The sequence below is a fragment of the Cyclobacterium sp. genome, from assembly GCF_014762705.1.
Classification (GTDB): domain Bacteria; phylum Bacteroidota; class Bacteroidia; order Cytophagales; family Cyclobacteriaceae; genus Cyclobacterium.
In genome coordinates, this window is record NZ_JABURL010000072.1 from 1 (window position 1) to 57,671 (window position 57,671).

Annotated in this window: 49 protein-coding genes and 1 tRNA gene (1 of these 50 running past the window's edge); 8 read left to right on the forward strand and 42 right to left on the reverse strand. The window is 41.4% G+C overall.

What is annotated here, in order from left to right:
• Nucleotides 1-692 precede the first annotated feature (692 nt).
• Nucleotides 693-767: transfer RNA gene (locus HUJ21_RS13300), tRNA-Val, on the forward strand.
• A gap of 14 nt (nucleotides 768-781) precedes the next feature.
• Here the strand turns inward: HUJ21_RS13300 and HUJ21_RS13305 are convergent.
• Genes HUJ21_RS13305 through HUJ21_RS13320 form a run of 4 tightly spaced genes read right to left on the reverse strand, consistent with a single transcriptional unit; the run spans nucleotide 782 to nucleotide 3,543 of the window.
• Nucleotides 782-1,078, reverse strand: coding sequence for a chaperone modulator CbpM (locus tag HUJ21_RS13305; RefSeq protein ID WP_291370554.1), 297 nt, complete (start codon nucleotides 1,076-1,078; stop codon nucleotides 782-784).
• On the reverse strand, nucleotides 1,071-1,982 hold the full coding sequence (locus tag HUJ21_RS13310; RefSeq protein WP_291370556.1) for a J domain-containing protein: 912 nt from the start codon (nucleotides 1,980-1,982) through the stop codon (nucleotides 1,071-1,073). The genes HUJ21_RS13305 and HUJ21_RS13310 overlap by 8 nt, the downstream gene beginning before the upstream one ends.
• 53 nt (nucleotides 1,983-2,035) lie before the next feature.
• Complete coding sequence (locus HUJ21_RS13315; protein ID WP_291370558.1) at nucleotides 2,036-2,971, reverse strand: M48 family metallopeptidase; 936 nt, start codon at nucleotides 2,969-2,971, stop codon at nucleotides 2,036-2,038.
• 8 nt (nucleotides 2,972-2,979) lie between these two features.
• Nucleotides 2,980-3,543: a LemA family protein gene (locus HUJ21_RS13320; protein WP_166147160.1), complete on the reverse strand. Its 564-nt coding sequence runs from the start codon at nucleotides 3,541-3,543 to the stop codon at nucleotides 2,980-2,982.
• Between the two features lie 80 nt (nucleotides 3,544-3,623).
• On the opposite strand from HUJ21_RS13320, the gene HUJ21_RS13325 reads away from it, so the two are divergent.
• Nucleotides 3,624-4,022 (forward strand): hypothetical protein, encoded by a 399-nt coding sequence (locus tag HUJ21_RS13325; RefSeq protein ID WP_291370560.1) that lies wholly within the window; start codon nucleotides 3,624-3,626, stop codon nucleotides 4,020-4,022.
• A gap of 53 nt (nucleotides 4,023-4,075) precedes the next feature.
• Here HUJ21_RS13325 and HUJ21_RS13330 read toward each other — a convergent pair whose 3' ends face one another.
• Nucleotides 4,076-6,232: a molybdopterin cofactor-binding domain-containing protein gene (locus tag HUJ21_RS13330; RefSeq protein ID WP_291370562.1), complete on the reverse strand. Its 2,157-nt coding sequence runs from the start codon at nucleotides 6,230-6,232 to the stop codon at nucleotides 4,076-4,078.
• 2 nt (nucleotides 6,233-6,234) lie between these two features.
• A complete protein-coding gene (locus HUJ21_RS13335; protein WP_291370564.1) occupies nucleotides 6,235-6,696 on the reverse strand; it encodes a (2Fe-2S)-binding protein in 462 nt (153 codons plus the stop codon).
• A 411-nt stretch (nucleotides 6,697-7,107) separates the two neighbouring features.
• Between HUJ21_RS13335 and HUJ21_RS13340 the strand changes: the two genes are divergently transcribed.
• Genes HUJ21_RS13340 through HUJ21_RS13355 form a run of 4 tightly spaced genes read left to right on the forward strand, consistent with a single transcriptional unit; the run spans nucleotide 7,108 to nucleotide 12,391 of the window.
• Complete coding sequence (locus HUJ21_RS13340; RefSeq protein ID WP_291370566.1) at nucleotides 7,108-7,929, forward strand: DUF5675 family protein; 822 nt, start codon at nucleotides 7,108-7,110, stop codon at nucleotides 7,927-7,929.
• Nucleotides 7,930-7,959: 30 nt separating this feature from the next.
• The gene (locus tag HUJ21_RS13345) at nucleotides 7,960-9,684 is read left to right on the forward strand and encodes an N-acetylmuramidase domain-containing protein (RefSeq protein WP_291370568.1); all 1,725 of its coding nucleotides are present in this window, start codon (nucleotides 7,960-7,962) and stop codon (nucleotides 9,682-9,684) included.
• Entirely contained in the window at nucleotides 9,672-10,295 is a 624-nt protein-coding gene (locus HUJ21_RS13350; protein WP_291370569.1) for a DUF4230 domain-containing protein, read from the forward strand. The genes HUJ21_RS13345 and HUJ21_RS13350 overlap by 13 nt, the downstream gene beginning before the upstream one ends.
• Entirely contained in the window at nucleotides 10,292-12,391 is a 2,100-nt protein-coding gene (locus HUJ21_RS13355; RefSeq protein ID WP_291370571.1) for a DUF4230 domain-containing protein, read from the forward strand. The genes HUJ21_RS13350 and HUJ21_RS13355 overlap by 4 nt, the downstream gene beginning before the upstream one ends.
• Nucleotides 12,392-12,406: 15 nt before the next feature.
• Here the strand turns inward: HUJ21_RS13355 and HUJ21_RS13360 are convergent, their stop codons facing one another.
• The 7 genes from HUJ21_RS13360 to HUJ21_RS13390 form a co-directional block, all read right to left on the reverse strand.
• Entirely contained in the window at nucleotides 12,407-14,752 is a 2,346-nt protein-coding gene (locus HUJ21_RS13360) for a GMC family oxidoreductase (RefSeq protein WP_291370573.1), read from the reverse strand.
• A complete protein-coding gene (locus tag HUJ21_RS13365) occupies nucleotides 14,736-16,472 on the reverse strand; it encodes a metallophosphoesterase (RefSeq protein ID WP_291370575.1) in 1,737 nt (578 codons plus the stop codon). The genes HUJ21_RS13360 and HUJ21_RS13365 overlap by 17 nt, the downstream gene beginning before the upstream one ends.
• A complete protein-coding gene (locus HUJ21_RS13370) occupies nucleotides 16,462-17,904 on the reverse strand; it encodes a patatin-like phospholipase family protein (protein WP_291370577.1) in 1,443 nt (480 codons plus the stop codon). Before HUJ21_RS13370 ends, HUJ21_RS13365 begins: the two co-directional genes overlap by 11 nt.
• Nucleotides 17,905-17,977: 73 nt before the next feature.
• Nucleotides 17,978-18,394, reverse strand: a complete 417-nt coding sequence (locus HUJ21_RS13375) for a patatin (RefSeq protein WP_291370579.1) — start codon at nucleotides 18,392-18,394, stop codon at nucleotides 17,978-17,980.
• A complete protein-coding gene (locus tag HUJ21_RS13380; protein WP_291370581.1) occupies nucleotides 18,387-18,890 on the reverse strand; it encodes a hypothetical protein in 504 nt (167 codons plus the stop codon). Before HUJ21_RS13380 ends, HUJ21_RS13375 begins: the two co-directional genes overlap by 8 nt.
• 22 nt (nucleotides 18,891-18,912) lie before the next feature.
• On the reverse strand, nucleotides 18,913-19,797 hold the full coding sequence (locus HUJ21_RS13385) for an acetoacetate decarboxylase family protein (protein WP_291370583.1): 885 nt from the start codon (nucleotides 19,795-19,797) through the stop codon (nucleotides 18,913-18,915).
• 9 nt (nucleotides 19,798-19,806) lie between these two features.
• The gene (locus HUJ21_RS13390; RefSeq protein WP_291370585.1) at nucleotides 19,807-20,823 is read right to left on the reverse strand and encodes an alpha/beta fold hydrolase; all 1,017 of its coding nucleotides are present in this window, start codon (nucleotides 20,821-20,823) and stop codon (nucleotides 19,807-19,809) included.
• A gap of 150 nt (nucleotides 20,824-20,973) precedes the next feature.
• Here HUJ21_RS13390 and HUJ21_RS13395 point away from each other — a divergent pair, with 150 nt between their 5' ends.
• Nucleotides 20,974-21,450 (forward strand): SgcJ/EcaC family oxidoreductase, encoded by a 477-nt coding sequence (locus HUJ21_RS13395; RefSeq protein WP_291370587.1) that lies wholly within the window; start codon nucleotides 20,974-20,976, stop codon nucleotides 21,448-21,450.
• 26 nt (nucleotides 21,451-21,476) lie between these two features.
• Here HUJ21_RS13395 and priA read toward each other — a convergent pair whose 3' ends face one another.
• The 9 genes from priA to apaG all read right to left on the reverse strand — a co-directional run bounded on the left by priA (nucleotide 21,477) and on the right by apaG (nucleotide 30,872).
• Nucleotides 21,477-23,993, reverse strand: a complete 2,517-nt coding sequence (gene priA, locus HUJ21_RS13400; protein ID WP_291370589.1) for a primosomal protein N' — start codon at nucleotides 23,991-23,993, stop codon at nucleotides 21,477-21,479.
• A 19-nt stretch (nucleotides 23,994-24,012) separates the two neighbouring features.
• Nucleotides 24,013-26,031: a thioredoxin domain-containing protein gene (locus HUJ21_RS13405; protein ID WP_291370591.1), complete on the reverse strand. Its 2,019-nt coding sequence runs from the start codon at nucleotides 26,029-26,031 to the stop codon at nucleotides 24,013-24,015.
• On the reverse strand, nucleotides 26,018-27,049 hold the full coding sequence (locus HUJ21_RS13410; RefSeq protein WP_291370593.1) for a GSCFA domain-containing protein: 1,032 nt from the start codon (nucleotides 27,047-27,049) through the stop codon (nucleotides 26,018-26,020). Before HUJ21_RS13410 ends, HUJ21_RS13405 begins: the two co-directional genes overlap by 14 nt.
• 342 nt (nucleotides 27,050-27,391) lie before the next feature.
• The gene (gene rplI, locus HUJ21_RS13415) at nucleotides 27,392-27,835 is read right to left on the reverse strand and encodes a 50S ribosomal protein L9 (protein ID WP_166147120.1); all 444 of its coding nucleotides are present in this window, start codon (nucleotides 27,833-27,835) and stop codon (nucleotides 27,392-27,394) included.
• 39 nt (nucleotides 27,836-27,874) lie between these two features.
• Nucleotides 27,875-28,126, reverse strand: a complete 252-nt coding sequence (rpsR, locus tag HUJ21_RS13420; protein WP_048643752.1) for a 30S ribosomal protein S18 — start codon at nucleotides 28,124-28,126, stop codon at nucleotides 27,875-27,877.
• Nucleotides 28,123-28,494: a 30S ribosomal protein S6 gene (gene rpsF / locus HUJ21_RS13425; protein ID WP_166147118.1), complete on the reverse strand. Its 372-nt coding sequence runs from the start codon at nucleotides 28,492-28,494 to the stop codon at nucleotides 28,123-28,125. Before rpsF ends, rpsR begins: the two co-directional genes overlap by 4 nt.
• A gap of 78 nt (nucleotides 28,495-28,572) precedes the next feature.
• Nucleotides 28,573-29,496 carry a hypothetical protein gene (locus HUJ21_RS13430; protein WP_291370599.1) on the reverse strand — a complete coding sequence of 308 codons (924 nt, stop codon included), beginning with the start codon at nucleotides 29,494-29,496 and terminating at the stop codon, nucleotides 28,573-28,575.
• Between the two features lie 205 nt (nucleotides 29,497-29,701).
• Complete coding sequence (locus HUJ21_RS13435; protein WP_291370601.1) at nucleotides 29,702-30,379, reverse strand: class I SAM-dependent methyltransferase; 678 nt, start codon at nucleotides 30,377-30,379, stop codon at nucleotides 29,702-29,704.
• A 106-nt stretch (nucleotides 30,380-30,485) separates the two neighbouring features.
• Nucleotides 30,486-30,872, reverse strand: a complete 387-nt coding sequence (gene apaG, locus HUJ21_RS13440; protein WP_291370603.1) for a Co2+/Mg2+ efflux protein ApaG — start codon at nucleotides 30,870-30,872, stop codon at nucleotides 30,486-30,488.
• A gap of 72 nt (nucleotides 30,873-30,944) precedes the next feature.
• On the opposite strand from apaG, the gene ung reads away from it, so the two are divergent.
• Nucleotides 30,945-31,607, forward strand: coding sequence for a uracil-DNA glycosylase (gene ung, locus HUJ21_RS13445; RefSeq protein ID WP_291370605.1), 663 nt, complete (start codon nucleotides 30,945-30,947; stop codon nucleotides 31,605-31,607).
• 55 nt (nucleotides 31,608-31,662) lie between these two features.
• On the opposite strand, the gene lepB is transcribed toward ung, so the two are convergent.
• The 20 genes from lepB to HUJ21_RS13545 form a co-directional block, all read right to left on the reverse strand.
• On the reverse strand, nucleotides 31,663-32,739 hold the full coding sequence (lepB, locus tag HUJ21_RS13450) for a signal peptidase I (protein ID WP_291370607.1): 1,077 nt from the start codon (nucleotides 32,737-32,739) through the stop codon (nucleotides 31,663-31,665).
• A gap of 10 nt (nucleotides 32,740-32,749) precedes the next feature.
• The gene (gene dapB, locus HUJ21_RS13455) at nucleotides 32,750-33,475 is read right to left on the reverse strand and encodes a 4-hydroxy-tetrahydrodipicolinate reductase (protein ID WP_291370610.1); all 726 of its coding nucleotides are present in this window, start codon (nucleotides 33,473-33,475) and stop codon (nucleotides 32,750-32,752) included.
• Nucleotides 33,476-33,985, reverse strand: coding sequence for a DUF5683 domain-containing protein (locus tag HUJ21_RS13460; RefSeq protein WP_291370612.1), 510 nt, complete (start codon nucleotides 33,983-33,985; stop codon nucleotides 33,476-33,478).
• A 99-nt stretch (nucleotides 33,986-34,084) separates the two neighbouring features.
• Nucleotides 34,085-34,993 (reverse strand): ParB/RepB/Spo0J family partition protein, encoded by a 909-nt coding sequence (locus HUJ21_RS13465; RefSeq protein WP_291370613.1) that lies wholly within the window; start codon nucleotides 34,991-34,993, stop codon nucleotides 34,085-34,087.
• A gap of 14 nt (nucleotides 34,994-35,007) precedes the next feature.
• A complete protein-coding gene (locus HUJ21_RS13470; RefSeq protein WP_166147103.1) occupies nucleotides 35,008-35,787 on the reverse strand; it encodes an AAA family ATPase in 780 nt (259 codons plus the stop codon).
• Between the two features lie 6 nt (nucleotides 35,788-35,793).
• Complete coding sequence (locus HUJ21_RS13475) at nucleotides 35,794-36,477, reverse strand: metal-dependent hydrolase (RefSeq protein WP_291370616.1); 684 nt, start codon at nucleotides 36,475-36,477, stop codon at nucleotides 35,794-35,796.
• Between the two features lie 365 nt (nucleotides 36,478-36,842).
• Complete coding sequence (yidC, locus tag HUJ21_RS13480) at nucleotides 36,843-38,663, reverse strand: membrane protein insertase YidC (protein WP_291370618.1); 1,821 nt, start codon at nucleotides 38,661-38,663, stop codon at nucleotides 36,843-36,845.
• 52 nt (nucleotides 38,664-38,715) lie between these two features.
• The gene (locus HUJ21_RS13485; RefSeq protein WP_291370620.1) at nucleotides 38,716-40,338 is read right to left on the reverse strand and encodes a CTP synthase; all 1,623 of its coding nucleotides are present in this window, start codon (nucleotides 40,336-40,338) and stop codon (nucleotides 38,716-38,718) included.
• Between the two features lie 196 nt (nucleotides 40,339-40,534).
• A complete protein-coding gene (locus HUJ21_RS13490; RefSeq protein WP_291370622.1) occupies nucleotides 40,535-41,371 on the reverse strand; it encodes a fumarylacetoacetate hydrolase family protein in 837 nt (278 codons plus the stop codon).
• Between the two features lie 33 nt (nucleotides 41,372-41,404).
• Complete coding sequence (locus HUJ21_RS13495) at nucleotides 41,405-42,769, reverse strand: gluconate:H+ symporter (RefSeq protein WP_291370624.1); 1,365 nt, start codon at nucleotides 42,767-42,769, stop codon at nucleotides 41,405-41,407.
• 47 nt (nucleotides 42,770-42,816) lie between these two features.
• A complete protein-coding gene (locus tag HUJ21_RS13500; RefSeq protein WP_291370625.1) occupies nucleotides 42,817-43,473 on the reverse strand; it encodes a bifunctional 4-hydroxy-2-oxoglutarate aldolase/2-dehydro-3-deoxy-phosphogluconate aldolase in 657 nt (218 codons plus the stop codon).
• Complete coding sequence (locus tag HUJ21_RS13505) at nucleotides 43,442-44,437, reverse strand: 2-dehydro-3-deoxygalactonokinase (RefSeq protein WP_291370626.1); 996 nt, start codon at nucleotides 44,435-44,437, stop codon at nucleotides 43,442-43,444. The genes HUJ21_RS13500 and HUJ21_RS13505 overlap by 32 nt, the downstream gene beginning before the upstream one ends.
• A 223-nt stretch (nucleotides 44,438-44,660) precedes the next feature.
• Nucleotides 44,661-47,219 (reverse strand): phosphocholine-specific phospholipase C, encoded by a 2,559-nt coding sequence (locus HUJ21_RS13510; protein ID WP_291370628.1) that lies wholly within the window; start codon nucleotides 47,217-47,219, stop codon nucleotides 44,661-44,663.
• A 109-nt stretch (nucleotides 47,220-47,328) separates the two neighbouring features.
• Nucleotides 47,329-48,882, reverse strand: coding sequence for a SusD/RagB family nutrient-binding outer membrane lipoprotein (locus HUJ21_RS13515; RefSeq protein ID WP_291370630.1), 1,554 nt, complete (start codon nucleotides 48,880-48,882; stop codon nucleotides 47,329-47,331).
• A 129-nt stretch (nucleotides 48,883-49,011) separates the two neighbouring features.
• Nucleotides 49,012-52,269 carry a SusC/RagA family TonB-linked outer membrane protein gene (locus HUJ21_RS13520; protein ID WP_291370632.1) on the reverse strand — a complete coding sequence of 1,086 codons (3,258 nt, stop codon included), beginning with the start codon at nucleotides 52,267-52,269 and terminating at the stop codon, nucleotides 49,012-49,014.
• A 352-nt stretch (nucleotides 52,270-52,621) separates the two neighbouring features.
• Nucleotides 52,622-53,989, reverse strand: a complete 1,368-nt coding sequence (locus HUJ21_RS13525) for an aldehyde dehydrogenase family protein (RefSeq protein WP_291370634.1) — start codon at nucleotides 53,987-53,989, stop codon at nucleotides 52,622-52,624.
• Nucleotides 53,990-54,742, reverse strand: coding sequence for a gamma-glutamyl-gamma-aminobutyrate hydrolase family protein (locus HUJ21_RS13530; RefSeq protein WP_291370636.1), 753 nt, complete (start codon nucleotides 54,740-54,742; stop codon nucleotides 53,990-53,992).
• Between the two features lie 3 nt (nucleotides 54,743-54,745).
• Complete coding sequence (locus tag HUJ21_RS13535) at nucleotides 54,746-55,894, reverse strand: iron-containing alcohol dehydrogenase (protein WP_291370638.1); 1,149 nt, start codon at nucleotides 55,892-55,894, stop codon at nucleotides 54,746-54,748.
• A gap of 39 nt (nucleotides 55,895-55,933) precedes the next feature.
• The gene (locus HUJ21_RS13540) at nucleotides 55,934-57,298 is read right to left on the reverse strand and encodes a glutamine synthetase family protein (protein WP_291370640.1); all 1,365 of its coding nucleotides are present in this window, start codon (nucleotides 57,296-57,298) and stop codon (nucleotides 55,934-55,936) included.
• 6 nt (nucleotides 57,299-57,304) lie between these two features.
• Nucleotides 57,305-57,671 carry part of the coding region annotated (locus tag HUJ21_RS13545) for an amino acid permease (protein ID WP_291370642.1) on the reverse strand (this coding region is incomplete at its 5' end). 313 nt of the annotated region lie beyond the right edge of the window, so 367 of the 680 annotated nt are shown.

Sequence of the window (57,671 nt, forward strand, 5' to 3'; positions counted from 1 at the left end):
TGAGTGGTTTAATTGGTCTTTTATTGGTCAATATATGGGATCCATCGGTTAAATATTTCAAAGTTCCTTTGGCCCCGGAAAAATAATTAGCCATTGATACTCAGTGGTTGCTACCTGATATCGATTTGTGCTTTTCCCAAAACTGCTTGAATTTGACCTAAATTCAATTTAATAGACCTTTATTCAGAAAAATAAAATTAAATTTAATATTAATTTTTTTGTGATTGTTTTCCGGAAAATGAATAGCTATTCAAAAAGTGGATTTAAATAACTTAGTATACAGTAAATAATACTTTAAATCCGTATCAAATTAAAAAATCACCGCTTAATAAATGTGAGCAAATCAGCCATCTCTTCAAGGCTGAATTGATTTTCCAAACCCTAGGCTATCCCTGATACAGGCAAAGCTTGTACAGTGAAGATTTCAAACCTGGAGAATGTCTGGGTGGATCTACCTGCCTGCACTAACTCAATTGCAGTGCTTGTTACATTGGAAATGATTCCCTGAACGAATTCACCACTGCTGCTTTCCAATTTTGGGCTTTGTAAATACCTAAAGCAAACAGCAGGAATATAACTATACCTGATAGGCGGAATACGCTTCCCTTTCACATTTTTAACGGTATTTGATAATTTTGGAATCTTAATGTTGCCTATTCAACCTTAATCCTGTAATATTGCAGGCAAGAACCAGGTCGTTAGCTCAGTTGGTTCAGAGCGCTGCCTTGACAGGGCAGAGGTCACCAGTTCGAGCCTGGTACGACCTACTTTTTTCCCTCATTTATTGGTGTCTGTACAGTTTCCTATTGAGGATAGCCACTTCTTCCTGTAAATTTTTGATTTTTTCCTGTAAGTGGACAATGGCATGGAGACCCTCTATATTGATTTCCATTTCATAATGAAGCCGGGATAATCTTTCCAATTCAGATACCTGATCAGTAAGAATATAGCTTTTCTCTTCCAAAATAACGATTTCACACAAACCAAACTCAGAAAGCTGGTGTATGAATGAAATTTCCACCCCACAGTTTTCACAAAACAAATCAATGGGAATATAAGATTCATCTGGATTAATCATGGTTTTTCATTTTGGCCAGTTGGGTAAACAGTTTTTTCTCTTCCTCACTGAGGTTTGTTGGAATATCGATTTGATAAGTTAAAAATAAATCTCCAAAAACCCCTTCATCTTTATACTTTGGAAATCCTTTTCCCTTTAATTTTACCTTGGTTCCATTCTGAGTGCCCGGAGGAATTTTCAGTTTAACCTTGCCGGTCAAAGTTTCAACGATGGTTTCCCCTCCCAGGATAGCCGTATACAAACCCAGTTTTTCGGTTTTAAACAGATCCTTGCCTTCTCTTTTATAGATGGGATCTGGCAGAATGTTAAAAGTAATGTAAAGGTCTCCTCTGGGGCCACCATTTACTCCTTCTCCCCCATGTCCTTTTATTTTAATGGTTTGCCCATCCTCTACACCGGCATGAATGGTTAACCTTATTTTTTTTCCATTGATGTCCAGCGTACGTTTATCCGACTTAAAAACATCCCGGAGAGGTAATTCCAGGCTGGCGTGCAGGTCCTGACCTTTAAACCTGACCCGGGAGCCGGACCTGCTACTGCCTGCTCCGAACAGGGATTCGAAAAAGTCAGAAAATCCCCCTTGTCCAAATGCCTGTTCAAAATCCTCCGCACTGTATTGTTGCCTTGACCTGGCGCCGCCCTGGCCCTGTCGGGCTGACCCCTGCTGAAAAGCATCCGCATGTTTCCATTCCTTCCCAAATTGATCGTATTTTTTTCTTTTTTCAGGATCACTCAATACCTCGTTGGCCTCATTGAGAGCTTGAAATTTTTTTTGTGCTTCTTTATCATCAGGATTGAGATCAGGATGATACTTCCTGGCCAGTTTTCTATAGGCTTTTTTTATTTCTTCCTGACTGGCCGTTTTGGGTACTTCCAGTAGGCTGTAATAATCAATAAAATCCATTTTCCATTTGCATTTAATCCTAACTTTTGTCCTTCTGTTCCCTATTAATTCCCTTAAATTTGTTCCAAAAACTGAATTCTTTTTTCTATTGGCGGATGGGTAGCAAACAATCCGGTGATGGCTGATAACAAACCTGAGGATTTATCCGGTCTGTTTTCTATAAACAATTCAGCCACATCATCACTTTTGACGGATTGAACCCTGTAATTTCCGGATATTTTCCTTAGTGCCGCTGCCAATGCCCAGGGTTTTTTGGTCATTTCTGCAGCACCACTATCGGCCATGTATTCCCTTTTCCGGGAAATGGCAAACCGAAACAACATGCTTAACAGAAAAGCGATGAAAGCAATCACCATGGCTATTAACATGGCCCGGTTATCATTTTTACCCCTTCTGCGGCCTGCACCGTACAACATGCTTCGGAAAAGAATCTGAGCAATAAAAGAAAAAATTCCCACAAAAATGATGGAAATGATCAACAGCCTCACATCCTTATTGCGGATATGCATCAATTCATGGGCTATTACTCCTTCCAATTCTTCGTCGTTGAGCTTGTCAATAATGCCCCTGGTCAAGGTTACGGTATAGGTTTTTTCGTTGATCCCACTGGCAAAGGCATTTAGTGCCTGGTCTTCTATGATATTAACCCGTGGCATCCGCATGCCCTTGCTGATGCACAGGTTTTCTACCAAATTGTACACGCGCATATTTTCCTTCCTCTCCAGGGGCCTGGACCCTGCCGCACCACTGATCATTTTGGTATGAAAGAAAAATGCGATCACAAACCAAACGGCTACAGCTATCAATACCCCTGGAATGGTGTCCAGGAAAATCCCATTGATGGACGCACTGGTATTCTCAGGAGGAAGGGTAAAATAAAGAAAGGCATATACAGCGGCTAATATTAACAGGGGAAAACCCAACAAAAGCAGAACAGACCGAAAGTTATTTCTCCTGATTTGGGTTTGAATCCCGATATACGTTGCCATTCTGTAAACTAAAATTTAATTTCTGGTGCCTGGTCCAATCTTTCCCTTTCGGCATTTCCTACATCAAACATGGTTTCCGTATGAAATCCAAACATGCCGGCAATGACATTGGATGGAAAACTTTGTACGGCCACATTGTATTCTTTGGTAGCAGAATTGAAATACCTTCTAGCAGCGGCCAGTTTGTTCTCCACATCGGATATTTCATTTTGGAGTTGTAAAAAATTGGTGTTCGCCTTCAGATCAGGATAGGCTTCAACCTGAATTTGTAAACCCTGCAGGGCAGCACCTAATTCCTGTTCTGCGGCAATTTTTCCATCTATGGTAGAAGCTTTCATTGCCCTGGACCTTGCTTCTGTAACCCTGGTCAGAACACCTGCTTCGTGCTCCATATATCCTTTTACACTGCTTACCAATTGAGGAATCAGGTCATGCCTTTGTTTTAATTGCACATCTATGTCAGCAAAGGCATTTTCCCTGTTATTCTTATAAGCAACAAGCTTATTGTAAAGTGAAACAACGAAAATACCGATTAGGACGGCAACAATAATGATGATTAATGTAGTGCTCATGGTTTGGGGTTTTATCCTTTAAAGTCTGAATATACAAAAATTGAGATTTATTCTTATATTTATAATTCAATTTTAAGTTTATGAAAAAATTTATTGGCCCTGCTATTGTTGTGTTGGTCATTGTCCTTGCCGGTGTTTTTTGGTGGAGGTATTATTTTGTATTTGCTGAAGGCGTAAAGGCCGGCAATCTCAATTATTTTGAGAAGAAGGGATTTATTTTCAAAACCTGGGAGGGCCGTCTGGTTCAGGATGGTTTTCAAAGTCCCAATCCCGGAGCCCTTCAAAGCAATGAATTTCGTTTTAGCGCCGCAGAAGGAGATTCGGTATCCTTAATTCTGGAAAGATCTGGAGGGAAATTTGTAGAACTCAGATACAAGGAGTACCTGAACCCTATCCCCTGGAGAGGGGCCAGTGAATATGTGGTTACCGAGGTTTTAGAGGTGACTGATGCGAGAAATTCGGGTTTACCGATGCGTTAATAAAAAAAGCGGCGAAGATTAATATTTTCACCGCTTTTTCATTTTAATTGATTTTAAGCCGGATCAGCCAGTTTGACATTCTTCATTTCCTCCTGTTCCATAAAAGGTTGGTTTCTAACCCTTTTACCAGAGGCCTTGTAAATGGCATTGGCGATTGCCCCTCCTGTAGGAGGTAAAGCCGGTTCTCCCAAACCAGTAGGGTCTATTCCATTATCGATGAAATGGGTTTCTATCTCAGGAATCTCCTTCATTTTGATCAGTCGGTAAGAATCAAAGTTTTTCTGATCTGAAATACCATCTGTGAAGGTCATGTTGGTAAACATGGCATGTCCCATACCATCCACCATTCCTCCCCTTACCTGCTGGTCAGCTCCGGTCGGGTTTACTACAATACCGCAATCGGTTACGGCATAGATTTTATCCAAAACAGGTGCTCCGTTGACCATTCTGGCTTCCGCCACCTGACCAACATAAGATCTATGGGAAAAATATACGCTAATTCCCTGTGAAACACCTTGTTTATTGCCCCATCCGGACTTTTCCGCTACTGTCTCCACCACTTTCCTCATCCTGTCTATATCGTAATGTATCTCACCTACAGGATTGGATTTGGCCCTATCCAGTAACTCCAGCCTAAACGCAACAGGATCTTTTCCTGCGGCCTCGGCAACCTCATCCAGGAAGGACTGTTCTGCAAAAGCCAGGAAATTGGTGATGGGTGCTCTCCATGCATTGGTAGTGATGGGAGACTTGTATTCCAGAGATTCAATCAATAGGTTATCAACTGACCCTGAAGGAAAGTTGTTCTCCCGGGTACAATTGCCCGCATTGATACCTACTCCTCTCAATTTGTAGCCGATCAGCTTATTATCTTTATCCAAGGCTGCTTCAAACCTGTATTTTACTGCAGGCCGGTAGGCTCCTCCCGTAATGTCATCTTCCCTGGACCATGTCAATTTCACCGGTGCATTGAGCATTTTGGACAATTCCACCGCCTCTTCCACAAAGTCAGCCCGAAGTCTCCTTCCAAACCCTCCTCCAAGGCGGGTCATTTCTACAGTCACCTTGTCGGGAGAAACCCCGCAGATCTCTGCTGCCGCATTTCTTGCCCTGTCTGGTGTCTGTGTAGGACCTACCAATTCTACTCCATCAGCTTTCACATGGGCGAAAAAGTTCATGGGTTCCATCGGACTATGGGATAAAAAAGGACATTGATATTCACTCTTGACCACTTTGGCAGCGGAACTAAAAGCTGTACGCACGTCCCCATCCTGACGCTTGACATCTCCTTTTCCAGTATTTAACATTTCATCAAAAACCTGGTTGTGAAATGCAGTGGATTCCAGCTTACCATCAATGGGTTCATATTGCACTTTTAACTGCTTCCTGGCTTTCATCAAAGGCCAGGTGGAATCACCTACAATGGCCACGTTATTTTTAAAAGTAAGCACATCTTTAACACCTTTGATTTGCTTGACAGCTTCGGCATCTACGGATTTCAGCTTCATGCCAAAAGGAGGACGCTGAATCATGGCATGTACCATCCCCTCCCTGTAAATGTCCAGGCCGTACAATGGCTGCCCGGTAAACATGGCTTTATTGTCTACATTTTTAACAGGCGTACCAATGATTTTAAAATCATTGATGTTTTTTAGCTTGACATTTTCAGGAACAGGAATAAGCGCAGCCTCATTCGCCAGTTCCCCATAGGTTAATTTTTTCGATCCATGGATTACATGACCATTCTCGGTCTTCAAATCCGACACGGAAACCCCCAGTCGTTTGGCCGCGGCCTCCATTAACATTTGTCGGGCAGTGGCTCCTGCAGTTCTCAATCTCTCCCAGGAATGGGGCATGGCACCAGAGCCTCCAGTCACCTGTCTGTCATACTTTTCAGTATCCAGAAAAGCTTGTTGCACCCTAACCTTAGACCAGTCCACATCCAGTTCTTCCGCTACTATCATGGGAAAGGAAGTCTTGATATTTTGTCCCAACTCCGGATTTGGAGAAAAGATCACCACATGGTCTGTGGGGGAAATGGATAAATAGCTGTTGAAATTTAAGGCACTGTTTAAAACTTCCTCGTCACTGACCACCTTCATTTTAGGGGAATCACAACCAGTCCAGTTAAACCCGATCAATAGCCCTCCTCCTGCGGTGGCAAAAATCTTTAAGAAATCTCTTCTATTTGTTTTCAATTCTTTTTCCATGGTTATTTGGTTTTAGCTGATGCCAACTTAACTGCTTCCTTGATTCTGTGATAGGTACCGCACCTGCAAATATTGGCATTCATACCTTCCACAATTTCCTCATCACTGGGTGAAGGATACTTTTTAAGAAAAGCCGCAGCGGTCATGATCTGACCTGCCTGGCAGTAGCCACACTGAGCCACATCCACTTCTTCCCAGGCCTTTTGCACAGGGTGGTCTCCTTTTTCGGATAATCCTTCTATCGTAGTCACTTTATCATTTTTCACCGCAGAAACAGGCAAAACGCATGACCTTACTGCCTCGTCGTTGATGTGAACCGTACAGGCACCACACTGGGCGATACCACAGGAGTATTTTGTTCCGACCAGGCCCAGGTTGTCCCGGAGTACCCACAATAAAGGTGTGTCTTCATCGACATCTACCTCGTAGCTTTTTCCGTTGATTTGAAGTTTGTAGTTAGCCATTTTTTAAATTTCTATTGTTAATTTTTGAATTAAACCTTGTTAACTGTAATTCAATTGATTGCATTATTGTTGGTAATATTTTAGGATTTAATGCAAGACTTTTGGAAATCATTAATTGTTAGACAGTTAAATCCTGATACAGTTTTAAATTTAATTGGAAATTAATAAAAATTGGAGAAAATTTAATGGGAAATAATGAAATGATACAAAATGAAGTGAAAAAATCGGTTATCTATAATTGATCTAATTTACTACAATCTAGATCCCTCATTGCCGTCAAATTCTATTCCCCATTTTATTTTTAGAAAAAAGCCAAATTATTTTTTTGAACTTCTGTTTTTAATAATTAAATTTTGAATCCTATTAAACCAACATTATTTTTCTTTTGCCGCATTACTATCAGAATGTTAAATGAAAAGGTTTGCCGGACTTCTTTTGTTGGCTTTGGTAATTTTGACCGTAGCCTTCTTTATTTATAACCCTCAAGTCCTAGAAAATATCTGGATGTGGCTGGTTGGGTTTATTGGATACGTCATTTATTTTCTGAATAAAGGAGCCGATTCTATTAAAAATCTGTTCAAAATGTCCGCTTTTTCCGAATCCCCGGAAAAGGTAAACGAAAGTTCCGGTAAAGTCCCCCTAACGCAGTTGGGAAATAAGGAACCGGATTTGGCCCACCTGGAAAATTTGTTCAATAAATTTCGGCAGGAAGAAGAAAGTTTATCTCAAACAGACCTTACGGTATTGAGGTACACAGATGATGGGAAAACCACGCTGGGATTAATGTATGTTGATGGGCGTTTCTTTGCCTACACATTGGAGGACACCCATAGGGATGAGAAAATTTCCGGCAATACGCGGATTCCTGAGGGCAGGTATCCCTTGTCCATTAACCCAAACCTAACCGAGCTAACCCAAAGATACAGAAATCGTTTTCCCTGGTTTGAATACCATATAGAAATCCAAAATATCCCCAATTATGACCTGGTATATATTCACATTGGCAATACGCATGAGGATACAAGGGGCTGTATTTTATTGGCAGACGGAGTCAATGCAGCCTCTGCGGAAAAAATGGTCACTCATTCGCAAAAGGCCTACGAGCGGTTTTATCAATCCATTTATCCAAGAGTAAGCAGCAATACTCCGCTTAGTATCCGGATTTTAAATGAAGATTGGATAAAAAAAGCCACCATTAAATCAACTACTTCACAAGCTATTCCTCAAACCTGAGAAACACTTCAACAGACATTGACAGTAATTATGGAAACGGATAAAAAAAATAGCACAAGCCCAGAAGAAAAGAAAAAGGTTTTCTCAGAAAGAAGATATTTGTACATCCATATTGGGTCAATTTTCCTGATCATGCTGGCCGTACTGGTGTTTATTGTTCCTGGTATGGAAACAACCAACCAATTGCTAGCCTCTGGACTGGTAGTTGTGACAGGCCTGATATTTATTTATGGTTTATTGGCCAGGTACTTCGGCCCTAAATCAAAGGACCGAAACCCAAATTACAATCCTTACCATACCTTTTTTTTCAAAGGCACCGTCATCCTATCTACCGTATTGGTGGTTTTTGGAATCCTTGGGGCCTTTTTTGTCTATGTGGAGTATGACAATCTCTTTCAGGCAGTTGGATTGGCCACTTCTGTAGTTTGGATAGCGCTTTTCCTGATTTACTTCATGTGGTCGGTTTACCATTACAATATCAATTATGGGCTGACGGATCAGGATTGGCAGCGAATATATGAGGCCAAAGACCGGTACAGTCAGGGAATGCCGGTAAAAGCTTCCGAAATGTCCATGCCTGAACACAATCCCTACCGGAGCCAAACATTTGGGCTTCCTCCCGGAACGGTGCGGGGAATGATCGCATTTACCTTGTTGATGGGCGGAATGGCCCTACTCATCGTAAGTTTCGGAACCCAATATACCGGGGTTGATGCTGCCCTGCTCAGCCAGCAATTTGAATTCTTTGAAACGGCATTTTTGATGATGATTGCCTTTTATTTTGGAGATAAATCCCTTAAATATTTACAAACCAGGTGGGTAAGCAGGGACCGACCTGATGAAAACCAAAGCAGTCAAAATAAATCTGCCGGTACTGCTACCACCTCCTCAAGCGATGTTCCCGCTCATCCCTTAAGCAGTTTGGACATGGACAATAGCCTCTTTGCCATGGAGGATGCTGATTTTGCCAGCAAAGCACCTGATTCAGAAAGTGAATTAGACGAGCAGCGCGTGTCACTTTCAACGTCTTTCGACAATCAATCTGAAGAAATCTTGCAAAGGGAAGAATATGTGCAAATCAAAGACAATATTAATAGTAAAATTTTAAGTGATATGGATATCCTGCAGGCTCTGGATGAATTGGAACAGCGGGATAAAATAAAAATTAGTCTGCCAGTAATCAAAGCCATAGTCGCTGTAGAATCGGCAGGAAGGGGTCATTTGAATGACGGAAGGGCCAAAATCCTTTTTGAAGGACATAAATTTTGGTATTGGCTGGAAAAATTTGGAAAGGACCCCAAAGCCCTTAGTGTTGGCAAAGAACACATTATCTATGAAAAGTGGACCAGAAAGCATTATCGGGTGGGTGCAAAGGAATATGAACGGCTCGAAGCGGCCAAAAGCATTGACCCCAAAGCTGCTGTATATGCTACCTCCTGGGGATTGTTTCAGATTCTGGGAGAAAACATGGAACATCATATTAAGGCCAGGAAATACAAAAACGTGGTGGAATTTGAGGCCCAGCAACATGAATCTGAATATGTTCATTTTTTGGATTTCCTGGAATTTATAAAATCCAAAAAAGTCCGCGGAAAGGCATTGATAGACTATATATCCGAGAAAGAGCAAGACAATTATGATTGGGAGTCTTTTGCATATGGATACAATGGTAGTGGCTATAAAGTCAATCATTACCATATAAAAATGAAAAACCACTACGAAAAATTCAAAAAAGAGGGGACATGGTTGACATGAAATTGGCTTTAACCCGCATAGCTCTTACAGGCATGCTATTCATTTCTTTTGTTGCTTGTGAAAAGGATGAAAGGGGCATGGTCATAGGGAAAATCCAACAGGCAAGTGATTTGGTTGTATCCGAATTCGTGGTGGACAAAGTAGTTTTTGGAAAGAAATCGAAAAATATCTTGTTTATACCCGTCAGCGAAGCCTCCTTTCTGGCCTATTCACGTGCAAAAATAAAAACCGGAATCAACCTTGATAAAATCACTGAAGAGGCCATCGACATACAGGGAAAGAAAATAACCTTGAAATTGCCACCCATTGAAGTGCTAAACTTTTCTTACCCACCGGAAGATTTTGTTGAGGACAGCCTGATTTCCAATCCTGAACGATTTCTCAATGAAATCAACCTGGAGGACCAGGAAAACTTCTTTAGGATGGCAGAAATGGACATCAGGGATAACCTGCCCTATATGGGCCTGGTCTCTACCAGTCAGGACCATGCCCGAAAACTCATCCAAATGGTGCTAAAAAGCTTTGACTTCGAAGAAATATACATCCAGTTTGAAAATGATTCGCTTTTAATAAGGCAAGTAAACAGTCCGGAAAACCTGATGAACCCATGATTGGTCAAATTCTCAAGAGCGGCCGGTTTATTTTGGAGCTCCTTTTGGTAGGAGCACTTATTGTGCTTGTTATTTGGTGGAACCCATTGCATATTTTCGGAGGAAAGGCAGAGCTCCAGCCTACGGCAAATATTGTTTCTGATATCCGGGAAATCGGTGAATTGATTACTGCAGAGTATTATGGGGAGGTATTGGCATCCATCGATGAAGCACAAATCAACTTGTTGGAAGAAGAGGACATCAGGAATCAGGGAGAATTTCTTCATCAGGAAATAGAGACTGCAATCCAAAACCTGCGCAACTTTCACATGCTATCGGTTGAAAATCGCTTATCCATAGGAGATGAGGACAATAGTCTCAGGCGCCGGGAACGAAAAAGGTTGCTGGTAGATCCCGTTAGTGAAAAAAACATCATCGAAAAGCTGTATTTTCTGGAAGAATGGGAGAATACCAGTCAAATGGCATTGTTCAATGAGCTGCTCAATTTCATGGGCATGCAAGCCGGCATGGGCAGCTCCGGGTCTACGCTCAGCGATAAACAAACCAGGAGAGTGCTCATGGATTGGTATGAAAGTCCTGAAAACGATTGGTGGCAAGCTGATAGATTTGTCATTGATTATTTTGCAAACAGACTATCCTCCCTTTCCCGCAGGGAGTCCAGAAAAAAACTGGCCATGATAGGCAGGGGAACTGTAAAGGCAGGTTTTGATTTTACAGGTTTGGACCAGAGCATGTACCATTTCAATGAAGCAGTTGGCGAGTTACATTTTTTTGGGCTTTCTCCTCAAATCCTCAATTCCGATATCAATCCCTGGTTCATTCCTGAAAAAGGAATTCCCGGTTTTGACATTCTAACGTATAATGGCAAAGTGGATTTCAAAGACAGTAGAAAAGTAAAAATATATGCGGTACAAAAACTAAAAACCAATGCCTACAATGCGGGCATCATCGATCAGGCTGAAAAAAACGGTGGGGTAACACTCAGCCGGCTATTTTCCATGCTGACCGGAAAAGAAGTTAAAAAGGTCATTTTTCACCATGATAAAATCATACAATTAACCAATGAAATTAAAAATGACCGGTACATCAGTTACGAAGAAGCCGAACATTTTGAAAATAACCTGAAGTTAGAATTGATCAGCATTGATTCATTGAGGAGCGCCACTGATGACCGTTATAACAACAGGAATCTTGCAGAAAATAAATGGAATACCCTTATTCAAATGGTAGAGCAATTGCAACAATTGGAATTTGAAGCCCAGACCCTGCCTTATCATTATTACTCTACCTTCTGGTACAGGGTTACCAAAGATTCATTGATCGATCAAGCGGAATGGATGGAAATAAAAACCCAGGCCACCCAACATATAACTGATAAGCGCCCTTTACAAATTTGGGCAAAAAACGACAGCCTTTTGTTTCAGTCCCAATTTAGCGGAGGGTTATACCAATTACACCAGGACAATATACCTATTGGCTCATTTTTGGTAGACTCCACCTCGCTGGACGATTGGAAAAGCAGGATAAAAAACCCAAATCGAATCAAAAATGTTTCTTTTCACCAGGATGGAGTTGTTTTTGAATATTTTCAGCCTAAAGCTGATTTAAGGGATAGCCTGTATCACCTGATGAGTCCTGTTAAATATGATCCGGAGAAATTCGAACAATGGATATCCCAAAAAAGTACCATCGAAAGCATCGGGCAAACTGATACCCTAAAAAGCCTGCCCACTAATCCGAATGGATTTTGGCTGATGGATATCAAGAAAGGTGACGAGCTGCTTAAAATCAACATACCCCTGGACCAAATTACCTACCCGGCTTTCTTTACTGATAAGGCATTAACTGAATGGGATAAAATAGCTATGGACAGCCTGGTTCTTTTTAAATCTTCCGATGATTTTCCTGCTGACCTGAATAATTCCATTTCCTCCTCCAAACTATCCCAAGACCAGAACGAAAAGTTGGAACAATTCCTCAACCGTTTGAATTCAAGTCACAGTGCCTATCACAACAGGGATTTTTTTACCAAAACAAAGTCATGGTTTTCAGAAAGATGGGAAAGTAAATCAAGCTTAATAGAGAAATTCCAGTAGGTTTTTTTTCTTATCTTATTTCAAACCCAGATAGGTTTCAAAGACATTTCCTGCAAAGAATTTCCCGAAAGTAGCAATGGCGGATAGCCCGTCGCTTTTGCTTTTGGGATGAATGGCTTTGACTGTTCTCAGTTGCCGCAACAAATCAGCCACCTTTATGACCAATTTCCCCTTCCCCAGCAATTGGCCTTTGGAATCATTTCCTTCATAGACTGAAATAAACAGGGTTGTGGTGTCTTTCCAGGCGTCTACCACGCTGTCATTAAAGATATCCTTAAAACCTTCAAAATAATAGGACTTTCCGTCTTTGCTGATCAACTCAGCCGTATAATTCATTTTTTTTCTTGAATCATTGTTTTCATCTGTGATAAATAAATTGAAAACCCCATTGTAAGCGCTCAGCGGTTCCTCGGAGATGGCAGGTGCCATCATGGTGCCCAGCATTTTTCCGGGATGGTTTTCACTTTCCACAAATTCCTGGATGTCTTCTGTCTGAATGGTCAGGGTAAATTCAAAGGTGGTATTTTCCTTCTTTCCCTGGATAAATCCCGCTTCATAATCTCCTGTCTCTCCCATACCAATAAACCCTTTCATTGATTCGGTAAACTGTACCCCCGTTTCCAGCGAAGTTGGGCTGTCGGGAATATCAGTAGCATTTGAAAAATCATAATTCAGCTGATAACCTTTTTCATCTGCAATTAGCTTACAACTCCTTTCTGCCAAAGCACTTATGGTTAGTAAAGGATTGGTCCCTACAGGCCTGGGAATTACGGCACCATCCATGACATATAATCCTTCATGGAGCTTGCTTCCCTCCTGCCCTGCAAAAACCTGCCCCTTGTGATCTACTACCCCCAAAGCAGCCTGGTCTGCCATGCCACATCCTCCCAGGGGATGCACCGTCACCAAATCATAGTTCATCATTTTATTCCAGGTGGGATTGGGAATTTTAGTGCCTCCAAGGGCCTCAGTGGCACTGTACATTTCTCCATTTACCTTTCTAAAAATATCTTGCTTCCCCACCCCTTGCCAGCTGATGTTCAATTTGTCTGCCTCATCCATTTTAAGCACTCCATTACCATCATCATGGGTCATCACCAGATAAACCTGTGTCCTGGCCAGTGCTCCATGAAAAGGGCCCAAAATCAGGCTGCGAATCTCCCTCCATTTTTCCTTCAGGTAATCCTTGATACCCCGATCTGTATCCTTACCGGCCAGTCTGGAAAAAGCGAAAAGGGCTTTTGGCATGAGCCCCCGGATGGGACCCGGAATGGTTCCTTCCTCCAGGGTCATGCCCGCTTCCAGTTCTTCCCTTTCCCTCAAATCTATCACACTTGTAATGCAGGGACCCACATTGGCGATGCTGTCAGTGCCTTTTTTTCCCAAACCTATGCCATTGATGCGGTGTTCATTGTTGTATCCAAACCCTAAAACATCCCCATTCCCGGTAAATCTTTCACCCAGTTTTTTGGAAACCTCTAATCCCATCTTTGCTGATCTGAGAAGGATTTCTGTGGATCCCAGAGAACCTGCTCCCAGGATTACATTTTTGGCTTGAACAAACATTAAAGGGGCATCGAAATTGTCCCTTCCAATGCCTATGGGGTGGTAATATACCTGCCAAAAGTCCTTGTTCCTTTTGATATACCTGACATTGATTTCCGTAAAAATTTCTGCTCCATGGTTATAGGCATCCGGCAAATAATTCATCGCCGTGGTGTTTTTAGCTCCAATGTTGCAACCGGTCACACAATCCCCGCAATTGGTACATTTTGCTTGTTTTATTCCAACATGATTGATTTTGTCTTCAAAATTTACATTAATATCCAAAAGCCGGAAAGGGGCTGACATGTAGGCAGCAGATTTCCTCATGGCAGCGGTTTTTTCCAATTTTGGATAACCGTTTTTATTTTCAGGATAGGGATTGGGCTTTAACATTTCCCAGGCCTGCTTTATACCCCATTTAAATGAATCCAGATCTTCCCTCAAAGGCACGGGCCAGGCGCTGTCTTCCATTACCCTGGGTTCCGGTTCAATGGACACATTGGCATTTACCAAAGATGTTCCCCCCAGACCACAGCCTTTAAATACGTTGATACCATTACCCATGGTAAATTCATACAAGCCATTCTTTTCCAGATCGACAGACTTCCCTCCTGCGAAATTCATCTCGCTTGAGGCTTGAAATAAGGTTTGAGGAAACTCTCCTGGTAAAAATTCTTTTCCTTTTTCCAAAAGGCAGACAGATTGCCCGCATCGCGACATTCTTGAAGCAGCGATACTGCCGCCATAACCGGAACCTATGACCACATAGTCATAGACCGGCTTGATAGAAGTCAATGGTTTAGCTAATCTTTTCATTTTTTATAAATATTGGGTCCTCAATTAAATCATATTGTATATCCCCTCCTTCAAATCGGGGCTTTTCCTCCGTTCCCACATTCTCCCAATTGGCAGGTACTTTTTTTAACCCTACGGGAAAAATGGTGATTCCTTCCTTATTGACCGAAAATCTCAGGAAATTTTTATATCCCTCCCAGCGATATGAAGAGGAAGCTTCTGTAATATGGTTTTTTAATACCACTACACTGAAGGTAAGATAAAGGCCAAATAAAACCGCACTAATGATCCCACCGGCCAGCACCATTTCTACCACAAAAAGGAATATTTGCCGGGACTCATTTATACCTAAACCCAGCTGAAAAAGATTGATCCTGGAAAATAGCCAAAGTAGAAAGTAAAAATTGACCAAATGAAGCAGCCCATGTACCAGGCCAGCCAGGTAATTCCAGTTTTTAGCACCGGATTTGACATCAGTGAACATCACAATGCCAAAAAATAGCAGTAGATTTAAAAACAAAGCTGCGGGATGGTGACTAATGCCTTCAAAGACCAATTGGAATAAATCAGCCAATTGAGCTTCAAAAGGATTTAATTGACTGATTTTTTCCATCAAAGAAACCCCTGATTCAATCTTGGATTGTAAAACCCAGGAGGTAAACACATGGAATAATCCAAAGAAAAAAAGCATGGTAAGGCTGAAATAGGGGAATAACAAATTAAGAAAACTCAGACTTACAGAAGATTTTTTTGAGGGAAAAACTTTTTTCAATTCCGTGGCTTTCCCATTGATACCTGAGATTTCCTGCTTCAATGTATGGGTGGGATGCATAAAAGCCCCCCCTCCTCCTGCAGTGATCATTTGGCAGGGACCATCGGTACTTTCCTTTGCCTCATAACGCGCGTAATGGTGTAAATCACCTGTCAGGACAGCAACAATCTGTATGGCTTTATTTTTTTCTTCATAAACCTTTTCCCCTTTTCCAAAAAGGACCCTGTGGATAAAAAATTGCAGGCGATCAAAGGATTCGTTTTTTGCATCAAAAGATTTGTATACCCAGGAAGGCTCAGATGTACATAAAATGATTTTACTCCCTTCATTAAAATGTTTCTCAGCAATTTCCTTAAAATAACAAATCTGGGGATAGTCTATATCAGCGTTTAGCTGCACATCAATCGCTATGATCCAATAATCATGAGGAAGTTTTAATGCAAAATAACTTCTGTTTTGCCTGGTTTGCCAATTTCCCAGGGATCTTTTTTGCGTAAATAACCTGAGAAAATTAGTCAACCCATCATACCAGTCATGATTACCGGGAATTGCAAATAAATCAGGCCGGTCCATATCCCCCTCCTTCTTGGGAAAAGCGGCCTGAAATGGACCCCGAAGCCTGTTATCATATTCAATTTTCTCTGGAGTAGGATAAACTTCATCACCGCCCATTATCAGCACATCCCCTCGCTTTATGGATTTTCCCCTCAAAGTAAGGGCTTCTCTTGATAAAAGCTCCGCCAAAGTATAAGTGGGGTTAAAACCATCTCCGAGATCAGAAATGAAATCTACCCAAAGCTCCTCTTTGTGGGAATAGTCAAAAAATTTGGTTTCCTTATCCAAAGCAGCCTGCAATTCCCTTCTGTCAGCAAAATTCCCGAAAACTGAGGACAAAACGGTCTTCACTGCGGTAAAAGCCAATTGTTTTGGATCATACCAATTGACCATTGGTTTTTTATCAAACTTCATGCTGTATCATATTTTTTATCAAATTAAATTTAAACTTTATGCCTCCCCTGGCCCCATTTTTCTTTTTGGCAAGTGCATTCCAGGTAGCATTTAGCCTTGAGCCAAAGGATTGACGTAACCATCCTTCCATAAGGACTTTGGGATCTGGTTCATGCCTGGGATATAAAATAATTTCTGCAGTCTTAAAATCCAATCCCGCCAAACAATACCAGGGGCCCTTACAATGGATATTGGCAATCATGGTATATTCCTTACCTTCAATGGTCAGGGTACTTGTGGTCTCAAGACTGAAAAAGGTTCCCAGAGATTTTACGCTAACCTCATGCTTGCCCCCCAAAAATTCTTTATTGTAATATCCAATATAGACACTGGAATATACCTCCAATTGCTCCAGGGAGGCTGAAGAGGAAAAGCGCAGCAGCACATAATACCTTACTTTTTCCAACTTGTCATTAAATACCAGGTTACCTGTATATTGCAGCCGGATACCTATGTAATCACCGGCGTCTCTTGTTTGGGTAGCCTGGTAGTCCAATTTTTCAGCGGTATTCTGGTCTGTCAAAAAATAACTTTTGGCATCCTGGTATCCCATATTGATCAAATCCCTGCTCGTTATTTTCCTTAAAAAAAGTTCGGGATCAAGGGGAAGTGGGAAATTGGGTTTGATAATAAAAACCTTAATTTTTTGCTGCTGTCCATATTCGCTATGTCCCTTTTCGATGGTTTTGTTTATCAGCTTGATTTGTTCAAATTCTTCCCATAGTGCTCCGTTGGCACTCATTTCAATGGAATGCACGTATTGGTGTAGGGCACCAGGAAAATAACTGGGATAATTGCCTATTCCCCAAATCAACCATATTTCTTCAGCACCTCTTCTGACAGCCTCCATCAAATTGGCATCCTTGACCCAAACAGCATCTATAAACCAATCTTTTCCCACCTGTAAGGCGGGCATTAGAATGGGCAAGGAAACTCCGGCCAGTAAATGATTTTCTTTGATTTCCCCCGCAGGTATGGCCTGTACCGTTTTGTTGGAAAAATTGCACAAGGAAAAAGAAATGGGTAAATCCAGTTTGTGTATTCTATCCACCTCAACCTCAAAATGTGGAAGCACTCTTTTTTGTATATTGTCTGCATCTCCTAAACCCTTTAATTTCCAAGGGGTCAGGTAATCATTGAACCTGGCCAGGGAGGCAAAATATTTTATGGGCAAGCTTTTCCACTTGTCAATCATTTTATCCACCGCATGGCCGGATGCCAGCATGGCTGCATTAAAAATACCTCCCGAAGTTCCATCCACATGATTAAAGGTAAGCCCTTTCTCTTCCATGGCCTTAAGTATTCCTACCTGATAGGCCACCCTTATTCCTCCTCCTGCCAATACCAGGGCTCTACGATTTTTTTGTTCGGTATCCTTTTTCTCAATCAACATATGAATCGATAATAAAACAACATTGTCTCGAATATACCGGCATCAGGATAATTCTGCCTAAGGATTTTATGGCTCATTTTTCCCATGAGTTCAGTACTTTTAAATACATCAAAAAGACAACTCCCGAGAACAAATCAAATAAAGCCACGGACATGGCCAGTATGGAAAATAATCCCTGAAACACACCAACGGATACAGCAATGAATGCCCCAAACTTCTGAAGGGCTGTCCAGAGCATCACTTGTTTGTTCGTAACCGCGCTATAAACAGCATGCAAAACCATCCCGCCAAACAATGCCATGAACATACCCACAATGGCAAAAAAGTGAGCGGATTCCGCAGTGGGTTCGGACCTGCCAATCAGGCCCAGTACCGTAGAAGGGGAAAGCAGCTGTATTAGCCCTGATATCAGGGTGATAAAAGCTATCAAAACCACCAACAGTTCCACATAGCGTGGAGAAATACCTAAAATTTTTTCCTGATTATCCATGATCTTTAATTCGATATTTAGGTTTGGCCTTTGCAATAAAAAAGTACATCGTGATACCCCACATGATGGTCAAAATGACCCATCTTATATCGTTGAGCCACATCCATTCCTCCAATAATACCTGAAGTGTAGCTTCATCCTGTAATCCTGCTTTAAATTGGTTGTTTATATCTTCTATGTACCGCTGCTGCACAATCACGGGTATCAGGAGACCGGGAATCCAGGCTAAGGGAACCCATCGCAGGCCTGTTTTCCATTCTGTCACCAACATGACTACCAGTGCTGCAGCCATAATGGGTATTGTGATAAAGAAAAAATTGGTAGCCAGGTCGGTCTGGGGGATTATGGCATTGTAGTAATTTTCCAGCGTTAAGGTTTTGGGATAATTTGGAAACCAAAAAAAATGCAGCGACCAGAACATGCCCAAATACATGGAGGCACAGAAAAATATATAGGCATTGCTGATATCTATAAATGTTTTTTTTACCGAATCCATAGCTTTTTGAAAGGTTTAGGTGTTATATGCGAAATTTTTCGTAATCGGTAATAGCAGGTGGTGGCAACCATTCTTCTCCATGTCCCAGGGGATAAACGGTTTCCAGGCCTTCTGGCATAGTATCAGGTGGTGTTTCATATGTCATGAACCAGCACTGAAAATGATCATCCAGGATGCCATTGGTTTTTGGCATGTATGTAGTAAAAAAGGGATCCGGATTTATTCCCAAATCCCTCAGTTTGGCCACATTGGGATGATCACCGATAAAAAGGCTTCCTCTGGCTTTGCCAAATAAATTGATCCCGGCTTTGCTTTCAAAATAAATAAAAGAAGCCATGAGCATGTTCCTGAACCTGCAATAGTTGGTTGCTCCAACTTTCAATTTGATGGATGGAGATTTGGGTTTTTCAATTTCTATTCTAAAGGCGAATTGTCCATCCTTTTCATATTGACTGCTTACCCTATCGGAAGTTTCAATAAAGTCCAGATTGGCCTGATGCTTGGGCATGCCCCAAATTCCTTTTCCTCCTTTAACCGAAATCTCACTGCTCACTGGTAAATCCAGGATATATTGTCCTGTACCATAATGACCCAGCAACAAGGCATTCAAAAACCTGGGGGCTGGCTTTGCACCATGCGTACAGGCAATGGCGATGCTGTATTCAATGTATTTTCCAATACTTGTATGCAAATAATTGATGACCGTAATCAACAGCGCTGCCCGTCCATTGGGCAATTTCATGGCATGGATTTCATTCCCTGGCAGTAAGGCATTGGCCTTTTCCCAATCGCAGGAAAAACCAGCCATCAATGCAGGAGATTCTGAAGAACTAACGGGCATTTGGTAAGGAATACCATCTACAAGAGCATATCTACCTTTATATCGCTTGATTCTTTTTGGAGGCATAATAAATTTTTAACCCTGTTCCAATTCACTAATCATTTTAGGAAACACATCTACATGTGCATTTTTACCGAAGAAAACATCCAAATGACTATACCCCTCTAAGAGGTATAATTTATGAAATCCAGGCTTAAATTGTTCCAGATATTGGAAGGTTTTTTCCTGACTTTCAGGCAAAAAACACTTGTTCTTTTTTCCCCCAAACAATACAAACCTGGCCTGTGTCTTTGGGGGACCAGTTACATAATCATTATTTTTATCATTCAATTTTTTCAAGGCTCCATATTGAATACATTCTTTTATATGTCTGAAGAAAGAAAGCGGTACATGGGCAAACTCATACTGTATCCAGGATTTGGTTTTTTCATCTAAATTTTCAAGCTCCCAAAGTGCGGGAAATCCGGAACCATAGGTAAAGCTTACCATCTTACCTACCTTCGTATCCTTCTCCCAATGGGTTGCTTTAACTAAATTCAAAATAATTTTTGATTTCAAATCAGGTGGATACAAACCCCATTGTGGGTCCAGGTAATTAAAAAACCGGCTGACGACTGGCATCAAAACATTCAACTTAAATTTGGAAAAAAATGGCACTACGGGATGAAGGGAAACGGCATTACTTATTATTAGTTTTACCTCAGGAAGAAGGCCCATTACAGCTGAGATCATAAAACTGGTACTTCCCTGGCAATGTATGATCGCTTTAATTTCCCTGGCACCCGTGATCTCGACAATTTTCTTCACCGCAGCCGGATGATCGTTGCGGGCGACCTGGTCTAAATCCCACTCATTGGGTTCCAGGTTGATGCTACCCCTCCAGTTTTCCAGCCAAACATCGTATCCTTCAGCAGCGAGTTGATGGATGATATTGTTTTCTGAAGGTGGATTAAAAATATTACTGCTTACCCCAGCCCCATGAACCAATAGGACAGGCCCTTTGGTGGCCTTATCAGATTTCAGATGCCTTAAATCACATTTAAATCCATCCAAAGCATCAAATTCTATGGTCTCAAAATACCGATTCATCATAATTATTTTTAATTCTGTTAATTTAACAAAATATCATGAATAATAAATACAAAAAAAACAGTATTTTCAACATTATTCCCGGGAGTTTTCACCGGGAAATTTTCTGCAAACGGTAAAAGACTTACCTTTACTTTTTAAACTACCTTAGGCATGAAAATTCTATTCCCTATAATCATTGTCATCCTGATTGCATTAATTGGCTTATACCTTTTTTTTACTCCCCAAATTAGTAATGGGAATGTAGAGGAAGATATTGCAGCGATTACAGCAGTGAGCAAGGCACGGGCCGATGCTTTTAATGCGGGAGATGCGGCGACCATAGCCAGTTATTTCACAGAAGGAGCTTTTCTAATGGCGCCTGCCACTGAAACTAAGATTGGACCAAAAGCCGTAGAGGCGTACTACCAGGAAATATTTGACACCTACCATACCGAATTGGAAAGTGGGTATGAGCAAGTAAAGGTAGATGGGAACCTGGCTTATGGAAGAGGCTTTGCCAAAGTCACCCTTTACGAAAAATCAACGGGGGATACGCTTTATTCAACTTCCAAATATTTGAATATTCTGGAAAGGCAGGCCGATGGTAGCTGGAAAACTACTCACGATATATGGAATGGTAACGAGTAATTTTTGGTATTCATTTATTCCGGTATTCAATAGGGGTCTACATCTACCAAAAAACGGACAGCGCGAAACCTTTTATCTGCCTGAAGCTCCGCGATTCTATCCATGAGTTGTTGTTTAAAAAATTGCTGTACGTTTCCCGATCTGTCCAGCTTGATCCATATTTCAAACAGGTAAAGGTTTTTAATTTTACCAATCAGGGATTTTTCAGGGCCCAAAATAATCTTTTTTGCCGCTATATCCATCAATAAATTTTTGAGGAATTTAGCTGCAGTTTCTGCGGTTTTAAAATCCTTATGTTTGGTAATGATTTTAATATTTTTTACAAAAGGAGGATAAAAAAACTGTTTCCTCTCCGCCATTTCCAACCGGTAAAAGTCATTGTAATTTCCAGCGATTATCTGCCTGAATATCAATTGATCAGGTCTTCTTGTTTGAATGATTACATCACCGGTTTTATCTCTTCTTCCCGCCCTGCCTGCTACCTGGGTAATTTGCTGGAAAGCCCGTTCCCCTGCCCTGAAATCCGGGTAAAAAAGAATACGGTCTGCATCCACGATCCCCACCAATGAAACCTTGTCAAAATCCAGTCCTTTGGTAATCATTTGGGTTCCTACCAGGATGTCCACATTTCCAGCAGAAAAATCCTCTAAAATTCGCTGATACCCATATTTGCTCCGTGTAGTATCCAGATCCATTCTGGCAATCCTTGCCTCGGGAAATAACAAGCTCAGACTTTCTTCTATCCTTTCGGTGCCAGTTCCCACGGTTGTTATCTTCTGGCTGCCACAGGCATGACAGGAAACAGGAACTTTTTCCTTGAATCCACAATAATGGCACCTCAACTCATCCTGATATTGGTGGTAGGTAAGGCTTACATCACAATGCTCGCATTCCGGTATCCAACCACATTCGTCGCAGGAAATATAGGGCGCATAACCTCTCCTGTTCTGAAAGATGAGTACCTGCTCCTGCCGGTTCAAAGTGGCCTGAATTTTTTCCCGCAACAAGCGGGTAAAATCCAGTTTCAGCAAGTTTTTTTTCTTGTCCTGAAGAATATCGGCGAGAAAAAAATGGGGAAGTTCGGCATTGCCATATCGTTTATCTATTTTAACATATCCATATTTACCATTTTGGGCATTATAATAAGATTCAAAGGAGGGAGTGGCCGTACCCAAAAGGGTCTTGGCCTGATGCATCCAGGAAAGCATAATGGCCGCATCCCTGGCCTGAAATCGTGGTGCAGGGTCAAACTGCTTGTATGAACTTTCATGCTCCTCGTCTACAATGACCAGTCCCAGACTGTCAAAGGGAAGGAATAAAGAAGACCTTACACCAATGATAAAATTATATTTTCCCTTAAGAACGCCCTGCCATACTTCAACCCTCTCATTATCAGAATATTTGGAATGAAAGACACCCATTTTATCTCCGAAAATTTTTTGCAAACGGTGTACCAGATGAGTCGTTAGGGCTATTTCCGGTAATAGCAGCAAAACCTGTGAACCGCTTTGAAGCACATCCTTGATCAATTGCGCATAGATTTCTGTTTTACCTGAACCTGTTATTCCTTGTAACAGTAGGGTGTTTTTTTCCTCAAACTGCCTATGGATTTGCTGTAGTGCCTCCTGCTGAACAGGAGACAGCTCAATCCCATGATCCGACACCGGTGGGACTTCAAAACGGCTAACCAGCACTTTAAATGATTCCATCACTCCCTTTTTAACCAGGGTATCAATGGAACTTGGAGAACACCCATGATCTGTTAATACCTTTTTTTCCAGGCCTTTGGCATTCGCTTCCGGCTTTTGAAAAACGGAAACCTGCTGCAGGTATTTCAGAAGGACTGCTTCCTGTTTTTCCTTGCCCTTAAGGTCTTCAAAAAGGCTTTCCAATAAGCCCTCCTTCCCTATATACTTTGAAGTAAGCCTTACCCGCTGTTCGGTTTTTGGACTGAACTTTTCCCTTACTGATTCATAGACCAAAATGGCCCCCTTACCCAATAAGCTTTTGATGATTTTATGGCTTGTTTTGCCAGGCAATAACTGGTCAAACTGTTCCACATTCATTTCATCATGCTTGCTCAAGGTTTCTAACAGCAATATTTCCCGGTCATCCATAGGAAAGCCAGGATTATCGAAATCAAAGTCGGGATGCACCTGCACCTTACTCTCAGTAGAAAGTTTCAATCCACTGGGAAGAGCGGCATTCATGACTTCTCCTATATGGCAACAATAATAGGATGACATCCAACTCCAGAATTTGATTTGTAAGGCATTGACCACCGGAAAATCATCCAGTAAATCCAATATGGGTTTGGCCTGATAAACATCAGGTGCTTTTTGGTGAACCTTGGCCACAATGCCCGTTAATATCTTTTTCTTGCCAAACTGGACCATAACCCGATAACCAATGCCAATTTGATCCTGTATGTCCAGTCCTACGCTGTAGGTAAACCATTTAGGAATGGGTACAGGTAAAATGATATCCGCATAGAGGTTTTTAGAATTGGCAGCAGGATATTGATTGGCGAAAAGATCTTCCAAAGCAAAAAGAGTTTAACGGTCAGCTTAAGTAAGGCAATTGATTCAGGGCATCCGCTACCTCTTCCACGGGCTGTTTGCAGGATTTATTGAAACACACGTAAAACAAAGATTTTACCATGGGTTTATCTTGCAATAAGGGCAATTTTGAATCACCTGAGGATGCTGAAATGACCAAATTAGGTCGATAGCCAGCCAGGAAGGTCAAAGCTTTTTTCTCTGCTCCGGGGCCTGTCACGGCAATTTCCGCAGTAGGGGTAGTTTTTTCCAGGTAAAAACTGGCCCAATTGGTCAAAAACGAGGGTTCTTTCTGAAGCAAATCCTGGATAAGTTGTAACATCTTTTCAGCCTGGTTGAGGTATTTATCCTTGTAAAAATACAAACCCAATTGGTGTAAATTCCGGGCCATCACAGAATTAGAGGCAGGAATGACATTGTCAAAAACCTCCTTTTTGTCCGCTATCAATTGCTCAACTGCAGGGTCATTGAAATAAAACAAGCTGTCTGATTTATCCAGAAACCTTTCCAGCACCCGTTCCAGCAACTGTTCCGCCCTGTATAACCATTTGGGATCAAAGCTGATGGTATATAAAGAAATATAAGCTTTTATGACTGCGGCATAATCTTCCAAAAATGCAGAAGTATAAGCTTCTCCACTTTTAAAATTCCTGAACAACTCCCCTCCCTTAACCATCTGCTGCCAAATGAATTCGCCTGCTGAATGGGCTAGATTTTTATAGGCATCGTTTCCCAGTGCAAGGAATGCCTGGCTTAATCCATCAATGACCCAGCCATTCCAGCCGCTTATGATTTTATCATCCAGTCCTGGCCTTTCTCTCTGATTCCTGTATTCAATTAATTTTCTCTTGGCTGCCTTCAGTTTTTGTTGGAAATCGGCTTCTGATAATCCCAGGGATTCAGCCGTTTCAAAATAATTCTTTTGCTGAAAAAGGATATTTTCACCGGATTCCCAATTTCCATTTTTTTTGATCCCATATAGACTGGCAAACCAATCAAAATCATCCTTTAGCAAGGATTGAAGTTCTTCGAATGTCCAGGTATAAAACTTCCCCTCTTTGCCTTCACTATCCGCATCCAGGGCAGCATAGAAAGCACCAGCTGAATCCAACATCTCATTTTCAAGCCAATGAATCGTTTCAACTACTTTTTCCTTAAAATACCCATTCTGGCTGTATTGAAAAGCTTTGGCATACAGGCTAAGGAGTTGCCCGTTGTCATAAAGCATTTTTTCAAAGTGGGGTGCAAACCATTCACCATCTACACTGTATCTGCAAAATCCACCGGTTAGCTGGTCATAGATTCCACCCCTTCCCATTTTTTCCAGGGTGAAGCAGACTTTTTTACCCAGTTCTTTATCCTGGTTCAAAATGGCCATGTCCAATAGAAAGCTCCAGATGGCGGGCATGGGAAATTTGGGTACCCGATTCATTCCTCCCCATTGTGGATCAAATCCCTCCATCAATTCCCTGGCAATTGTAATGATTTCCTTTGCCAAAAATGGCGAATCATTGGATTGGAGTCCATATTTTTCCGTCAATGACCTGTTAAGGCTATTGCCAAACCCAAGCGCACTTTCATTCAGCGCTTTATATTGCTTGACGAATGCCGTGGATATGCCGGATAAAACTTTCATCCATTGGTTTTTTGGGAAATAGGTGCCTCCATAAAAAGGTTTTTGATCAGGCATTAAAAATACATTCAACGGCCAACCGCCCTGTAAACCCATCACCTGTACGGCTTCCATGTAAATGTTATCCAGATCAGGGCGTTCCTCCCTGTCAATTTTAATACAGACGAAATCCTTGTTCATCAAATCAGCCACTTCCTGATTTTCAAAAGATTCCTTTTCCATTACATGGCACCAATGACAAGCAGAATAGCCTATGCTGACCAGCAAGGGTTTTTGCTCCTTTTTAGCTTTCTGCAAGGCCTCCTCTCCCCAGGGATACCAATCAACAGGATTATGGGCATGTTGTAATAAATACAGACTTTTGCTATTGATTAATTTATTCGCTTTCATTTCCTGAATTAGATTTTTCTATTTGCCTAAAGTCCTCAATTTGCTTTAGTTGTTCCATTATGCCTTTTTTCTCTTCCGAAAAATCCAGACCGGCCGGCATGCGATCCATCTTTTGCAGCAGGTGGTGTAAAAAATCAAAATGGCTCTCAGAGAAGGGTTCAAATGGCCTGTGGTTTAAGTTTTTTTGAACCTGATCCAGGGCATGCAATATGTCAATAGTAGGCTGTTCAAAAAAAGCATCTTTAAATTTTTCCCAAATATAATTTTCTGCGGTAGCATTGGGATGAATCAGGTCATCTTTATAAAACCTGTAATCCCTGAGATCGTCCATTTGAAGTTCATAGGCAGGGAAATAATAGACATCTTCGTAGCGCTTTTCCAGCAAGTCGCAAAACACTCTCAGCAGACCTTTACTAACCTGATTTTGAGGTATTCCATCTTTGATATGCCGTACAGGGCTTACTGTGAGCACAATTTGAATCCCGGGATTATGCTTTTTAAGCTCTTGATAAAATCTTTCGAATATAAGGATCATTTCCTCTAATGCTAAAAGTTCCTTTTTAAAATCTTTTGCTGGCTGCTTGTGGCAATTGGCTACAATGCTATTGGAAGGCAAATGCCGGAAAACGAATGCTGTGCCCAGGGTAACCATTAGGTGGCTACTTGTCCTGATACAGTCATTTACCTGCCGAAGCTTATGATCAAGCAAGTCCTTAAGATCGACCTTATGATCTGCATTGATCCTGGAATGAAATTGAAAATGGTAATGCTTATTATGTCGGGTCAGGTACAGGTTGCCATCGGGGCTTTGCTTCTCAAGTGCCAGCAAAAGTAATTTAAAAATTGAAATGGGATTAAACAGTATCCCAAATGGATTTACAAGAACGCGAAATTTATGCAGGTGTAACTTTTCGCCAATCACCTCTGAAAAGCAGGAACCAACCGTAAGGAGTTTACCCTCATGGTTGATACATTTCGGACTGGGAAGAATACCAAATTCGGTTCTGAAACTTTTCATTTTTCCTTTAATTAACAGCAAATTAAACAAACACAGGCAGGAAGAAAAGTTCCTTAAAAAGAAAAACACCTTAATCACATTAAAGCCAAACCAGGCACTGGGGATTTGATGACGCTGCTCAAAAGTATAGCATGCTAACCCCTTCACAAAATCAATCCTTGCAATTTTAAACTTCAAAATGGACGAGGAATATCCAAATTGCCGGATTTTCTGGTAATTTCAGCCCTTCCCAATATGGGAAAAGCTGTAAGTCAAGCTTATACCTGATCCAAAAAAAAGTTTAAACTAAAAAAGCCAGGAAAAACCTGGCTTTTTTTATTAATCGTTGAATGAAGTCTGGATTTATTCAGCCACAACTTCAAATTTAACATTGGTTTTGACTTCCCGATGAAGGTCAACCTCTGCTTCATATTCGCCTGCAGTAGAAACCGGCTGGTTGATCGAAATCTTTTTCCTATCTATTTCGATGCCTTTTTCAGCTAATGCGTCTGAAAGCTGTAAAGTGGTAACTTTTCCAAAAATCTTACCTGAATCGCCAATTTTGGCTTTTATTTCCAAGGTGATTTTTTCCAGTTTCGCTGCGATATTTTCGGCTTCGGTCTTGATTTTTTCAGCTTTATGAGCTGCTTGTTTGATATTTTCATCCAATATTTTTCTATTGGAAGTGGTAGCCAAAACCGCAAATCCTTGTGGGATAAGGTAATTACGTCCATAACCGGGTTTTACATCCACCAGGTCATTCTTATACCCAAGTCCTTTTATATCTGTTTTTAAGATAACATCCATTATTGTAATAATTTAATTAGGTGAAGGATACAGTTGACCTTATTTCAAGCCATCTGCTACGTAAGGCAATAAGGCCAAATGCCTGGCTTTTTTAATAGCCTGAGCGACCTTCCTCTGGAATTTTGCGGAATTGCCTGTAAGTCTTCTGGGAAGGATCTTACCCTGTTCATTTACAAATTTCAACAAAAAGTTAGGATCTTTGTAATCAATATACTTGATACCTAATTTTTTAAATCTACAGTATTTTTTCCTGTTTTGCTCTCTGTTGATTGGTTCGTTTTTTAATGTCATTTTGCTGGCTCCTCCTTAGCTTCAGATTTTTTATTGAATTCACCTTTTCTTCTTCTCTCTGCGTACTTGATGCCATGCTTGTCCATGACAGTGGTCAGAAAGCGTAAAACGGTTTCGTCTCTCCTGAAACCAAGTTCAAATTTCTTGATAGCCGTAGGATCTGCTGTGTATTCAACCATCACATAAAACCCTGTGGTTTTCTTCTGAATGGTATAGGCCAATTTCTTAAGCCCCCAGTTCTCCACATTAACAATTTCTGCTCCCAATTCTTTTAACAAGCCTACATACTTGTCTACGGTATCCTTCATCTGAACTTCAGACAAAACGGGAGTAAGGATGAATACCGTTTCATAATTTTTTTGGAACATTCTTTTAAATTTTTATTATTATTTTAAAACAGTTTGCAAAATTAAGGTATATAGACAGATAAACAAAAATAAAAGGGTTTATTTTATCTCAAAAGTACCTTTCCCTATTTCCGATCCTTCGGAGAAAACCTTTACGGCATAGATTCCCTTGTCGTATTCGGAACCTTTTTCATAATAATAAGTCAACTGTTGACGGGTATTATTGAATAAAAAATCCTGCTTTGAGGTGTAAAATTCTTCTTTCCCATTCAATTCAAAAGTTCCCGAGCCTTTGGCAATATCAAATATAACCTGCCCATTTGGGGCGAGCACCTGTACAAAAACATCCCTGATACCTTTAGGAGCCACCGAATTTTCCGCAATATTGAATGAAACCTTTAACTTGGTCAGTTGTCTGTTTCTGAATTCGTCTTCCCTTTCCCTGCCTCTGGAATTCACCGCCGAAACAATAATATTTTCAGCTTTTAATTTTGATGCAATAGTAACTTTTTCCTCAAGTTCTTCTTTTTCAATGTTGAGTTTGACCACTTCCTCCTCAACCTCCGCCTTATCGGTTTTCAACTCCTCATTTTCTGTAAAAAGCTGTACGTTTTGTTCCCTTAACCTGATAATGTCAGCATCCTTTTCACTCAACATCTTGCCATAAGCATCTATTCTGGAATTTAATTGCTCTATTTCTGCTGCTGACCTGCTCCTTTCCCTTTGTCTTTCCCTGACCAATTGCTGTCTGATCTGTAGCAGGGAATCCACATCTCCACCGAGTTTTTCGATCTCCTGAATTCTTAAATCCATCTGATAGGTCATGGAATCCAGGCGGATATTCAGATCACTGTTTTCCTCGGTTAGAATCAATATTTCTTCATTCTTTTGAGATTTTTCCCTGTGATCATTCCAAAGTCTCCAACCACTAAGCAATACCAAAATGATCAGGACGATGATCAGAATATTTTTCCCTTTTTCCGTACCATTTTGATTATTCTCAGGCAGCTCCTCTTTTGTCATAGCAATTGGAAATCAATTATTTAAATTTTAATCCTTATTTATCTCTGTGAGTTTCGCTTATAAAACCTGCTTTCAAACTCCAAACAAATCATGCATCAATTATCAGACCAATTCAAAAATCAAGTCCTCATTTAAATTTACGTATGGAAGCCCAAACAAATTTATGAATTGTAGGGAGTAGTCAAAATGGAAAATCATAAAAAATTTATATTTCCAATACAAAATGATTTTTGGATGCGGCAGGGCGGAAAAACAATACCCCACAATCAAAAAAATCAATCGTAGGTCCAATTTCTGGTCGTGTTTTTATTTTTTCCCAGGCCATTTTCATTTCTCCGGACCAATGGATGTCAGCAATTACCACAATACTTTTTTCATGCAATTTGGGCAAAATGGCATTGAAATAAGTAAGGGTAGGCTCATATTGGTGGTTGGCATCCATCAAAACAAAATCGACCGAAGACAAGTCCTTTAAAACCTCCGTCAAGGTAAGGTCCAAATCCCCTTCTATCAATTGCAGCTGTGGAAATTGGCTGAGGTGCTTTCCAGCTAAAGCCAATAATTCCGGGTCCCCTTCAAAGCTATAAAGCTTCCCTCTGACCTGCCGGCTCAAATAGGCTGTATTAACGCCCAGAGAAGTCCCCAGGTCCAATACAATAGCTGCCGGGGTCTGTTTGCAAAGAAAACTGTAAATCAACGAGAATTTTAGAGGTGTACCAATTCTTCTCATGATCTTCGACACGGGTCTTTTTCCTTTCCCAAACCACCTGGATCCGGCACCTAAATCAGTACTTTTAACCTTAAGGTTTGAATGTAGATAGTCATACCTTATGGATTCAATAGAAGTATCTCCCTTCCTGTTTTGTTTCAGGTAGGTTTTCAAGTTTTGGTACAAGTGAAAAATGAAAGGGGAATGGATGCTATGGCTGTTTTCTTTTTTTAGAAAATAAAGAATATATTCCCAAAAATGGAAAAACATATTTGGTGTTTCAATTATCAAAAACGGTGGCAATGAGTTGAAATTCTGGAATGGCCACAGTCAAGAGCTTCCCATCTACCTGCTTTTCCATGGTGTACTGTCCCATCATTTTACCCATTCCCGACTTGAGGTTACATCCGGAAATGTAAGCATGTGTGGCACCAGGCTCCAGTACAGGTTGTTGTCCTACCACTCCCTCTCCCTCTATAATTTTCACCTTGGAGGCGGCATCGTAGACTTCCCATCTCCTATTCAATAATTGCAAAGTAAAATTACTATGATTTTCAATGGTCACTTTATAAGTAAAAACAAAATGATGCTGACCAGGATTGGAAAAACCCTTTTGGTAATTAGCTTCTACGCTTACCTTTACACCTTCAGTAATTGCGGTTACCATGCTGTTTTTAAATACCAAAACTTATTCGAAATTTGAATTGCCAAAACAAATATACCAAGATAAAACATATAAATGAACGTCAAAATTGAAAATAGTTGGAAACAACTGCTGGAAGAGGAATTTTCAAATCCTTATTTTAAAGAATTGGTGACTTTTGTGAAAAATGCTTACCAGATCAATACCATTTACCCTAAAGGTGAACATATTTTCAGGGCCTTCGACTTGTGCCCGGTGGATCAGGTCAAAGTCATCATCCTGGGTCAGGATCCCTACCACGGGCCGGGACAGGCACATGGATTATCTTTTTCCGTTCCGGAAGGTGTCTCCTTCCCGCCCTCTTTGCTCAATATTTTCAAAGAGCTTAAAAATGACCTGGACGTTCCTCTGCCATCACATGGCAATTTGGAAAAATGGGCAAAACAAGGTGTATTGCTACTCAATGCAACCTTAACAGTGGAAGCCCATAAAGCAGGAAGTCATCAACAAAAAGGCTGGGAGAATTTTACTGATGCCGTTGTCAAAAAACTGGCCCAAAATAAAGCGCATTTGGTATTCATGTTATGGGGTGCTTATGCCCAAAAAAAAGCAGGAATGATTTCGGACACCAAACATCTCAAACTACATGCCCCTCATCCCAGTCCGCTTTCTGCCCACAGGGGATTTTTTGGTTGTCATCATTTTAGCAAGACCAATAACTACCTGGTCAAAAATGGTCAGCAACCTATCAATTGGTAAAAACACAGCCCTATGGCTTATGACCAAAGGGCTGTGTTTTATTGCTGTGGAAGTCTTATTCGATGGATTTAAAAAAGCGGCTCCACCTGATTTTATTAAACATGGATTTGTGTTTTTCCAGGGAAAGCCATAAAAACCAAGCCTTTCCCACCACATGGTCCTCAGGAACAAAGCCCCAAAAGCGGGAATCCAGGGAATCGTGGCGGTTATCTCCCATCATGAAATAGTAATTTTGCTGAAAAGTATAACTTTCCTGTTTTTCACCATTGATAAAGAGCTCATTACCATCAATATTGATATCTTCATGTCCTTCAAACTTCTCTATGGTATACCCATATCGCCTAACATTGTCTTCATCCAATGTAATGGTCTGACCTTCTGCAGGGATTTCCAAGGGACCAAAATTGTCCTTGTTCCAGTTATAGTAGGCCCCATCCGGGAATATATTGGGATCGCCCTGTCCTGGCCGGTTCAACCTTTTCTTAACGGAAGCAACAGCTGGGGATTTTTCCAATTCGGTGACCATTTCATCCGTTGCAAAAATAAAATAGCCTGAGTTATCCTGGAAAGGAAAATAACTGTCCGGATTAATTCCATACCGGTCAAAAAACTCTGCATTCAATGGCCGATTGGTCATGACATCATAGGAGAATTGCATTTCCTCCGGTGTCTCAGCGGGCTCACCGTTTATGAAAATCCTGGCTTCCCTGATTTCAATGACATCGCCCGGAACTGCCACGGCTCTTTTGATATAATTGGTTTTCAAATCTACAGGATATTGAAATTCTTCGGGATAATTGAAAACCACTACATCATTCCTTTTGATAGAAGTAAAACCCGGAAGCCGGTAATAGGGAAGTTGAACCGCTTCAGAATAGGAAGGTATCTCTGTACCCCAAATTTTTTGATGTGTCAATGGTACCTGAAGGATGGTCTTGGGCACCCTGGTTCCATAATGCATTTTACTAACAAACAGAAAATCCCCAACCAGCAAAGATTTTTCCATGGAAGCTGTAGGAATGGTAAATGGTTCTAAAAGTAACCAACGGATAAGGCTTGCTGCAATAACAGCAAATAACAAGGCATCTACCCACTCTCTGGCAGCTGATTTTTTCTTTTTTTCCTGACTCATTTTTTTATAGTTAAAAGTCCAAAAAATCGTTCATTGATAAAACGCCCTTTTTGCCGGGCAACCATTCAGCAACCAATACTGCCCCTAAAGCGAAGCCCTGTCTGCTGTGGGCCTCGTGCTGTATGGTGATATCATCTACTTCTGAAACATATTGTACGATATGGGTACCCGGGGCTGGATCAATACGCTTTGAGATGATGGGTAGTGTACCTTCCTTTAAGGTCTCTTTTCCCTCCCGTAATTTCCAATCCCTGTACCTGTTGTTGTTTTGAATCAAACCTTCAGCGAGTGAAATGGCCGTGCCGCTTGGGGCATCCCTTTTCTCCGTATGGTGAACTTCTTCCACCGATGCCTGATAGGCATTTTGGTCTTGCATTAACCTGGCCAAAAACGCATTGACCTTGAAAAATATATTGACCCCAATGCTAAAATTAGAGGCATAAAAAAGTGATCCGTTTTTTTCTTTACACCATTTACTTACCTCATCTTTGTGGTCTAACCAACCGGTAGTCCCCACCACTACCGGGACAGCATTTTCCAAACACCATTTTATGTTCCCTACTGCAGCATCCGGCTGACTGAATTCAATGGCCACATCTACCTTGTCCCTATCCAGGTTCTCCAGATCAGACACATTTTCAATGTTTATTTTTGCCACAATATGGTGGCCTCTGTTCACGGCTAACTGGGAGATAATTTTACCCATTTTGCCATAGCCTAAAATCAATATGTTCATTTAAAAACTAAATTTTACAGAAACCCCAATACTGCTGCCATTGGCGAGCACTGGCTCTATTGAGGGTTCAAATTTCAAACTCAAATCTTCACTGATATCAAAACTGGAAAGGTGAGCGTCTACAAATGCATCTACTGCTCCTAATGCGTAGATGGCCCCAAATACCATGTACATGGCATCCCTGTTCCTTCTCCAGTAATTTACATTTCTTATGATTCCATCCTCATTTAAATTGGGAAACGGACTGGGTTCTGTTCCTTCTCTTACAATATCCAAAGCAACCAAAAATTCCTGGTACCTTCTGTTGTTGAATCCCAAAAAATACACAGCGGTGGTTACTCCACCGTAAAGTAAAGGTAATTTCCAGACTTTCTCATTATAAACCTGCCCTGCACCAGGCAGAATCAATGACAAAAACAGGGCTTTTTTAGGATCTTTAACATTTGAAGGGGCCTCCGACTGGATAGTATCTTGTTCAATCAGCAAAGTATCTTGTTCCTGGGCCTTCACGTTTTGTACCAGCAGAGCACAAAAAGCAAATAGCAGGCAACAGGCAAAGAAATTTTTACCACATGACTTTATTTGAGCACAATTGACCAGACATTTCACTTAGATCAAATCAAGAATTTCCAAAATTCTGTTCAGATCGCTGGTGGAATGGAAAGGAATTTTAATTTCCCCTTTATCCTTTTGGTCTGCCTTTAAGGAGACCTTGGTACCAAAATGGGAAGCAAGTTTCTGTTGCAGTTTGTTGATCTCGTATTTTTTTACCGGATCGGTGTTGGACTTGGATGCACCTTCTTTTTTTTCCTTGCCTTCACTCAAATCTTTTACCAGAGCTTCTACTTTCCTTACGCTCAGTTCCTCGGTGATCATTCTCTTGAAAATGGAAAGTTGTTTATCCACATCTTCAATATTGATCAGGGCTCTGGCATGACCCATGCTGATCTTTTGGTCCCGGATGCCCGCCTGAATATCAGGTGGCAATTTCAACAACCTGAGGTAATTGTTTACAGTAGTCCGGTTTTTACCAACCCTGTCTCCCAGCTGCTCTTGCTTCAGGTCACACTCAGATAAGAGTCTCTGGTAGGAATGGGCTATTTCCAGGGCGTTTAAATTCTCCCTTTGGATATTTTCAATCAGTGCCATTTCCAGCATTTGCTGGTCATTGGCCAGCCGGACGTAAGCAGGAATTTTGTCCAAACCTGCCATTTTTGAAGCCTGGTACCTTCTTTCTCCGGATATAAGCTGGTATTCATTTTCTGCCAGCTTCCTAACTGTAATGGGCTGAATGATGCCCTGTACAGTAATGGATTCCGCCAATTCTTCTAGTGCGGTTTTATCAAAATGAGTTCTGGGTTGAAAAGGATTTACCTGTATCTGTTCCAGGGGAATTTCGAAAATACCAGCTATGGGATGGTTTTCTCCACTCTCGCCCTTTTGGGGAGAATCCTGCAACAAAGCACCCAAACCTTTTCCCAATGCCCCTCTTTTCTTGTTAGTTTTACTGACAGCCATTTCTTGTATTATATTCAATTAACCTTAGCCATTCCATTTTTAGTAGCTATTTCATTGGCCAGGTTCAGGTAGGCCACCGCACCTTTTCCGGTGGCATCAAAAGCCACAACCGGCATACCAAAACTTGGGGATTCACTTAATTTAACATTTCTTGGAATAATGGTTTCAAAGGTCATGTTTTTAAAATGCATTTTAACCTCATCTACCACCTGGTTGGAAAGCCTTAGCCTGACATCATACATTGTCAGGAGAATGCCTTCTATTTCCAGATCCTGATTGAGTCTGGTCTGAATGATCTTAATGGTATTCAATAGCTTGCCCAAGCCTTCCAATGCAAAGTATTCGCATTGAACAGGTATTATCACCGAATTGGCGGCTGTTAAGGCATTGATTGTGATCAAGCCCAGTGAAGGTGAGCAATCAATAATGATAAAATCATATCGTTCCCTGACTTTACTGATAACGGCTCTCATTTTTTCTTCCCTGTTTTCCAGATTAACCATTTCGACTTCTGCTCCTACCAAATCAATATGAGAAGGAACAAGGTCCAGGTGGTCAATTTCGGTTGAAATGATAATCTCCTCGATTTCATTTTCATTAACCATACACTCATAAATGCTGGTATCAATGCTTTTAGGATCATACCCTAATCCAGAAGTGGTATTGGCCTGGGGATCTGCATCGATCACCAGCGTCTTGTATTCCAAAACAGCCAAACTGGCCGCCAGATTCATGGCCGTAGTGGTTTTACCCACTCCTCCTTTTTGATTGGCAATAGCAATTACTTTTCCCATTATTTCTTATAGCGTAATACTTTCCCCTATTTCAGGCAAGAACAATCTTTTACCGGCTTTTTCAGCCAATTGTTTTGCCTCTGATTTATTGATCCTGATGTATGGAAAGGTGTCATAGTGCATTCCTATGATTTTATCCGTACCTACAAAATCTGCTGCCTTGATGGCATCCTTGATGTCCATCGTAAAGTTATCTCCTACGGGCAATACAGCAAAATCTATGTCAAAGGAATCTGCAATTAATTTCATGTCATAGGTAAGAGCAGTATCCCCGGCAAAATAAAAATTACCCTGGTCGGAGGAAATGACAAATCCTCCCGGATTTCCACCACTGGACCCATCCGGCATGGTACTGCTGTGAATAACATTCACATATTTTACAATTCCAAAATCAAAAGCCTTACTCCCCCCATGATTCATGGGATGCACGTTTTTAATTCCCTTTTCCTGAAACCAGCTAATGATTTCAAAATTGGATACCAACATGGCAGAACTGTTTTTTGCAATCCTTTCCACATCAGCCACATGGTCTTCATGTCTGTGGGTAATTAAAATATATTCCGGATTTATTTCATCTACATTGATAGCCGAAGCCAGTGAATTGGGTGAAATAAATGGATCAAATAATATTTCAATTCCTTTAATCCTGGTCATAAAGCTTGAATGACCAAAATACTTGAGTTCAATCATATAAATTTGATTTTCCTTTTCCTCATGGCTTTACAAATATATCATTTAAATCGGAACTATGGACAGCTACTTTTCCACATCAATTGGTGGAAAACTCATGAATAATTATTGATAAGTCGCTTAGGTGACCTGTAATTACCCAATCGCAGCCGATTTAGGAAGATGAAAAGGACTCCAAAGGAGGCATGAAATCAAGCCTAAAACAAGCGATACAGAAATATATGATTTTCCAAACTGCTGTGATGCATCAAAATCAGCTTCTGCTCAGGTTTTCTCAACCTTCAGTGAGGTACAAGGCACCGCCGCTTTCAGTCAAACATACACTTTTGAAACCCATCAAGCCTTAATTTTCGGATCAAAACAGCTTACTTTTGCTTGCCCTTTCTTTTTTTAGGCTCGGTTTTTTTATTTTCTGCTGCCTTCATGGCTTGCTCAATCCTCATTTGAAACTTGGATTTTTTCTTATTGGCATTTTTAGCTTTGCTCTCTTCAACTTTTTGCCTGATTTTGCTATCGTCTACAAATTGCTTGATCAATGCCTGCTGTCCAAAGGTGACCATATTGGAAACGAAATAATAGAAACTCAAAGCCGCCGGGAAAGAGTTCAACACAAACATGAAAACTACCGGCATGATATAACCGATGTTTTTCATGGGGCCTTGGGCTGTTGTCAGCTGATTGTTAAAATGTGTGTACGCTATCTGTGAAAGCGTCATCAACAGAGTAAACAAACTGACATGAGATCCATAAAATGGAATGGTAAAAGGCAGGTTCAAAATCGAATCGTAAGTAGAAAGGTCATGGGCCCAAAGGAAAGATTCCTGCCTCAATTCGATGGAATTGGGAAAGAAGAAGAACATGGCGAGCAAAAAAGGCATTTGCAGTACCATCGGAAGGCAACCGCTTATGGGACTGACGCCGAGCTGTGAAAAGAGTTTCATTTGCTCTTGCTGCATTTTGGTCTGATCATCCCCGTATTTCTCCTTCAATTCGTCAATCTCAGGTTTAATAACCCTCATTTTGGCCATTCCTATATAGGACTTGTAAGTCAATGGCAAAAGAAACAACTTAATGATAAAAACAATCAGGATAATGATTACCCCATAATTATCAAAAAATTTCTCCAGCCAATGGAAAAGGTTGACAATAATGTATTTGTTTACCCAACTCACAAAAACATACCCCATGTCTACATTATTATCAAACTCAGGGGTGACCTGCTTGAGGATTTTATAATTATTCGGTCCAAAATAGTAGGACACTTCTTCATTCAGGGGCAAAGATAAGGTAGCATACATGTTCTTCACCGAGGAGGCATCCAAAGGAGTCTCCTGAGCAAGGTTTCCATTATTAAACTGGTTTTCAGCAATAATGCCTGCGGTAAAAAACCGCTGTTTGAAAGCTACCCATTTCAAGGGTTCCCCTATTTGCTGGGCATCTTCTGAATCTCCCGTTGTCAGGTAATCATAATCTTCAGCAACGGTGTAATAATTCATATAAGTTTTCCTCCGGGATTCTTCCAGGTCTTCTTCCAGCATCATTAGCTCACTGCGCCAATTCATGGTCAGGATATCGTCAGATACCATGGCATTCAACCCTTTACCCTGTACAAGGTGGCTCATTTCATATCCACTTGCAGGCAAGCCATAAACTCTCTCCAAACTACCGGATCCTACACTGGCCGTGAAAATCAATTGATTGATCTCTACACCCTCTACCTCCGTGGTAGATTCCCTTACCTCGAAAAAGAGTTCATTCAAGCCGATTTTTCCCTGTCTGGTATTGATTTCATATTCCAGGTCTCCCGATTTCTGGTCAAACAATATCAATGGCTGCTGATCAAAAGTTTTAAATCCTTTAACCTCTACCTGTTGAATTTCCCCACCTTTGTTGGAAAAAGTAACCTTAATATTCTCATTTTCTAAAATAAAGGATTCTTCCACTCCACTGGTAAGGCTAGAAAATTCTCCAAACTTTTGAAGTTTTTCTTTGCTCTTTATACTATCCGCCTGATCATCCGCTTCAAATTCAGTAAAGTCATCCTCATCCGTTTCTTTGGACTGAACCTGGGTGGATTTAGAGGTCTGGGGTTCGGTAACTGGTTCAGGGTCGCTCGCAAAAAAAAGTGAGTAAACCAATATTACCGCTGCGAAAAGAATTAGTCCTGTCGCTTGATTTTTATCCATGATATAATCGTTTATTTAATAGGCCTTTACACCTTGAACTGCTTATTTCTTTTTATGATTTATTTTGTTTTTTATCGATCATTGCTTTAATAAACCGCACAAACAAGGGATGAGGATTCAAAACGGTGCTTTTATACTCCGGGTGAAACTGGGTACCGACGAACCATGGATGGTCTTTGATTTCCACAATTTCTACCAATCCTTTATCAGGATTCTTACCAGAGGCAATCATACCGTGTTTCTCAAATTCTTTCAGGTATTTGTTGTTAAACTCATACCTGTGCCGGTGTCGTTCAGTAATCTTTTGCTTGCCATAAGCTGTGAAAGCCCGGCTTCCCTTCACCAATTCACAGGGATAGGAGCCCAATCGCATGGTTCCGCCCATCTGGGTAATGTCTTTTTGCCCTTCCATTAAAAATATCACCGGATCTTTGCAATCCGGTTTAATTTCAGTGGAACTTGCTTCGGTCAATCCCAAAACATTATTGGCAAACTCAATCACTGCTATCTGCATCCCAAGACAAATCCCGAAATAAGGGATTTGATTTATCCGGGCAAATTTAACCGCATCTAATTTACCTGCCAAACCCCTGATTCCAAATCCGGGAGCTACCAGCACACCATCCATATCTTGAAGCTTTTTATCCACGTTGTCTTTATTTACCTCTTCGGAAGAGATCAAATGAAGATTAACTTTACACTCCAGGGATGTTCCTGCATGGATAAAGGATTCAATAATCGATTTATAGGCATCAGGGAGGGAAACATATTTTCCTATCAATGCCACATCCACTTCCATAGTAGGGTTTTTAAGCCTGCCCAAAAACTCCTTCCACTGTTCCAATTCGGTATTGGATTTGGAAGAAATTTTCAATTTGCTCATGACCCTTTCATCCAAACGTTCCTTTTTCATCAGCAAGGGGACATCATAAATGGATGCCGCATCCATGGCTTCAATGACACAATTCAACTGAACATTACAGAAAAGGGCAATTTTCTTTTTTACATCCGAAGGAAGATGGTGTTCTGTCCTGCAAACCAAAATATCCGGTTGCACTCCTGCTTCCAACAGTTGCTTAACAGAATGCTGCGTTGGTTTGGTTTTCAACTCCTTTGCTGCAGAGAGGTATGGAATCAGGGTAAGGTGAATCACCAGAATATTATTCGGTCCCAGGTCCCACCGGGCCTGTCTTACTGCTTCTACAAAAGGCAGGGATTCAATATCCCCTACACAACCTCCGATTTCGGTAATGATGACATCATACTTTCCATCACGACCCAGCTTATAGAAATTGTTTTTTATTTCATCTGTTATATGAGGTACCACCTGTACCGTTTTACCCAGGAATTCCCCTTTTCTTTCTTTTGTGATTACATTATTATAAATCCTGCCGGTAGTTACATTATTATCCTGGGAGGTGGTAGCATTCAGGAATCTTTCATAGTGGCCCAAATCCAGATCCGTCTCGGCCCCATCCTCTGTGACATAACATTCACCATGTTCATAAGGATTCAGGGTACCCGGATCTATGTTCAGGTATGGATCGAACTTTTGAATGGTTACGGAGATCCCTCTGGATTGCAAAAGTTTGGCAAGGGAGGCAGCAATAATACCTTTGCCGAGAGAAGAAGTGACTCCTCCTGTAATAAAGATGTGTTTAGCAGATAAACCCATAAGAACGCTTATATGAAATTTTGTTTATATTCTTATGGGATTCAAAATTAAGTAAAATAATTGACTTGGTTATGGCCAGACGGTTTAAAATTTTGGTGCCTAACCAAGGGCAAGCAGATCGAATGAAATAAAAAGGATTTAACCTACGTAGTAGCAAAGGTTTACCTCATTTAGGAAATTTTGAAACAAATTGTTACTAATCCACAGTATTGATCAATGTACCGATCTTATCTATATGAATTTTTATTACATCTCCCGACTTTAGGGTGAAGCTCTGGTCAGGAACGATACCCGTACCGGTCATTAAAAAAGCACCTTTAGGAAAGGAATATTCTCTGAAAAGAAACTCCACCAACTGATTGAAATCCCTTTTTATTTGGTCTATGGAAATGGCATCACTAAAAACCAGGTTACTTTCCCGAATGATTTCCAGTTTTATTTCTGAAGTTGCCGGAAGAGGGCTATCTGTTACAAAAATGCAAGGCCCCAATGCGGCACATCCATCATAAATTTTGGCCTGGGGAAGGTACAAAGGATTCTCTCCCTCTATACTCCTTGAACTCATGTCATTGCCTATGGTATAACCGATGATTTTTCCTGAAGATGATACCACAAGAGTAAGTTCAGGTTCTGGTACGTCCCAGGTAGAATCCTTTCTTATACGCACATTTTGCAAATGCCCTTTTACCCTTGGCCCGGTAGCTTTCATAAATAACTCCGGACGTTCTGCCAGATACACCTTCTCATAAAATGTGCCCCCACCGCTGTCTTTGGATTCTTCCTGCCTGCCTAGTTTACTTCTGTAGTAGGTTACACCGCTGGCCCAGACTTCCTGATTTTCTACAGGAGGAAGCAAACCATTGGATATCCATTCATGGGCCTCTTCAGAGGGATCAGCATCATTGATGGTCGCTTCCATTTTCTGCAGCAGTTGGTCATCATTGATAAAAGTATCCCAATTTTCATTTTTTAAAGCATATAACTTATGGGCATTTTCTATAACAATCCCATGGGTGGTTCTATAAATTTTCATTTGCCGGGTTCATTTATTTTTGCTATATCATTATCAGGCTATCATCAAAGATACGATCAATACCAAAACAAAACCAGTAAGTGAAATGATCGTTTCCAAAACTGTCCAGGATTGAAGGGTTTCTTTTTCTGAAATATCTAAATATTTTTTCACCAACCAAAAGCCACTATCATTGACATGAGAAAGTATACAGGACCCTGCTGCTATGGCAATGCCTATCAATGCTTTCTGGGGATCTGAAATATCCATATCCATAATTATGGGAGCAACCATACCCGCCGCCGTTACCATGGCCACTGTGGCGGAACCCTGAATAACCCGAATGATCACAGCAATCAAATAAGCCATAACGATTGGAGCCACGTTATAAGCGATGAATACCTCTGCCAAAGCCTCTCCTGCACCACTTTGTACCAGTATCTCCTTAAACATTCCACCTGCACCGGTAATGACAATGATCAAACCTGCAGGAGCCAAGGCTTTATCTGAAAATTCCAATAATTGTTTGGCTTTAAACCCCTTTCTAAAGCCCAAAAAATAGGAAGCAATAAGGGTCGCAATGGTAAGTGCAATAAATGGATGACCTAGAAACTGGGCCAATTGAACCAAGGTGTTTTCCGGATCAAAATACCCCATGTCCAAAAGCATATCGGAGGAGGTGGCAATTAAAATCAGAAACAAAGGCAATATGATGATAAAAGCTATCATGAAAAAATCAGCTTTAGAGGCGACACTTTCCTTTTCATCCTTGAATTCAATGTGCTGTGGAACCGGCACAAATATTTTCTTCGAAATGTAACCTCCAAAGACCGGACCGGCCAGGATCGCACATGGCAATCCAACCAATACCCCAAATAGGATCATCCATCCCAGCGGAGCGTTGATAATTTCTGCCACAGCTACCGGCCCAGGTGTCGGCGGTATAAATGCATGGGTAACTGCCATTCCTGCCAGAAGTGGAACAGCAAAATGTAACAAGGATTTTCCTGCTTTATGTGCCAGTGCATAGACCAGAGGAATCAATATGATAAAGCCTACATCCAAAAATACTGGTATGGATACGATAAAACCTGTAAGCATCAATGCCCAGGAAGTTCGTTTTTCCCCAAAACCTCGGATGAGGTAGTGTGCCATGGTCTGGGCCCCTCCTGATACTTCAAGTAATTTTCCCAAAATAGCTCCCAGCCCTACGACAATAGTAATAAAGCCCAAAATATCTCCCATTCCCTTTTGAAGACTACCAATCAATTCCATAAAAGGCATACCTGCCGCTAACCCGACAAAGCAACTGGCCAATAGCAAGGAAATGAAAGCATGTACTTTCAATTTCATCACCAAAACCAATAAAAGTAAAATTGATAAAATAGTGATGGTTAAAAGGTAAATGGTCGGATCCATGGATATTTAGGGTCTTAGGTTTAATAAAAGATTAATGCGAAATAGTTTTAACCTTTCGGGCTATCTGCAAATTTTTGATAGGCTGCGAAAAAAGATTTCAGGTGCCTGGTCAGACCCTCCCAATCTTTCTTTTGCAGAAAATTTTTGGGGACCAATGCACTTCCAACTCCTACGGCTCTGGCTCCAGCTTCAAAATATTCCTGAATGTTGTCTTCATTGATCCCCCCGGTTGGCAATAGTTTGATTTCATTTAAGGGAGCCTGTATATCTTTGATATATCCGGGACCCATAGGTCCTGCCGGAAAAACCTTTACCATGGTAGCACCCATCTGCCAGGACTTGTAAATTTCAGTTGGGGTAAAAGCACCAGGGAAAACCGGGATTTTCTGGGCTACGCAGAAATTAATAACGTCAATATCTGAAATCGGTGTGACAATAAATTGAGCCCCGGCATCCAATGCCTCATGCATGTCATTCAAGTCGCATATGGTCCCTGCACCAATATTTAACACATCTCCAAAAGCCTCAACCAAACGCGAAATATCCGCAGTTGCATTGACAGAGTTTAATGTAATTTCCATGGTAGAAAGTCCTGCCGCCTGAAAACAAGAGGCAACCTGCATCAAGTCATCACTATCGAGGTTTCGGAATATGGCTATAATCGGTGCTTTTTCAAAAGCTTCCCAGGAAAATGTTTTTCTCATGTTTACCTATTTGATTTAATATTTCTATTTGTCCATAGACAACAGCCTTTTCCACCATTTCAGGTGAAAGGACAGTTGAGGGAATTCCCATTACTTCCATTGCTTTTGAATAACTCCAGTGAAGTTTACTGTCCGAACAAAGATACACAGGTCTCCGGATTTCATCTCCTAAAATACCAAGTTCGTTTCCAATCAACAAACCACTCAAATAATGATAATTCTCGAATTTATTGAATTTGCCAAACAACTCTTTCGTCCTTACTTTAAAAAGTGCCGCCAGCAAATTACTGCTTCCACCATCCAATACTCCTTTTTCAAAAGCTTTTTCCATTTCAGGTGTCCTGGAGGAATTTTTTGAAACGCTTTTAGAAAGTATACTGGAGAAGGACATCAAATGAAAAACCTCACCTGTCATAAAGGTTCGAAAATCCATTATTTTCTGATTGGCTACAAACAAATGTTTGGAATGCGTTCCGGGAAAGATAAAAATTCCACTTCCCTTAAAATCCTTCAATTGTCTGATAACACCGATGAGCTGGGTTTCTTCCCCACGCATCACATCCTCTGCTGCCTGGACTCCGGAGAGTAAAAGTACCGGATGTTTAAAGGAATCATCCGCTTTAAAAAAATGCAGGTTCATGGATTTCCCTCCAATATCAAAGGGCAAACCCGAATAGGGCAATTCCATTAGCCCAATGCTGGAAGAAGCCATGCCTGAACAAACTACCCATAATCCTTCCAGATTGACATTTAACTGTTTGGAAAAGCCTTTTATGCCCTTTTCTAAAAATCTGGAGAAATAAGTACTCCTATCCAGCGTGGGGCCATCTTGCAGATAGGAAGAATTGACTGTCTGAACGCCATCTTCTGAACTGTATTCACCCAAAATGCTGGCATCTTTTTGATTCACCAGACGCAGTCTGAAGGAACTGGTACCCCAGTCACAACTTAAAAATCTTTCCATTAAACCATGCGTATTTTTGGGTTTATCCAAAGTCATCTTATTTGTAAAAACTAATGTCTTTGTATTTTATTTTTGAAATTAGGAAAATCAGGTGAAAATTAAATCAAAATCCAATATTTTTAAATTTAACCCGGGTTCAAAACCAGAGTAGCAGATAAACATAAAAAAACCAGGGAACTTTTCCTTATTTAAAGTTCCCTGGTAAATTATTCCAAAAAAGAAATTAGGTTAACTTAATCGGTACTTCTCCTCCCATATATGGATCTGACCTGCTGTGACTTCCAAACTCCAATCTACCACAATACCGTTTCAAATAGGAATCATTATCTGCCATTTTTAGGCTAAAATCATACCATCCATAACTGGAGGAAGTAGAGATTTTTACCGGTGTTTTCTTACCGGAATTTATTGAGATGAATTTATTACCCTGATTGTAGGCATTATCCGATACAATAAGGGATAAAGGTCTTCCGGAATGATTCTCAAGTTCCAAAAGAAAATGGCCCTCTTGTGATATCCCATCCCCGGTTTTATAAAATGTCTCGGTGGTAAAGCCTGTTGTCTCTTTATTTCCTTTAAACTCCCTGAAAAAGCCATTGGGTCCATAAACCAATAAATGATATTGATCGCCCTTAAAGGCTTCCATAGGCCAATTATAAGACACCTGATCTCCTGCTTTTACGGCAAATGACCATGTCTTAAAGTGTGTTGTTTGACCGGTTTTACTATCCATATAATGACCGGGAGCATAGACCAGGAATGGAGCTCCAAGCGCTTTCTTTCCAAACCTTCGGTTTGATGCATGAAAATTAATTGTAATATCCCTTCCCTCGGGATCCACATTGCCATCTACATAAAGTTCATAGGCCAAAGCACTGGAAGGCTTGGTACCCTCCTCTTGTCTTGGAATCCATGGCGAGTCTAAAGGGTTTTGGTTTACTTGCCGAATTTCTTCCTCCTCAAGGGCCTTGAAATTATCTGGCAAATCCTTAAAACCTGCATTGAAAATAGCTTTTACATGGCTTTCCAGATTTACCAAATCCGGAAGATCGGTTTTTTCACCATTGTAGGGTCGGAATACCGAGGTTAGGTCACCACTGATATTTCTTCTCCAAGAGCTGATATTGTCTTCCCGAATCAGTTTACCTTTTTTATGGGATAAAAACTTTTCCAGGAATAGAATGGTTGAAGTGATATCACAAACTTCAGAATTCACCCAACCTCCCCTGCTCCAGGGTGAAGCCACAATCAAAGGTACCCGGTACCCCAAACCAACGGGGCTTTCTCTGGCATTTTCAGGCTGAATCCCCGGATAGTTCAGTTCCTGCTCCAATGTTACAAATTCTCCTCTGGCATCTAAATCCCTGGACATGCTGCCGGTAGAATCATCTCCGGGCTTTGGAGGCACAAAAGGAGGAACATGATCAAAATATCCATCATTTTCATCGTAGTTAAGGATAAAAATGGTTTTTTTCCAGACCTCAGGGTCCTTGGTTAAAATATCCAAGGCTTCGGATACATACCAGGCACCATACCAGGGCGCACTGGGATGATCAGAGAAATTTTTGGGTGCCACCAAATAAGAAACGGTGGGTAATTCCCCTCTATCTACATCTTTTCTGAATTCGTGAAAAATATCTCCTTTTGGAATCTTTGTCTCCCGATCCTGATCTCCATCTTTGAACTTCAAACTTTCAGTTTGGTGATAATGAGGATCATCGATATTGGTGGTAAAGGCCCTTTGGTGCATTTCTTGCTCCCTTTGGGAAAGCCTGGCAAATGTTTCAGGATTAAATTGAGCAATGGCTTTTTCTACCTGAAGCAATGCCTCTTTTTTCCGATCCAAAAACTTTTGAAGTTCTTCCTTCTCTGCATCCAAAGCTTTTCCTAGCGATGTTTCTAAATTAGCTATTTCTTCCGGAAGATGCTTTTGCTGATGCAAGAGGTATTCATAATGGCCCGGGGTAAAACGGACCCCAAACTGCTTGAACCATTCCAGATTATTGTCTGTGAAATTGGCCAGCCAGGATTCATCTTCTCCTTCAAGCAAGGTATTTACACTTACTTCATTCTGATAGACTTTCCAGGAAATCCCATTGTCCTGCAACAGGTCTGGAAAAGTTTTCCAATCCACTTCCTTTCCATAGGTATGTTCACCATTTCTCACCAAAGGTTTATCATCAGGCTCACCTACAGATTTACCTGCCCAAAGGTAGTTTCTATTGGTAGTGGTGCCTGTGAGAGCGGCACAAAAATGCTGGTCGCAAACGGTAAAGGCATCGGCAAAAGCATAATAAAAAGGAAGGTCCTCACGGTCATAAAAACCCATGGTCATGGGAACATGACTAAATTCCTTTCTTCCGGGTCTTTTGGCCTCTATCCAGCCGTCATACTTTCCGCCATTTCTGGCATCAACCTGGTTTTCCCAGGAATGGGGAATGGAACTCATCCAGGTCGACTTCGTATCTTTGATGTTTAATCGGAAAGGGGCAAAAGTCTGGCCCTGATTATCTTTCTGTAGCCATACCAGGTTCTTATCCGGAAGCCGGATCGCCCTGGGATCATTATATCCCCTTACCCCTTTTAACTTTCCAAAGCAATGGTCAAATGATCGGTTTTCCTGCATCAATATCACCACAAGTTCTGCATCCAAATAGGATGTACCCATTTCTGGGTTAATGGCCATGGCCTTCTGAATGGTAGAAGGCAAGGTTCCCCAAAGGCCTGCTCCTCCGGTAAAAATGGCTGCTTTTTTTAAAAAATCTCGTCTGTTTTCATTCATAGTGATTGTAATTGAAATGGCAAGATCTTAAGCTTGGGAAATTGCCAGGTTTTATAAATCAAACCTAAGGGAAAATAAACAATCTTCCCTTAGGCTCATGCTTATAAGCTTATTCTACATCCCACCAAACACGGGTAGTAATTCTGTCTTCACCCTGAACACCAACGGCCTGTTCGTAATTTTCACGGTTTAAAGCCTGCAAACTGCTTGGATACATAAACCTTACCGGAACTGAATCGATAAATGCCGCCGGTCCAGGTTGTATTTCAGGAATCCCGGTCCTTCTCCAATCAAACCAGCCTTCAAGACCGTTGAAAAACAGGGCCAACCATTTTTGGGTACCAATTTTTCTCAACTTTTCTTCCTGGCTACCATCATAAATTACCTGATCCTGTGAAAAATATACCGGCGAAGGCTGTACCGCATCAGCCAGAACATTGAGGTTGGCAACTCTTAAGCGCTCTTCGTAATAGTCGAATGATGCCCGCATTCCGTTTTCATAATACGTTCCGGCATCTCCTACCGAGATGTACCCCTTTTCCCTTGCTTCTGCCAAAATAAACTGCAACTCCGGATATCCCATCAATATGGTTTGAAAACCAACCGGGGAAGCAAATTCAGAACAAGTCAGACAGGAAAACAGTAATCCAACCCTGGAAATAAAATTGGATCCCCCCTTATTGGGATCACCAGAGGGAGAATAGCCATAAGCATTCTCATCAGCCAAGCCATTGGGTACTCCTGCATAATCTTCAGGTGCGCCAATAAGACCTGCACCGCTGTCATTTGTAGGCTGAAAGTAAGCAAACAATCTGGGGTCTTCCATATCTTTTAAATAGCCTTCAATTGTGGTACTTAAACGGTATTCATCAAAGGAACCAGACCTGGTGGTATACAGGTAATGTTGATTGGGTACATCCTGAAGGTATTGCAAGGCAGCATTATCCGCGTTGTTTTCAAATAAGGGAAATTGACCTGGATTACCGACAATGGCCTGCATGGCCGTAGAAGGGTCTTCCCTGTCAGAAAGCCTCATCAATGCTCTTAGCCGCAAGGAATTGGCTAATTTTCTCCATTTCATAACATCACCTTGAAAAAGAATATCTCCTTCTATCCCCTCCGAAGAGCTACCCAACAGCTGATTGGCCCGTTCCAAATCAGCCAATATCCCATCATAAATGACATCCTGCCGGTCAAATCTTGGATAATTGATCCCTTCTTTGGCACCTATGGCCTCGGAATAAGGCAGGTCTCCGTAGGCATCCGTCATAAAGGCATACATCAGAGACTTCATAACAAGCGCTGCTCCAACGTAATTGTTCTCTCCCAATTCTCCGGAAATGATTACCATGTTGTTCACATCCCGCAGGGTATTATAAAAAACACTGTAAGGATTGCCTTCAGGTCCCCAGTTGTACCGATCTTCGTTGGTAAACTGAATTTTCGCGGTGTATTGCATGACCACGTTTCCTATGCCCCAGCCTTTTCCAATGATTTCATTAGCCGTGTTTCTGATAATGTTGGGCAATAAAAGAGAGGAGGAAACCGTCTCCGGGCTATTGGGATTTCGGTTTACTTCTTCAAAATCCTTATCGCAACTGACTAGCCCCATAAACAGCAATAATGAGAGGGCGCTGAATAAATATTTATATGTCGATTTCATGTGTGTATAATTTGTTTTTAAAGACCACATATCTGTCCTTCGGCAAACAGAAAATAGCGCAGGTTTTGTAGTTATCTCCTTCTTTGTTGCTTGCTCCATGCTCGATTTCATATCGGTCTTATTTTTTTATTAAAATTTAAGGTTCAAATTAAAACCTATACTTCTGGTGGACGGGAAGGCCATATCCTCAACTCCGGGTATGAGTGTTCCGCCGCTCATTGACATGGTTTCCGGATCAAAGTGCGGGTTTTCAGTCCATAGCGCCAGGTTCCTGGCAACAAGGGAAAAGCGGGCTTCCTGGAAAGGCAATTTACTCATGGCAGCACCTGGCAAATTGTATCCCAGGGTGATTTCCCTTAATTTCACAAATGAGGCATCGTACTTGGCGGCTTCCACATTGCTTCGCTCGTAATACCTGTTGTGCCAATCCCTTGAACTAATTTTCATTTCATTTGGCACATAACTTCCGTCCGATGTCTGAATTACACCGGGACTAATGATGCCATTTCCCTCTATCGATAAATCATAGCCATTTTCTCTGCCTAACAATGTCTCCTCCAGCTGTCCTGAAGTGCTACCAATGGTTTTTGTTCTGGACACCACAATGCCACCATACCTGATGTCAAACAGAAACCCGAAAGACAATCTTTTATAATTGAAATTATTTTGTATGCCCAGCATCCAATCGGGATTATAATTTCCCTGAAATACCAATTCCGTGGCTGTCAAAGGGGTTCCCGAGGTATTGTGAATGATTTGACCAAAATAGGGGCTATTGGCATCAGTTACTCTGGCAAAACCTCTTCCGTAGATATTCCCCATTCTTTCGCCAATCCTGGCCTGAATGGTCGCTCCATTTCTACCTACCATGGAGTAGGTATCCAGGTCATCTGTCAGCTCCAATACTTTACTTCTGTTTCTGGTGAAATTGGCCATTACATTCCATTTCAAACCATTGACTTTCTGAATCGGACTTCCCGACAAAACCAATTCAACCCCGTTGTTTTGTATTTCTCCGGCATTGATAATCCTGCTGGCGTATCCTGTGGAAATGTCAAGTTCTATGGGAATGATCTGATTTCTGGTCCGGTTGTCATAGTAGGTGAAGTCCAGCCCTAACCTGCCCTTCAAAAGCCTGAGATCCGCCCCAATTTCAAAGGATCCGGTCCTCTCTGGTTTTAATGAAGCATTGGCAAGCCTGTTGGATTCGGTTTTACTTTGAATGGATCCCCAGGCTGTTGCCGGATTGAAAACATTCGTAAGGCTATACGGATTGGTGTCATTTCCCACCTCGGCATAGGCCGCCCTGACTTTGAAAAAAGAGACCGCTTCCGGTAAAGTAACCATATCAGAAATGATACCACTCATGGTAGCTGATGGATAAAAATAACTGTTGTTCCCTATAGGAAGGGTACTGGACCAGTCATTTCTGCCTGTAATGTCCAAAAACAAGATATTATTGTAACCTATCTGGCTAAATCCATAAATGGAATTGATTCTTTTTTCAGAGACCATGTGGTCAACCTGAAGATTAACTGCAGTATTGGTGAAATTATAAATTCCCGGGATCAGCAATTGAGGGGCCATGGTACGGGTAAACCTGTTTTCCTGTACCATTTGATTGCCTCCCAATGATAGTGAGTAAGACCATTTCACATTTTCTGTTTCAGAATAAGTCAACAAAAAATCCGTATTCCTCTCGCTGAAGTATACCGCATCTTCCCGGTAACTTCCCAGAGGAAACCTCATGGTACTGAAGGCTCTTTTTCGGTCCCTCAGGTCATTATACTGATCTAAACCAGTTCTGACCATCAGGTTTAATTTATCCAATATTTTGTAATTGGCCACCACATTCCCAAATACCCTGTCTTTGGACTGCCCGTTGGTATTTTCATAAACGTTGAAATAAGGGTTATCGTGGTAATTGTAGTTGTAATTGAACTGCTGCCTTCCCTCAAGGCCTGGCATCCAATAATCTCTAAGGTTTCCTGTGTTGATCTGTCTGCCGTACCAAATCCACAGGTACATCAGGCTCTCCGTTCCATAACTGATGCTGGGACGGTTTCCACTATTGGTTTTCTGGTAATTGATAGCCGTGGTAATGGTCAGACGATCCGTGATCTTACTTGTACCATTAAAAGCAAGGGTGTTTCTTTTCAGATCCGTATTGGGTATCGTTCCTTTTTGGTCAAGATTGGTCCAGGAAAACCGGAAATTTGATTTCTCGTTGCCGGAGGCTATGGAAACATTATTGGATAAGGTTACCCCTGTTTGAAAAAAGTCTTTGATGTTATTGGGTTGCGATACCCATGGAGTTGGCGTGATGGTACTGCCTTCAGGTGCGTTCAAATCTCCACCTCTAAACCCTGCTACACTCCTGGGTGAGTCAAACTGAGGAAGAGAAGTTCCCTGGTCCATTTCAGGTCCCCAACTTTCATCTACGCCATCCGCAATACCTGCCCCTGCCCCATTGACAAAAGAAAATAAACCGTTATTTCCCTGTCCGTACTTGTCTTGCCAATCAGGAAGTACCAGGGGGGTATCGAAAGTCGTATTGGAATTGATGCTAACACCCAGACCCTTTTTGTTCTTTCCGGATTTTGTGGTGATCAAAATGGCACCATTGGCCGCCCTGGAGCCATAAAGGGCTGCAGCAGCAGGGCCCTTCAAAATGCTCATGGATGCAATGTCATCCGGATTGATTTCTCCGGCAGGATTCCCATAATCCACTTCCTGGTTACCGGAACCGGATGAACCCACAATATTGTTGCTGATCGGAACACCATCCACCACAAACAAGGGCTGGTTGGCATTGATGTTCAAGGATGATTCACCCCTGATGGTAACCCTGGAGGACCCTCCAATACCACTGGAAGAATTGGTGATTTGTACACCGGCCACTCTTCCGCTAAGAGAGTTCATCACATTCGTTTCCCTGGCCTCGGTAAAACGATCTCCGTCCACCGCCTGCACGGAATAACCCAGTGCTTTGGTCTCTCTTTCCACACCCAATGCGGTAACGACCACCTCACTCAATTCTTCGGAGGAGTATTCCAATACCACATCAATGGTGGACCGGTTTCCCACGACCAGCTCCTTGGATTGAAAACCAATGTAGGAAAACACGAGTATGGCTTCATTGGAGGGTACTTCCAGTTCATACCTGCCATCCAGGTCTGTAACTGTGCCTCGGGTGGTACCCTGTATTAACACAGAGGCACCTAACACCGGCTCCCCATTGGAGCTTTCCGTAACCAGGCCCTGCACAGTTCTGGATTGGGCCCATAAAGCTTGGCTATTGACCAAGAGCAATAGCAGGGACATTAGTCCCATACATTTTAATGTACGGGAAAATTGCCCTCTAACATAAGGTACTGATTTCATCATAGTAATGAATGTTTAAGATATTGGTTTATAAAAGAAAAAATAATCAAAGAAAGATATAATCATCAATACTTCCTTTCACTAAACGGTAGGTTAATAGGATTTCAGGAAAGATTTAATAACCAATCAGGAAATTCTGATAAAGCAGGTAAATTCTTTATAAAAACCTCTTAAGAAAGGAAATACAAATCTTTAATTCTAAATATAATTAATATTTAAAATTAAAATAAATATTTATACAAAAATGATAAATAAAAAAATTTCTAACTATCTGTCCGCCTTTATTTAATTATAAATAAAAAGTAAAAAATTTAATATAAAATTAAAGGAAAGACCACATACGCGACACTTGGATTCAATCTCTTAAATGAAAGGCTTTGGGATGGGTAAAGGCCCTTATTCCCAAATGTGACAAAGTGACCCCCAACCCGGAATTTTTTCTTCCTGTCCAGGGCAAATTCGGACTTACCCTATCGCAACAGTTCCAATAGGCCGTGCCTGTGGGAAGCTGCTCTAAAATATTTTTTGCCCTTTTCTCATCTGCTGAGAAAACTGCGGCTGTCAAACCGTAATCGGTATCTTTCATTAAGGTGAGGGCTTCTTCATCGTTCGCAACGGATTGAATACCAATAACTGGACCAAAAGTCTCTTCTTTCATAACAGCCATTTTGTGATTCACCCCTGTCAATACTGTTGGCAGCAGGTAGAACCCCTTTTCTCCCCAACGCTTACCCCCCGTCTCTAAGCGGGCACCCTGACGGATTGCATCCTGAATTTGATCCAAAATGACATCCAATTGATCCTTTCTGGTAAGGGGGCCTATAAAAGTTTTTGGATCCAAAGGGTCACCAATGGGGTATGTATTCACTTCAGTCACAAAAGCAGCTACAAAATCATCGAAGATGCGCTCATGGACGTAAATTCTCTCCACCGCACAACAGCTTTGTCCATTGTTGTAAAATGCTCCTTCAGCCGCATTGAGGGCAGCCTGCTTGACATCAGGTACATCATCCATTACGTATAAGGGATCTTTACCTCCAAGCTCCAATTGTACAGGAACCAGTTTTTCTGCCACTTTCTTTGCTATATATTTTCCGGTTCTGTAGGATCCGGTAAAAAAGTAGCCATCCAAATCTGCTTCCAAAAGCATTTCTCCAACAGCAGGCCCACCAATAAAACATTCAAAAGCATTTTCTGGTACGCCTGCTTTCCAAAGCAGTTCTCTGAACTTTAAACCGGTCAGGCTGGCATATTCAGAAGGCTTGTAGGCTACTGCATTTCCTGCTACCAAGGCATATAAAAAAACATTATAACCCACATTATAGGGAAAGTTCCAAGCTGATATATTGGCTATAACCCCCAGAGGTTCATAGACAATTAGCTCCCTGGTTGGACCATCTGCTGTTACCATTTCCTGAGACAACCATTTGGCAGCTGCCGTCTCTATATGAACTATTCGGTTATGTGCTCCTGTAATTTCATTTTTCGCTTGCTGAAGGGGTTTTCCGGTTTCCCGGCTGAGCAACAGGGACAGTTCTTCCAGGTTTTCCCTGACCAGATTACCAAAACGACTAATTATGGAAATCCTTTCCTCCAGGGGAACTTTGGCCCATTTAGACTGACCTGTTTGTAATCTTTTTATTTTTTCATTGACACTTTCCGCATTGTCTACGGGCAATGATTCTACAAGCTGACCTGTGGCAGGGTTAATGATGTCCATCATTTATTGGTTTTTTACTTTTTCTATAAAATAGGAATATAACTTTAAAGGATCAAGCAGTGGTTTTCCTTTTCCGACAGAAAACTCAGGATGCCATTGAACCCCAATGATGTTTCTATTCGGGGCCATATTGGCTTCTACAGCCTCAATCATACCATCCTCGGAACACCTTGCAAGAATTTTCAAACCTTTTCCCAGTGTTTTGATTCCCTGATGGTGAACCGAGTTTACCATTGGGTTTTCGATGCCTTTATATATTTTATCAAGGGTTTCGTTTTTTGCAAAGGTAATCTGATGCGTCAGGCTATCGTACTTTTCTGCATTCCTGTGCATAATGGACTGGGGTACCTGGGTAGCAATATCCTGGTATAGGGTCCCTCCAAAATGCACATTTAGTAGTTGTATCCCCCGGCAGATGGCAAGGATGGGTTTCTTTTGACGGATTGCAAAATCCATTATTGCCATTTCATACTTGTCCCTGTAAGGGTCTCCAAGCCATTTTCCTGCCTGTATGGGTTCCTCTCCATAAGTTTGAGGGGAAAGGTCTGTCCCACCCTGAAACACAAATCCATCCAGTTCCTTAAGTATTTCTACCAACTTATCAAAAGGAAGATCAGGAATCAAGACCGGAAGAACCCCCTCCTGTGCAACGTACCTGAACATATCTGATTCCACATAGGCAAGATTTTTTGGTCCAAATACAAGCCTTGATGGATCCGGATACATAAAGCAGGAGCTGATGCCTATTTTCAACATAAATTAAAGTGCTGTGAGATAAATGGTTTCAAAATCCTTTTGGCTAACAGGCTTGGGATTGTTTGGGTGACAAAAATCGGCAATCGCCAAAGCAGAAAGGGTAGGAATATGGAATTTATTAACACCTATTCCGGAAAGATGGGTCGGTAAGGCTAATTTCACATTCAATTCTTTGATAAAACCGCTTAATTGATGCCCTTCTCCTTTGTTAAAACCTAACTTAAGCGCCATTTGATCAAACCTTTCTTCGCTGCCTTCATAATTGAAATCAAGACCATATGGTAAATTTACCGCATTTGCCAGACCATGGTGGGTGTCCAGTAAACTGGACAAGGGATGGGCAAGGCTGTGAACAATTCCGAGACCTTTCTGGAAGGCTATGGCCCCCATCATGGAAGCCATCAACATTTTACTTCTGGAAAGTAGATCAGGTTGTAACGTAGCCTTTTCCAAAGATTCTCCAATCAATTGAATCCCCTCTAAGGCAATCCCACTACACATCGGGTGCCAGTTTTTTGACAAATAAGCTTCAATATTGTGGGTAAGCGCATCCATGCCTGTGGCCGCTGTCACAAAAGGAGGCAAATCCAAGGTCAACTGTGGATCGGCAAAAACCATTTTTGCCATTAATGAAGGGGCGAAGAGTATCCTTTTCTTCTTGCTTTCATCCTCTGAAATGATGGCACTTCTGCCGACCTCACTTCCGGTGCCGGCTGTTGTTGGAACAGTGATAAAATGGGGGATTGGCTCAGTAACGTATTGATCGCCTCCGATCAAATCATCATAATCAAACAAATCCCTATGGTGGTTGATACTTAAGGCAATGGCCCTGGAAACATCCAGTGCCACTCCTCCCCCAATCCCTACAATAGCATCTCTCTGTGTAGATTGATACTGTTCTTTTCCCTTAAGCACATCTGATTTTACGGGATTTTTATGTACATCCGAAAAAATGGCTACAGCAATACCAGCGCGGGAGAGATCAGCGGTTATTTTTTTAAAAAAATCCAGTTCTTTTACCAAAGGATCGGTAACCAAAAGAGGACGGCTTAGATGATGGGCTTTCAGGTATTCCGCAAGCTCCGCAATAACCCCTACTCCAAATCGGATCTGGGTGGGGAAATTAAAGTTGAATTTATCTTGTATATTCATTTTTTGTAAGGTAATAAATAGGGGTGTTTTTTGTAAAAATCAGATGATTTCAAAATATCTTTTTCTTTCCCAATCGGTAACTTTAGCATCAAATTCCCTGCACTCCCATTCTCTGGTTTTACAGAAATGCTGGACAAAAGCTTCTCCAAAAAGGTCATTGGCCAAATCGGAATTTTTCATTAGGCTGCTGGCTTCTTTTAGGGAAGTAGGTATGGTTCCATTTGAAAAGTCTTTGTATCCATTACCGACAGTCGCTGTTTTATTCAATTCCAACTGCTGCTCAATTCCATATAATCCGGCTGCCAGACAAGCGGCCATGGCCAGATAAGGGTTGACATCCGAGCCAATTACCCTGGTTTCCAGGCGGGTAGATTTTTTTCCACCAGATAGGACCCTCAGGGCAGTAGTCCGATTATCTCTCGCCCATGTAAGGGTTGTTGGTGCCCAGGCTCCTTCCACCAGCCTTTTGTAGCTATTTATGGTGGGCGCAAACATGGGAAGCATATAGGGCAGACAGTGCAATTGACCAGCAATATACTGTTCCATCACTTTGCTCATCTGCCATTTCCCCTCTGGCTCATAGAAAAGGTTATTTTCAAGGTTTTTGTCCCAAAGGCTTTGGTGGACATGTCCTCCGTTTCCGGGAAGTGTCTCAGACCACTTGGCCATGAAGGTGGCCATCAATCCATGCTTGTAGGCAATTTCCTTTACGCTGGTTTTAAACAAAACTGCCCGGTCTGCAGCCAGGAGAATTTCGCTGTATTGAATTGCCGCTTCGTACACGCCAGGGCCTGTTTCGGTATGTAAACCTTCCAAAGGAATGTCAAACTTACGGCAGAGGTCAAACAAGTCATTGAAATATTCGCTTTTCAAAGAGGCCCTTAGAATTGAATAACCAAACATTCCCGGTGTCATGGGTTTGGCCAGATCCGGTTGCTCATTTCCAAAAGCTTCCGGGGTAACTTCAAAGTTAAACCATTCAAATTCCTGAGAGAATTGAGGCATAAATCCGGCATCCAGTGCTTTTTGTTTAATTCGCTTTAATAATGACCGCGGGCAAACCAAAGCTCCCTGCTCCTTGTCCTTTTCAAAATCAGCCAGAAAAAATGGCATGTCCTGATCCCAGGGGATTTGTCTTTGGGTAGACAGATCTATCCGGGCCTGAAAATCCGGATAGCCTGTATGCCAACCTGTGACGGAAACATTATCATAAGATTTATCCTCCATATCCCAGCCAAACACCACAGCACAAAAGCCCAAGCCCCCATCCAGCATGGAAATAAATTTATCCAGGGATACTACCTTTCCCCTCAAAACCCCATCAATATCTACTATTGCCAATTTAATCTTGTTACAGGATTTGGCTTTCAATTCTTCAATAAGACCTTCTTTTGTAGTTTTCATGTGCTGTCAGGCTTTGTGAATAAATAATTTGAAAAACAGGTAGGACCCCAGGAGCATGGCGAAAAATATCAAGGCCAGATTAAAATTGTAAATAACCATCGCAATCATTGATATACTTGCAATAATCAACGCTACCACAGGGAATAGCGGGTAAAAAGGAACTTTAAAAGGCCGATCCAGATCAGGTTCATTTTTTCTAAGTTTTAAACAGGCAATCATCGATAAGATGTAAAGGCCCAAAGCACCAAATACAGCGATGGTGATGATTTCACCCGTCTTGCCTGTTAGCAAAGCAATGATTCCAATGAGCATGTTAAACAGCAGGGCATTGCCCGGGGTCTTAAATCGTTTATTCACCTTGCCAATTGCCTTG

Excerpts from the sequence above, each read along its gene's own strand:
- HUJ21_RS13330 (WP_291370562.1), bottom strand. The coding sequence starts at position 6,232 with ATGGAAAAAGAATTGAAAACAAATAGAAGAGATTTCTTAAAGATTTTT.
- dapB (WP_291370610.1), bottom strand. The coding sequence starts at position 33,475 with ATGAACATATTGATTTTAGGCTATGGCAAAATGGGTAAAATTATCTCC.
- ung (WP_291370605.1), top strand. The coding sequence starts at position 30,945 with ATGAACGTCAAAATTGAAAATAGTTGGAAACAACTGCTGGAAGAGGAA.
- apaG (WP_291370603.1), bottom strand. The coding sequence starts at position 30,872 with ATGGTAACCGCAATTACTGAAGGTGTAAAGGTAAGCGTAGAAGCTAAT.
- HUJ21_RS13510 (WP_291370628.1), bottom strand. The coding sequence starts at position 47,219 with ATGAATGAAAACAGACGAGATTTTTTAAAAAAAGCAGCCATTTTTACC.
- HUJ21_RS13335 (WP_291370564.1), bottom strand. The coding sequence starts at position 6,696 with ATGGCTAACTACAAACTTCAAATCAACGGAAAAAGCTACGAGGTAGAT.
- rpsF (WP_166147118.1), bottom strand. The coding sequence starts at position 28,494 with ATGTTCCAAAAAAATTATGAAACGGTATTCATCCTTACTCCCGTTTTG.
- rplI (WP_166147120.1), bottom strand. The coding sequence starts at position 27,835 with ATGGATGTTATCTTAAAAACAGATATAAAAGGACTTGGGTATAAGAAT.
- HUJ21_RS13465 (WP_291370613.1), bottom strand. The coding sequence starts at position 34,993 with ATGGCTGTCAGTAAAACTAACAAGAAAAGAGGGGCATTGGGAAAAGGT.
- HUJ21_RS13470 (WP_166147103.1), bottom strand. The coding sequence starts at position 35,787 with ATGGGAAAAGTAATTGCTATTGCCAATCAAAAAGGAGGAGTGGGTAAA.
- HUJ21_RS13345 (WP_291370568.1), top strand. The coding sequence starts at position 7,960 with ATGGAAACGGATAAAAAAAATAGCACAAGCCCAGAAGAAAAGAAAAAG.
- HUJ21_RS13515 (WP_291370630.1), bottom strand. The coding sequence starts at position 48,882 with ATGAAATCGACATATAAATATTTATTCAGCGCCCTCTCATTATTGCTG.
- rpsR (WP_048643752.1), bottom strand. The coding sequence starts at position 28,126 with ATGACATTAAAAAACGAACCAATCAACAGAGAGCAAAACAGGAAAAAA.
- HUJ21_RS13390 (WP_291370585.1), bottom strand. The coding sequence starts at position 20,823 with ATGATGAATCGGTATTTTGAGACCATAGAATTTGATGCTTTGGATGGA.
- yidC (WP_291370618.1), bottom strand. The coding sequence starts at position 38,663 with ATGGATAAAAATCAAGCGACAGGACTAATTCTTTTCGCAGCGGTAATA.
- HUJ21_RS13310 (WP_291370556.1), bottom strand. The coding sequence starts at position 1,982 with ATGGATTTTATTGATTATTACAGCCTACTGGAAGTACCCAAAACGGCC.
- HUJ21_RS13540 (WP_291370640.1), bottom strand. The coding sequence starts at position 57,298 with ATGAAAACTACAAAAGAAGGTCTTATTGAAGAATTGAAAGCCAAATCC.
- HUJ21_RS13490 (WP_291370622.1), bottom strand. The coding sequence starts at position 41,371 with ATGAAAATTTATAGAACCACCCATGGGATTGTTATAGAAAATGCCCAT.
- HUJ21_RS13350 (WP_291370569.1), top strand. The coding sequence starts at position 9,672 with ATGGTTGACATGAAATTGGCTTTAACCCGCATAGCTCTTACAGGCATG.
- HUJ21_RS13325 (WP_291370560.1), top strand. The coding sequence starts at position 3,624 with ATGAAAAAATTTATTGGCCCTGCTATTGTTGTGTTGGTCATTGTCCTT.
- HUJ21_RS13360 (WP_291370573.1), bottom strand. The coding sequence starts at position 14,752 with ATGAAAAGATTAGCTAAACCATTGACTTCTATCAAGCCGGTCTATGAC.
- HUJ21_RS13385 (WP_291370583.1), bottom strand. The coding sequence starts at position 19,797 with ATGCCTCCAAAAAGAATCAAGCGATATAAAGGTAGATATGCTCTTGTA.
- HUJ21_RS13340 (WP_291370566.1), top strand. The coding sequence starts at position 7,108 with ATGAAAAGGTTTGCCGGACTTCTTTTGTTGGCTTTGGTAATTTTGACC.
- HUJ21_RS13315 (WP_291370558.1), bottom strand. The coding sequence starts at position 2,971 with ATGGCAACGTATATCGGGATTCAAACCCAAATCAGGAGAAATAACTTT.
- HUJ21_RS13535 (WP_291370638.1), bottom strand. The coding sequence starts at position 55,894 with ATGAATATACAAGATAAATTCAACTTTAATTTCCCCACCCAGATCCGA.
- HUJ21_RS13370 (WP_291370577.1), bottom strand. The coding sequence starts at position 17,904 with ATGTTGATTGAGAAAAAGGATACCGAACAAAAAAATCGTAGAGCCCTG.
- HUJ21_RS13395 (WP_291370587.1), top strand. The coding sequence starts at position 20,974 with ATGAAAATTCTATTCCCTATAATCATTGTCATCCTGATTGCATTAATT.
- HUJ21_RS13365 (WP_291370575.1), bottom strand. The coding sequence starts at position 16,472 with ATGAAGTTTGATAAAAAACCAATGGTCAATTGGTATGATCCAAAACAA.
- HUJ21_RS13380 (WP_291370581.1), bottom strand. The coding sequence starts at position 18,890 with ATGGATTCGGTAAAAAAAACATTTATAGATATCAGCAATGCCTATATA.
- HUJ21_RS13375 (WP_291370579.1), bottom strand. The coding sequence starts at position 18,394 with ATGGATAATCAGGAAAAAATTTTAGGTATTTCTCCACGCTATGTGGAA.
- HUJ21_RS13500 (WP_291370625.1), bottom strand. The coding sequence starts at position 43,473 with ATGAGAAAAACATTTTCCTGGGAAGCTTTTGAAAAAGCACCGATTATA.
- HUJ21_RS13305 (WP_291370554.1), bottom strand. The coding sequence starts at position 1,078 with ATGATTAATCCAGATGAATCTTATATTCCCATTGATTTGTTTTGTGAA.
- HUJ21_RS13485 (WP_291370620.1), bottom strand. The coding sequence starts at position 40,338 with ATGGGTTTATCTGCTAAACACATCTTTATTACAGGAGGAGTCACTTCT.
- HUJ21_RS13505 (WP_291370626.1), bottom strand. The coding sequence starts at position 44,437 with ATGGAAAGATTTTTAAGTTGTGACTGGGGTACCAGTTCCTTCAGACTG.
- HUJ21_RS13520 (WP_291370632.1), bottom strand. The coding sequence starts at position 52,269 with ATGATGAAATCAGTACCTTATGTTAGAGGGCAATTTTCCCGTACATTA.
- HUJ21_RS13320 (WP_166147160.1), bottom strand. The coding sequence starts at position 3,543 with ATGAGCACTACATTAATCATCATTATTGTTGCCGTCCTAATCGGTATT.
- lepB (WP_291370607.1), bottom strand. The coding sequence starts at position 32,739 with ATGAGTCAGGAAAAAAAGAAAAAATCAGCTGCCAGAGAGTGGGTAGAT.
- HUJ21_RS13495 (WP_291370624.1), bottom strand. The coding sequence starts at position 42,769 with ATGGATCCGACCATTTACCTTTTAACCATCACTATTTTATCAATTTTA.
- HUJ21_RS13430 (WP_291370599.1), bottom strand. The coding sequence starts at position 29,496 with ATGACAAAAGAGGAGCTGCCTGAGAATAATCAAAATGGTACGGAAAAA.
- HUJ21_RS13530 (WP_291370636.1), bottom strand. The coding sequence starts at position 54,742 with ATGTTGAAAATAGGCATCAGCTCCTGCTTTATGTATCCGGATCCATCA.
- HUJ21_RS13525 (WP_291370634.1), bottom strand. The coding sequence starts at position 53,989 with ATGATGGACATCATTAACCCTGCCACAGGTCAGCTTGTAGAATCATTG.
- HUJ21_RS13355 (WP_291370571.1), top strand. The coding sequence starts at position 10,292 with ATGATTGGTCAAATTCTCAAGAGCGGCCGGTTTATTTTGGAGCTCCTT.
- HUJ21_RS13410 (WP_291370593.1), bottom strand. The coding sequence starts at position 27,049 with ATGAAAAGTTTCAGAACCGAATTTGGTATTCTTCCCAGTCCGAAATGT.
- HUJ21_RS13405 (WP_291370591.1), bottom strand. The coding sequence starts at position 26,031 with ATGAAAGCGAATAAATTAATCAATAGCAAAAGTCTGTATTTATTACAA.
- HUJ21_RS13475 (WP_291370616.1), bottom strand. The coding sequence starts at position 36,477 with ATGATTGAACTCAAGTATTTTGGTCATTCAAGCTTTATGACCAGGATT.